The organism is Mycoplana dimorpha (genome assembly GCF_003046475.1).
Classification (GTDB): Bacteria; Pseudomonadota; Alphaproteobacteria; order Rhizobiales; family Rhizobiaceae; genus Mycoplana; species Mycoplana dimorpha.
The window spans coordinates 449,948-506,736 of the sequence record NZ_PZZZ01000001.1 but is presented as its reverse complement, the minus strand read 5'-3'; the positions used below and the strand labels follow the sequence as shown (position 1 = coordinate 506,736).

The following is a 56,789-nucleotide window of genomic DNA, read 5'->3' as shown; positions in this document are numbered from 1 at the left end:
GTAGCGGTGCAGGAATGTCGCTGAGGCAATGGCCTGCCCCGCCACGAACAGCGTGACCATGAGGACCATCGTCCTGGCCAGCATGTCCGTCGAGACCCTCGGGAGGCAAAGTGCCGCAAGAAGCACGGCGCCCGGCATAAGCGGCATGAGGTAGTGCGGCTGCTTGTTGCTGAACAGGCAGAACCCAAGGAAGCTCGGCACGAGCCAGCAGATCAGGAACCGCTTCCCTTCGCTGTCGGGGAAGTGGCTGCGAAGCTTGGCCAGCCCCTTCCAGAAACCGGGCACAAAGACCCAGGGAACGAACATCGCCGGCAGGAGCGGAAGATAGGCATAGAAAGGCGCAAGGTGGTCCTCGACGCTGCCGGTCACGCGGCCGGCCGTCTGCTTCCACAGCAGCCAGTAGGCGAATTCGGAGTCGCTCTGGGTGAGGACCGGGATCAGCCAGACAAGCACGATGGCAAGGGAGATCAGGCCGGCAAGCGCGTTTCCGGCATACCAGGTGAGCACGTTGCCGATATTCTTGGCCCAGTAAGGCGCAAGCAGGATGGGGAAGAAGATGCAGAACGGGGCGAAGGGACCCTTGGCGAGCCCACCGAGCCCGAGCGAGACGCCGATCAGAACAATGTGGCGCCAGCTTCTTTGCCGGGAGTAAAGGACGACGCCGATCAATGACAACAACACGAAAGCGGTCAGCGTGATGTCGAACATGAGAATGGTGCCGTAGGTTAGAAACGGCACGCCTGCGACCATGACCAGCCTGGTGCGATTGGTGTCCTCCAGCGCCTGCGGGAAAAGCAGGCGACCGAGTATGCCGGTGAGATATACGCATGCGAGCGCCGACAGCACGATCGGTATGGTTGCGGCCCAGCGGCTGACGCCGAAGATCGCCCAGGAAAGGTTCATCAGCCAGAACAACAAGGGTGGCTTGTGGTGATAGGGCTCGAAGTTCAAGGTCAACGGATCGAACCAGCCACTGCGCAGATACATCTCCCACGCGACGCTTACATAGCGTGTCTCGTCGACCGGCAACAATGGCCGGAAGCCAACGGCGGCCAAATACAGAATTGCCACCGTTACCGGAAGCCAAAGTAGCCTGGTCAGCGCAGTAAGCTTCATCATGCTATCTCGCTCGATCTGTTAACGGGCGCACCCGTGTGACGATTAGACGGATATGACTCTACTGACAAAAACCTGAACGTTCATGACGATCGACCGCCTTTTGCGCCTGTCCGTCGACCGCTACAGCTACCACCGCGGTGACATACACGCTCACTCAGCAACAGCGTTCGACCGACTGGCAGCGCCGCCGTCATAAAAAAACGGGCAACCTTGGCAGGTCGCCCGTTCTGGCATCAATTGAAGGACGGCGGCGCGCTAAGGTCGTTGGCCGCCGGTTCAGGCGCGTGGCCAACGTCGTTCTGATCGAACGACGGAGGCTGGCTGAGGTCGTTCGCAGGCAGCTGTTTCGGCTGACCCGCCCCGCCGCCGCCGGCCGGCGGCTGGTCGAGCGGGTTGCCGCCGGGAAGCTGCAGGCCACCGGGAAGCCCGAGCCCGCCACCATTGTCGGGCAGCGTCAGCCCTGGCAGGCCACCCCCCTGCCCGCCGAAGCCCGGCACCTCGATCTTGATCGTCGAGGGGTCGACGGCCGCGCCCGGACCTTTGTAGTGCATCACCATCTGCGGGAACAGGATGGTCAGCGCCACCATCAGGACCTGAATGCCGACGAACGGCACCGCACCCCAGTAGATCTGCCCGGTCGTCACCGGAGCGATCGTCTTACCGGTGATCTTGTCGATATACGGGACCTTCGCCGCCACCGACCGCAGGAAAAACAGCGCGAAGCCGAAGGGCGGATGCATGAAGCTCGTCTGCATGTTGACGCCGAGCAGGACGCCGAACCAGATCAGGTCGATGCCCAGCTTCTCCGCCGCCGGCGCCAACAGCGGCACGACGATGAAGGCGAGTTCGAAGAAATCGAGGAAGAACGCCAGGAAGAAGACCAGCAGGTTCACCACGATCAGGAAGCCCGTCTCGCCGCCGGGCATCGACACCAGCAGGTGCTCGACCCAGAGGTGACCGTTGACGCCGTAGAAGGTCAGCGAGAATACGCGCGCGCCGATCAGGATGAACAGCACGAAGGCCGACAGCCTGGTCGTCGAGGTGAGTGCCGAACGGACCACCTCGAGCCTTAACCGCCCCTTGGCGGCTGCGAGGATCAGGGCGCCGACCGCGCCCATGGCGCCGCCTTCCGTCGGCGTGGCGATGCCGAGGAAGATCGTGCCGAGCACGAGGAAGATCAGCGCCAGCGGCGGGATCAGCACGATGATGACCTGCTGGGCCAGCCGCGACATCGCGTTGATCTTCAGGGTCTTGTCGAGCAGGGCGACGATGTAGATGAAGATGACGCCGACCGTTCCGCCCAGGATGTCGGCGTTCTCGCCGTGGGTCGGATAGAGGTAGACGTGCGCGCCGTAGGCGATGCAGGCAGCGACCACCAGGGCAATCCCAAGCGAGGTCACGCCGGAGCCGAGCGTACGGGCTTCCAGCGGAAGCGCCGGCATCGACTTCGGCCTGACGATCGACATGGTCATGATGTAGCCGGCATAGAGCGCCGTCAGAACCAGCCCCGGGATGAGCGCGCCGGCATACATGTCGCCGACGGAACGGCCGAGCTGGTCGGCGAGAACGATCAGCACCAGCGATGGCGGGATGATCTGCGCCAGCGTCCCGGAGGCGGCGATGACGCCGGATGCGAGGCTGCGATCATAGCCATACCGCAGCATGATCGGCAGCGAGATCAGGCCCATGGCGATGACGGAAGCGGCGACGACGCCGGTGGTGGCGGCAAGCAGCGCGCCGACGAAGATCACGGCATAGGCGAGACCGCCGCGGATCGGGCCGAAAAGCTGGCCGATGGTGTCCAGCAGGTCCTCCGCCATGCCGGATTTTTCCAGCACGATCCCCATGAACGTGAAGAACGGGATGGCGAGCAGCGTCTCGTTCGACATCACCCCCCAGAACCGGTCCGGCAATGCGCTGAGCAGCGGCCAGGAAAGGTTGATCGAATCTGACAGCGGCGCCAGTTCCACTCCGATGATGAAGAAGAGCAGGCCGTTTGCGGCAAGCGAGAAGGCGACCGGGTATCCCAGAAGCAGGAACACGATCAGCGACATGAACATGATCGGTGCAAGGTTCTCGGCGATGAATTCGATCACGAGCGAGCCTCCCCGGAGCCTTCCCCTTCGAGGGCTTGGAGGTTCGGCACATATGTAGTCGGATCATCCAGGTCGCCGCGCAGGATGGCGATCTTCTTGATGATCTCCGAGATCCCTTGCGCGGCCAAAAGCAGGAAGCCGGCCAGCAGGATGGCCTTGGCCGGCCACAGGATCAGGCCGCCTGCGCTCGACGACACTTCGCCCGACCGATAGGACCGGCTGACGTAGGGGATGAAGTAGTAGATCATCAGGAGCACGAACGGCATCAGGAAGACGCAGTGACCGAACAGGTCGATCCAGTGCTGGGTGCGGCGCGAAAACTTGCCGTAGACGACGTCGATGCGAATATGCTCGTTCTCGCACAGAGTGTAGGCTGCGGCGAGCATGAAGGCGCCCCCGAACAGGTACCATTGTGCCTCGAGCCAGGCGTTCGACGAGACGTTGAAGACCTTCCGTACGATCGCATTCCCGGCGCTGACCAGGACGGCGAACAGGATCAGCCAGGACACCGCCTTGCCGATCCTCTCCGTAATCAAATCAATCAGTCGGCTGAGCCCAAGCAATGCCTGCATCGTTCCTCCCCGCATGGCTTTTTGTCGATTTTCTTTGCCGTGCACAGCCAGAGTGCGCATTTCAAAGCCGGATTCAAGCGCCCGCCAGCGGTTTTCCCGGGTGGCTAGCCGTCATTAGACGAAAGGCGGAGAGATCGGCGGCATCGCGTCGAGGCGCCGACAGCTGAGTTAAAAGGGCCGCCTTGCCGGCGGGCCGCATTCTGCTACAACAGCCTCCCAATCATCATACAAATCGAGCGAAGCACCATGTCACCGATCAATCTCGCCATCGTCGGCGTCGGCAAGATCGCCCGCGACCAACACCTGCCCTCGATCGAAAAGAACCCCGATTTCAAGCTGATCGCCGCCGCGAGCCGCCATGGCGGCGTGGAGGGAATCGCCATTTTCGGCTCGATCGACGAACTGTTGGCTGCCGTGCCGGACATCGAGGCGGTATCGCTCTGCATGCCGCCGCAGTACCGCTACGAGGCGGCGCACAAGGCGCTGTCGGCCGGCAAGCACGTATTCCTGGAAAAGCCGCCGGGCGCGACCTTGAGCGAGGTCGAGGACCTGCAGGCTCAGGCGGCATCCCGCGGGCTTTCCCTGTTTGCCAGCTGGCACTCGCGCTATGCGCCCGCCGTCGAAGCCGCAAGGGCCCTTCTCGCCTCCACCACGATCCGCTCGATGAAGGTGACGTGGAAGGAGGACGTGCGCCACTGGCACCCGAACCAGGACTGGATCTGGCAGGCGGGCGGTCTCGGTGTCTTCGATCCAGGCATCAACGCGCTGTCGATCGTCACTCACATCCTGCCGCGGCCGGTGTTCATCACCGCCGCGACGCTTGAGTTTCCGGAAAATCGCGACGCGCCGATCGCGGCGGACATCAGGTTCACCGATGCGGCTGGGCTCGACCTTTCAGCCGAATTCGACTGGCGGCAGACGGGCAAGCAGAGCTGGGACATCGCGGCGGAGACCGACGCGGGGCGGATGCTGCTTTCCGAAGGCGGCGCGAAGCTGGCGCTGGACGGCAAGCTCGTCCACGAAGAGCCCGAGCAGGAATATCCGATGCTCTACCGCCGCTTCGCCGAACTCATCGGAAAAGGCCGCTCAGACGTCGACCTTGCGCCGCTGAGGCATGTCGCCGATGCCTTCATGCTGGGCCGGCGCAAGGTCGTGGAGGCGTTTTACGACTGATCGCCTCAGGCAGCGGCCGCGTCGACCGCCTCAATCATCGCGGGCTCTTGTTCCGCCCGAGTCCGGCAGCATATCGTCCGGCTTGGGGCGGATCGGCGGCGGATGGGCGCACCAGGGACATCGCATGGCTGCCCGGGGAATCGGGCGGCTGCAAGTCCGGCAGTTCTTCTTCTCGCGGCTTCTGATCATATCTGCTCCTTCATCGCCTGGCGGCGATTATCCCAATGAAAAATCACAAGGGTCCCTCCCCGGAGAGGCCTCGGCTAAGCCAGGGCGCTCCGGGCGGAGACATGTGCTTCCGTGCGGGCAAGAAGCTGTTTGAAGGCCACGATGATCATACCTGCCATGTAGTTGCTGCAAGCGTGTTTACAAGCCGCGGGAACCGGCTGGGACCGGATGTCGCGCATCTGGAGACCCCGCTTGGGCGGAACGCTTCGATTCGGGAGTGAAGGCTCTATATTGCCACGTCTGTGGGCGCGGCTGCCGGCAGCTCCCCGACATTGAAACGGAAGTGCCGGCGCGGTCCGTCGATGCCGGCCCGCCGAAGCGCCGAATCGATGCATTGCAGCACATCGTCACGGCAGTCGATGTCCTCGGCAAAGCTCGGCACCCAGTAGCGAACCGCGTAGGTGATGCCGTCCAGACCGAATGACACGGCACGGACGTCCGGCGACGGATCATCGAGGATGAAGGTTGCAAGCTTCACACCATCCAGCAGCACCTGCCGGGCGACGGCCACTTCGATCTCGTGATCGAGCACGACAGAGATCTGTGCGCGGTAATGCCGCCGGGGAGCGCTGTAATTGGTGATCCGCTGCCGGGCGATCTGGCTGTTCGGCAGGATCATGTAGGTCGCATCGCGTCGCAGCAGGCGCGTCGTCCGCCACCCGATCTCCACCACCTGGCCTTTGACCGCGCCGTCGAAATCGACCCAGTCACCGATCCTGAATGGCGCATCCAGACCGAATGCCACACCGGACAACACGTCGGCTACCACGTTACGGACCGCAAAGCCCAGCACCGCAATCATGAGCCCGGAGCCGGCCAGCACGCCCCCGATGGAATCGCCGAGAAAAATGCCCGCCGTTGCGACGAATGCCGCCGCGAAGAAGGCTGCGGTGATGAGGTCGGCCAGCAGCTTCGGCACCCGCCGGCGCTTCTTTGGCGAGCGGGCGAAGATGATCTTGACAATGCGGCTGGCCAAGAGCGCAAGGGAGAAATAGATGGCCGCCTGCACCACCTCACCGACGACAGGGCTGCCTACCAATCGCTCCAGCTCGACGAAATGCCGCGCTGCAAGCATTGAGAGCAGCACCACCAGCGGCCCGACCAAAGCCGCAAAACCCTTTAACACCAAAAGCCTCATTGCCTCGAGTTCGACCCATGTCTGTTCGTCCGGAAGACGGAGGATCACCCGGTCCGCTTTAGGTCGATCTCGGCGATGCTGTCGGTGGCAAAGTAAATGTAGTGGATCGCGTCGCTTCGCTCCGGGATCAGCGGCACCTCGTCCCGCCACCATTTCAGCGCAACATCATCGAGTCGGCGCTCGAACGCCGGCGAGCGGGTAGCGGACCAGAAACTTGCTACGCCGCCTGGCCGCAGCGCCTGCCTCACCGCCTCCAGGCCGGCACGTTCATAGATCCCGCCGTTCGACGCCCGGACGGTGAAGTCGGGACCGTTGTCCGTGTCCATAAGGATGACATCGTAACTGCCGGCCTCGCGGCGAATGACATCCATCACGTCCCCGACGCGCACCTTGACGCGCGGGTCACGCAGCGGATCGCCGGCGAGATGTCCGAGACAGGTCCGGTTCCACTCGACGATCTCCGGCACCAGTTCGCAGACCACGATCTCGGCGTCCGCGCCAAGGTGATCGAGCGTTGTGCGCAGCGTGAAACCCATGCCGAGGCCACCGATGAAAACCCTGCGCGCTGCATTCCCCATCAACGCGATGGAGTGGTTGGCGAGGATGTCCTCGGACGCATGGTTGCGGTTCGACATCAATTCCAGGCCGTTGTAACGGATCTCGTAGATGTCGCCGCGTCTGCGCAGCATGATTTCGTCGCCGGCATCGTTGCCGGCTCTCGCCAGTTCGGCCCAGAGTGTCACGGTCGTTCCTAACGTTCACGGGGGCGCACTGCGTCGCAGCCACCCAGGAGCAGGGAATTGCGTCTACAGGTGCGGGGTTGCCCGGCGTTTCAGGGCCGTGGCAACCCGAACGCAATGCGTGCTCTGGTGCCCATCAGGAGCGGAAAAAGTGCCGACTTGTTCGAAATCACGATGTTCATAATGTTCGAGCGCCAAGCCTGTCCGTTTACCCGGTCCGGTTATGGAACATTGGGCCGGATAAGTCCAGTTGCGGCGTCTTGAGGTGCAAATGGCGTTGGGGGGCGCAGATCCTTCAGGGCGGTGATTTAAGAAAACCCCAATCCGCGATACGTGACAAACTACGGCAATGCGTGTGAATGCATCCGAGCTGTGTTGCTGTAAGTATTTGGTCTCATCGACGCTTGCCCCGAGCCGCCAGGCGCTCCGGAGCAAGCCTCAGGCCTTCTTCACCCAGCGACCGTCGTGGTTCTGCTGCCAGTAGGTCAGCTGGTGCCCCTCGCCTTTCAGGCGCTTCCAGTAGCCGCGGGCGGCCTCGAGTTCGTCCTGATCATGACCATCGAACATGAAGATCACCCGCGCATAGGCGTCGAGCGGCGGCGGGTCGGCGCCGTCGACGATGAAGCGGACGGTGGCAGCGTTCGGATTTTCGGGGCCGGTCGTCAGCAGCACGGGCTGGTCGGCGGCCTGCGGCTGCTCGTCGGTGCCGTGCGGCAGGAAACTCTCGTCCCGATATGTCCAAAGATGCGTATCCAGCGCATCGCGCCGCTCCGCCGTTCCGGTCTGCACGATCACCCGCCAGCCGCGCTCGAGGCTTTTGTCGAGCAGCGGCGGCAGGGCATCTTCGAGCTTCGATTCGGTCAGGTGGTAGAACAGGATCTCGCTCAATGCCGATCAGCTCTCGTATTCGGCGCGGACCAGTTCGTCGAGCAGCCTGACACCGAAGCCCGAGCCCCAGGACTGGTTGATCTCGTCGGTTGGCGACCCCATCGCGGTGCCAGCGATGTCGATATGCGCCCAGGGGGTGTCCTTCACGAAGCGCTGCAGGAACTGCGCGGCGGTGATCGAGCCCGCATGGCGGCCGCCGGTGTTCTTCATGTCGGCGAACTTGCTGTCGATCATCTTGTCGTATTCCTTGCCGAGCGGCATGCGCCAGACGCGCTCGTTCGTGGCAAGCCCCGCGGCCGTCAGCCTTGCGGCGAGCGTGTCGTCATTGGAGAAGAGCCCGGCATGATGGCTGCCGAGGGCCACGATGATAGCGCCCGTCAGGGTTGCCAGGTCGATCACGAACTGCGGCTTGAAGCGGTCGATGCAGTACCAGAGCGCATCGCTCAGCACGAGCCGGCCCTCCGCGTCGGTGTTGATCACTTCGATCGTCTGCCCCGACATGGAGGTGACGATGTCGCCCGGGCGCTGGGCGTTGCCGTCCGGCATGTTCTCGACAAGTCCGAGGATGCCGACCGCATTTACCTTCGCCTTGCGCGCGGCAAGCACGTGCATCAGGCCGAGGACGGCCGCCGCCCCGCCCATGTCGCCCTTCATCTCCTCCATGCCTGCGGCCGGCTTGATGGAGATGCCGCCGGTGTCGAAGACGACGCCCTTGCCGACGAAGGCCAGCGGTCGGTCCTTCGGCTTGCCGCCCTTCCACTGCATGACGGCGAGCCGCGGCGGACGCCCCGAACCCTGCGCGACGCCGAGAAGGGCCGCCATGCCAAGCTTCTTCATCTCGCGCTCGGTCAGGATTTCGACCTCGACGCCGAGCTTTTCCAGGTCTTTGGCCTTCTCGGCAAATTCCACCGGGCCGAGCACGTTGGCAGGCTCGTTGACGAGGTCGCGGGCGAGCAAAACCCCGTCGGCGACCGCCTCGCCCTGTGCATAGGCCTTCTTGGCCTCGTTCGCAGCGGCGGTGACGATCGCGACGCGGGTTGCCTTCCTGGCGTTCGTGCCGGCGTCGTCCTCCTCCTTCTTGGTCTTGTAGACATCGAAACGATACGCGCCGAGCAGCATGCCAAGCGCGAAGTCGGCGGCCGCCTGCCCGCTGGGCTCGAGACCGGCGGCGTCGAGATAGACGGTGACCGTTTCGGCGTCCCGGATCTTCGCGGCGGCGGCGCCGCCCGCCTTCAGCCAATCGTGCGCGGTGATCTTGTCCGGCGCGCCGAGGCCGAGCAGCAGGATGCGCTCGAAAGGCGAGCCGTGCGGGGCGACGATGTCGAGGCTCTTGAGTGCCTTGCCCTTGAACCGGCCGGCTTCCGCCGCCCGGGCGACGACGCTGGCAGGATCGGCTTCGGCCGGCGCGCCGATCCCATCGGGGACCTGCAGGACGACGGCGACACCGCCGAGGGACTTCGGCGCATTGACGAAACTGACATCGAATTTCTGGGCCATGTTCTACTCCGGGCTGCGCGGTCGGTCGTTTGGGCGCCGCACACGAACAATGCGGGTGCAGGGCTGACTGTCGGCATTCCTTGTCGCTTTTACGACGCTTGGCAAGATAGCACTGCGCGTTTAGAAGTCGTCGGCATGTTTGTTCGCCACGATTTTCTGCGGTACAGGCGAAAGCGCGCGCTGGCGTAAGCGGCGCCAAAGCATATATGCGACAACACGGCCGGCGGACGCGAATGGTGGCGGGCCGGAAGAGCGGCAAAGAGCACAGGGCCACGGTTCGGGACCAGACATGAAGCTGATTGAACGCTACATCCTGCGCCGGGCGTCGCTGATGTTCATCGGAACGCTGTTGCCGCTGCTCGGCATCGTCTGGACCACGCAGGCACTTTCGAACATCAACCTCGTCACCGACAGCGGCCAGTCGATGCTGGCCTTCCTGAAGCTGGCCACCCTCGTGCTGCCGTCTGTCGTGCCCCTCATCCTGCCATTCGCCTATCTTATCGGCGTGGCCCAGACGCTGACGGTGATGAACGCCGATTCGGAACTGACGGTGCTCAACGCTGCCGGAAGTTCGCGCATGATGATCATCAAGCCGGTGATGTATCTGGGGATTGCACTGAGCTTCCTGTCGTTCGCCGTGGACAACTTCGTCGAACCCTATTCGCGCACGGCGGTGCGCGAGATGATCGCTACCGCCCATGCCGACATGCTTTCGTCGGTCATCCAGGAAAATGCCTTCCGCAAGGTCACCGACGGCCTCTATGTCCAGGTGAGCCGCCGCAAGAGCGGCGGCGTTCTGGAGGGCCTCTTCGTGGCCGACACCCGCGATCCAAAGGTGGAGTACGTCTATTACGCCCGCGAAGGTGCGGTGGACGAACAGACGTCGGCGCTGGTGATGCAGGATGGCGAAGTGCATCGCAAACTGCCCACCGGCAACGTCTCGGTGATCAAGTTCGATTCCTACGCGTTCGACCTCGCCGATCTCACCGAACGCGCCGGCGAAGCCACGCTTCGCGCCAAGGATCGCGACCTGCCTTTCCTGCTGAATCCCGATCCGACCGATCCCCAGGTGAAGCGCAATCCGGGGGCTTTCCGAGCCGAATTGCACCGGCGCTTCACCGAATGGCTGCTGCCGATCCTGTTCGGTCTCGTCGCACTGGTTGTCAGCGTCGATGCCCGTTCGCACCGCGAGGCGCGTCTTCATCCGATGGTTACGGCGCTGATTGCGGCATTTGCCATCCGATGGGCAGTCTTCTACGCCGGGAACGCAGCCGAATCGTCACCCTATCTCATCGCGCTCATGTATCTCATACCGCTCACCGTCGCTGCCATCGCCATACGGCTCCTGGTGCGTCACAAGGGCCTGGAAATGCCGGCGTCCTGGCGGACGCGCCTGCTGGACCTGCGTGACCGGGTGGTGGCACGCATTAGCGGGCGCTCGACGGCCACCAATGGACCGCGATCATGATCCCAACGCTCGGCTTCTACTTCTTCAGGCGCTACGTCGTGACGACGATCTGTTTCCTCGTCGGCATCTTCGCGCTCGTCTTCATCATCGATTTCAGCGAAACCGCCAGCCGCATGGGGGGCTTGCCGAAATACACCCCGCTCAGCGGACTGGCGATGACGGCGCTGCGCATCCCGATGATCCTGATGCAGACCGTGCCTTTCGTCGCGCTCTTTTCCGGCATGGCGGCGCTGATCTCCCTGAACCGGCGCTACGAGTTGGTCGTGACGCGTGCGGCCGGCGTGTCGGTGTGGCAATTTCTGCGCCCGTTCGCCGTCGGCGCCTTCCTGTTCGGCGTGCTCGCCGTCGTGGCGCTGAACCCGATTGCGGCCTGGGGCACCCGCCAGGCCGCGGTGCTGGAGGCGGAGTGGGGTTCGAACCGCAAGTCGTCCGGGTCAAGCATTCCCTGGCTCAGGCAACGATACCGCGGCGACGACGCGATCATCGGCGCCAAGGCTGTTGAGGACAAGGGCAGGCGTCTTTTGAACGTCAGCATCATCCATTTCGACAAGGATGGCCGAATCAGCTTCCGGCAGGATGCCGCGTCAGCGATTCTCAAAGATGGTTACTGGCTTCTTAACGACGTGCTGGAAACGCGCAACGGCGAACTGCCCAAGCGCTCACCGACGGCACAGCTGCGCACCAATTTGAGACAGGAGTTCGTGCAGGAGAGCCTCGAAAAACCTGATTCCATTTCGTTTTTCAGCCTTCCGCGGAAGATCGAGGCGGCAAAATCGTTCGGTTTTGCAACCGAACCGCTCGAAACGCAGTTCCACTCGATGCTGTCGTTGCCGCTGCTGCTCGTGGCGATGACCCTCATCGCAGCATGTGTCTCGTTAAAATTTAGCAGGTTTAATCAATCACGTGCGGTGATTCTGGGTGGCATCCTCACCGGGTTCATGCTTTATGTCGTCACCGTGCTTGTGAAAGCATTCGGAAGCAGTGGAATAGTTCCTCCATTCGTTGCGGCATGGCTACCAGTTGTCGTAGCAATGTCGTTAGGGGCGACGATTTTGCTGCACCAGGAGGACGGCTAGTGGCGGCAGGCAACCGCGGACAAAAGAGTTTGATCGCGACCGCGCTGTTCGCCGGTGTCGCGCTGTCGGTGCTCGCACTGATGGCCGCCCCGCCCGCGTGGGCGCAGGCGCCGGACATCAACACGCTGGCGTCGAACATCCCCGCGGATGCCAAGCTCATCCTGTCCGCCAACGAACTGGTCTACAATCAGGACACCCAGCAGGTGACTGCACGCGGTGCGGTGCAGATCAACTACGGCGGCTACCAACTGGTCGCGCGGCAGGTCGTCTACGACCAGAAGACCGGGCAACTGCATGCCGCCGGCGACATCGAGTTCGTAGAGCCGACCGGCAACCGCGTCTATGCTCAGGAGCTGACGCTTTCGGACGACTTCGCGAACGGCTTCGCCAACGCGCTTCGCGTCGAGACCACCGATCTTACCAAGATCGCAGCCACCAGCGGCGAGCGCGTCAATGGGGAGGAACTGATCCTCAACAGGGGCGTCTATACCGCCTGCACGCCCTGCGCCACCGATCCGACCCACCGCTCGCTCTGGCAGATCAAGGCCGAGCGCGTCATCCAGAATGGCAGGACGCACACGGTTCGGCTCGAGCACGCGCGCTTCGAGATGTTCGGCAAGCCGATCGCCTATTTCCCGGCGCTCGAAGTCCCCGACCATACGGTCAAGCGCAAGACCGGCGTGCTGTTCCCGAGAATTCGCTACGCGCAGAAGCTCGGGCTCGGCGTCGGCGTGCCCTATTACATCGCGATCGCACCCGACATGGACGCGACGCTGACCCCGACCGCCTATACGAAGCAGGGCTTCATGCTCGAGGGCGAGTTCCGCAAAGCCTTCCACAACGGCATGGTCACCTTGCGCGCGGCCGGTATTGACCAGTTGAGCCCGGGGGTGTTCAGCAGCGGCACCAGCGACCGCGAGGTCACCGGGCGCGGCATGGTCGCCTCGACGGGGGCATTCAAGATCAACCCGCGCTGGGCGTTCGGCTGGGAAGTGATGGCGCAGAGCGACAACAACTTCGCTCGAACCTACGACCTCTCCGGTTACAACAACCGCACCGTCAGGAACCAGGTCTTCCTCAACGGCCTCGGCCGGCGGAACTACTTCGACCTGCGCGCCTTCTATTTCGACATCCAGGATGCGGATCCGGAGGATAAAAACGAACGCCAGCAGGCGATCCCGCAAACCCTCGACTACGAATATTTCGCGCCGGAGCCGATTGCCGGTGGCCAGTTGAGCGCCACAGTCAACGTGACGAATGTCAACCGCGATCTTCTGGATAAAACGAAAGTCGGGGATTCGGTCCGCTTCCCGGGGCTCGAAGGCGGCACGTCGCGCCTGACGAGCGAACTCGAGTGGCGACGGCAGTTCGTCGTCCCGGGCGGCCTCGTCGTCACGCCGCTGCTTGCCGCGCGCGGCGACGCGCTGCGCCTCAACATGACCCCTCCCGGTCCGCAATATGACGGCAATTTTGACACCAACGACAGCGCCTCGCGCTACATGCTGACGGCCGGACTGGAGGCGCGCTATCCGTTCCTGATCTCGACCGACAACGGCTCGCACGTTCTTGAGCCCGTGGCGCAGGTGTTTGCGCGTCCCAACGAACAGCACGCCGGAGGCCTGCCGAACGAAGATGCGCAGAGCTTCGTGTTCGACGCGACGAACCTGTTCGAACGCGACAAGTTCTCCGGCTTCGACCGCATCGAGGGCGGCACGCGAGCCAATGTCGGCCTGCGCTACACCGGCACCCTCGACAGCGGCTACACGTTTCGCGGCCTGTTCGGCCAATCTTACCAGTTGGCAGGCAAGAACTCGTTCGCCTCGCCGGACCTCGTCAATGCCGGCGCCAATTCCGGGCTGCAATATGACAGCTCCGATTATGTCAGCATGGCTGGCGTCGTAACGCCGACCGGATGGGATCTGGCCTATAGCGCCCGGCTGGACCGCAAGGATCTGACGCTGAGCCGCGCCGATACGAGGGTCGGCTTCGAGAACGACCGCTTCCAGGCGGCGATGACTTATACCCGGATTGCCGCCCAGCCGCTCTATGGCTCGCGCAGCGACCATGACGAACTCCAGACCATCGCGGCGCTGAAATTCCGTGACTACTGGACTGTGTTCGGATCGCTGACCTACGACATCAACAGAAGCAATCTCGCCCGCAGCGGCATTGGCCTGACCTACGACGATCGCGACACCCTCTTCTCGATCGTCTACGAGAACACCCGGGACACCGGGCAGACCATCGCCAACGACTGGACCATCGGTGTGCGGCTGAGCTTCCGGACGCTCGGGGATATCAATATCGGCGATACCACCCTCGACGGCTTCGACGACTACTAAGTCCCCCTTTGACGGGCAGGCTTGTCATCGTTTGGCCGCATGTATTATGCAAATGGCCGCGAGAGGGTATCAGGGGACAAATTCGAAGGACTGCTCCCGCGTTCCCGCAGGGGCTGGATCCGGGTGATGCAACCGGCGCAGCGGATGCCGGCGCAAGAGTTCGGCGCGCTCCGCTTTCGCAGCCGCGACGGAAAGGGATGGGCATGAGGTACACGATGTCGGTGATGCGGGTCATGGCGCTTGGCGCGGCGCTTCTTGCGACCGCCGGAACCGCAATCCTGCCGGTTGCGACGCCGGCGGCGGCGGCAAGCGGCGTGTCAGCCGTCGTCAACGGCACCGCCATCACCTCGGGTGACGTCGCCCGGCGCGTGGCATTTCTGAAGCTGCAGCACGCCAAGAGTTCCAGCCAGATCGCGCGTGAGCAACTGATCGACGAGACCTTGAAGCGCGCCGAGATCAGCCGGCTGCGGATGTCCGTCAGCACCGCGGACGTGGATGCCTCCTTCGCGCGATTTGCGGCCTCCAACAAGCTGTCGACGGATCAGCTCAGCCAGATTCTCGACCAGGCCGGCGTCGGCGCCGACCATTTCAAGCAGTACATCGCCGTGCAGATGAGCTGGCCGCGCGTCGTCAACGCCCGCTACAGCAATGCCTCCGGCGGCAAGACGCTTGCGGCGCGCATGCAGGAGCATGGCGGCGCCAAGCCGTCGACGACCGAATACTTTTTGCAGCAAGTGATCTTCGTGGTCCCGGCCGCGCGTCGCAACGCCATTCTTGGCAAGCGCCAGGCCGAAGCGGAAGCGTCACGCGCGATATTCCCGGGCTGCGACGACGCCAAGATCTTCGCTGCGACTATGCACGACGTGTCGATCCGCAACCTCGGCCGCGTGCTCGCGCCGCAGCTGCCGCAGGATTGGAAGCCGCTGATCGAGAAGGCGCAGGGCAACACCACCGGAACGCGCGTGACCGAACGCGGCGTCGAATATCTCGCGATCTGCAAGAAGCGCGAAGTGAACGACGACGTCGCCGCCGAGGTGGTGTTCCGCGCCGAGGACCTCGGCAAGGACCAGAAGGACGACAGCAACAGCCAGAAGTATATCGACGAGCTGCGCAAGAAGGCGCAGATCGTCATTCGCTGACCGGCCCGCTCATCGCCAGCGCGTCAAGCGCGCCGGCCTCTCCCGCTACAAAAGACCCACGCCATGACCGTCGCGCCCGATCCCGCCCTGGCCGTTCCGCCGCTGGCCCTGACCATGGGCGATCCGTCCGGGATCGGCCTCGACCTCACGCTCGACCTGTGGAACGCCCGGGCGGCCCTGAAGCTGCCGCCCTTTCTCTTCATCGGCGACCCGGAGGCGCTTGGGCAACGCGCAAAGCAGCGCGGCTTCGAGGCGCCCATTGCAACGGCCACCGCCGAAAGCGCCGCCTCGATCTTCGCCGCAGCGATCCCGGTGCAGCCGGTTCCGCTGGCGGAGCCGGCGACAGCCGGCGCTCCCTCCTCCCGCAATGCCGGCGCGGTGATCACATCGATCGAGACGGCAGTGGCGCTGACGATGGCCGGCCGCGCCGCCGCGGTCGTTACCAATCCGATCGCGAAATCCGTGCTGTACGATGCGGGGTTCGGCTTTCCCGGTCACACCGAGTATCTCGCCGACCTTGCCTCACGGGCCACGGGTGGTCCTGTGCAGCCGGTGATGATGCTGGCGGGGCCGAAGCTGCGCAGCGTGCCGGTGACGATCCACATCCCGCTGAAGGAGGTGCCGACGGCACTCACCGAAGACCTGGTCTACGACACGGCGCTGATCACGGCGACCGACCTGAAGCGGCGCTTCGGCATCGCCTCTCCCAGACTGGCTGTGGCCGGCCTGAACCCGCATGCCGGCGAAGGCGGGGCGCTGGGGATCGAGGACGACACCGTGGTCGCTCCCGCCATCGCACGGCTGAAGGCTGCCGGCATCGATGCGTTCGGCCCCCTGCCGGCGGATACCATGTTCCATGATGCGGCCCGTGCAACCTATGACGTGGCAATCTGCATGTATCACGACCAGGCGCTGATTCCTGCCAAGGCCCTGGGCTTTGACGATTCGGTGAACGTGACGCTCGGCCTGCCGTTCATCCGCACCTCCCCGGACCATGGCACGGCCTTCTCGTTGGCCGGTACCGGACGGGGCCGGCGGGACAGCCTGCTCGCCGCGATCCGGCTTGCACACGAACTGGCCCTGCACGAGCGGAGCGCCGGCTGATGGCGGCGATCGATGGGCTGCCGCCGCTGCGCGAGGTCATCCAACGCCACGGACTCGACGCGAAGAAATCGCTCGGGCAGAACTTCCTGCTCGACCTGAACCTGACGCAGAAGATCGCCAGGACGGCCGGACCGCTGGAAGAGTGCACGGTCATCGAGGTGGGGCCTGGTCCCGGCGGCCTCACCCGGGCGATCCTGTCGCTGGGTGCGAAGCACGTCGTGGCCATTGAGCGCGATGCCCGCGCCATGCCGGCGCTCAAGGAAATTGCGGAGCACTATCCCGGCCGCCTGACGGTGATCGAGGGCGATGCGCTGAAGGTGGATTTCGAGAGCCTGACCCCGCCGGGCGAGCCGGTTCGTATCATCGCCAACCTGCCTTACAACGTCGGCACGCAACTGCTCGTCGACTGGCTCCTGCCGAAACGCTGGCCGCCGTTCTACCGGTCGCTGACGCTGATGTTCCAGCGCGAGGTCGGGCTGCGGATCGTAGCGCGCGCGGACGATGACCATTACGGGCGGCTTGGCGTTCTTGCCGGCTGGCGCACCAACGCGCGCATCGCCTTCGACGTGCCGCCCCAGGCCTTCGTGCCGCCGCCGAAGGTCACGTCATCCGTCGTGCATCTCGAGCCGATCGAGAATCCCCTGCCCTGCAAGGCCGGGGCCTTGGAGCGCGTGACACAGGCCGCCTTCGGGCAGCGCCGCAAAATGCTGCGCCAGAGCCTGAAGCCACTCGGGGGCGAGGCGCTGCTGGCGCTGGCCGGCATCGACCCGCAACGGCGGGCCGAAACGCTCTCGGTCGAAGAATTCGTGGCGCTGGCGAACGCGCTGGATTAGCAACAGCTAATTGGCTACAGTCGTTGCCTCAGTGTTGTTGGGGCGGCACCGATGCAGCCGAAGATTCGTCCTTTCAAGCAGAAAAAACGGATCGCTTATCTCTGGCTGCTCGCTGCAGTGTTCCTTGTCGCAGCCACCGTCACCGAGCCCGTCTGGCGCGGCGGGGTTCACGGAGCCCTCGAAGTGACCGGCCTGATGCTCGTATTCTTCGCAATCCTGGGCAGATTGTGGAGCATTCTCTACATCGGCGCATTCAAGAACCGGGCGGTCGTGGACATCGGCCCATATTCGATGACGCGCAATCCCCTCTATCTCTTCTCGCTCTTGGCAATTTGCGGCGTGGGGCTGATGTCCGGCTCGCTCGTGCTGACGCTTGCGATGACGACGGCGTTCTACATCGTCATGCGATACGCTGCCGGGCGCGAAGCGGCCGACCTGAAGCGCATGTTCGGGCCGGCCTACGACGAATATGCCGCTCGGACACCGTTCTTCCTGCCGAACCCGTTCCTCTACAGAGGCGCGGCGAAGGTCAGCTTCTCGCAGCGCGCGCTGGCAAAGACGTTCCGCGACGGACTGTTTCTGCTGGCCCTTTTCCCGATCCTGGAAGTACTCGAATATCTGCGGGCAAACGGCTATGTGCCCACCATGCTGAGGATATTCTGAAGCGTTCCCCGCTTGTGCCGTCACTAGGTTCGGGCGACGGCAGGATCAGAGCACCGGCTGCTCGGTCAGGAGCTTCGAGACGAAATCGAACATGCCGTGGCGTCGATCGCGGCGCAGGCGCTCCGCCTTGACGATGCTCTGTACGGCATCGAAGGCGGCCGTCAGGTCGTCATTGAGGATGACGTAGTCGTATTCGTGCCAATGCTCGATCTCGGCCCGCGAGTTGGCAAGCCGCGTCGCGATCACCTCCTCGGTATCCTCGGCGCGGCGATGCAGCCGCGACTGCAGCTCGGTCATCGACGGCGGCAGGATGAAGATCGAGACGACGTCGGCTGCCATCTTCTCCTGCAACTGCTGGGCGCCCTGCCAGTCGATGTCGAACAGCATGTCGCGCCCGGCCGCCATGGCCTCCTCCACCGGCTTGCGCGGCGTACCGTAGAAGTTGCCGTGCACCTCGGCCCATTCGAGCAGCGCGTCGGAATCGCGCAGCATGTCGAATTCGGCACGATCGATGAAGTGATAGTGGCGGCCGGCGATCTCGCTGGGGCGGCGCTGGCGGGTCGTGACGCTGATCGAAAGACTGATCCCGGAATCGGCTTCGAGGAGATTGCGCGCGATCGTTGACTTGCCGGCCCCTGAGGGCGAGGAAATAACCAGCATCAACCCACGCCGGGGAATTTCGATGGGTTTGGTTTGCTGCGGTGCGGTCATGGTTACTCCAGATTCTGAATCTGCTCGCGGAACTGGTCAATCACGACCTTCAACTCGATGCCGGCCGCCGTGACAGCCGCAGCGTTTGACTTGGAGCAGATAGTATTCGCTTCCCGGTTAAATTCCTGTGCCAGGAAATCGAGCTTGCGGCCGACGGGGTGATCGGCGCCAAGCAGCTCCTCGGCGGCACGGACGTGGGCGCCGAGACGATCGATCTCCTCGCGCAGATCGGCCTTGGTGGCGAGCAGCACCGCTTCCTGGTAGAGGCGGTCGCGATCGAGCCCGCCACTGCCTTGCAACAGCAACTGGACCTGGCCGGCCACACGCTCGGCGATCGCATCCACGCTGCGGCTCGGATCGGCCTCGATCGTCACCGCCAGTCGGGCGATCCGTTCAACCTGCGTGCCCAGCACCTGCCGAAGGGCCTCCCCTTCTCCGAGCCGCATCGCCAGCAGCCGGGCAATCGCGCCATCGAGACCCGCCGCGATGTCGTCGTCCCTCCTCTGGCGCTCGGCCTCGCTCTCCTCGGCCTCGCGAAAATCGACGACGCCGCGGACCGCCAGCAGCGTGTCGAGCCGAAGCGGTGCCGAATCGATCACCTCCGACAATTGCTCGCGAAGGGCGAGGATCGCCGACAAGGCGGCCTGGTTGACGACCGGCTGCACCTGCGGCTCGGTAATGGAGACCGAGAGACCGATCTGCATGTTGCCGCGGGTGAAGGCGGCCGCGGCTTTCTGCCGAACCTCCGGCTCGAAGTGCTCGAAGCCCTGCGGCAGGCGGATGCGCAGATCCAGTCCCTTGCCGTTTACCGAGCGCAACTCCCAGCTCCAGCGACAGCGGCCGCTGGTTCCCTCGGTCCGCGCAAAACCGGTCATGGATTGCAGTGGCATGTCGAACTCCGATCGGAAGGCGCCATCGCGCACCGGAATCGCCGGTGGCGTGCTGCGGCTTATATACCCTGTTCCGGTGTGAAAAGCGTGCGCACGGATGCAATCTCCGCCGCACAATTCGAAAAAAGAGGCGGCTTTGCCGCCTCTCCGTTCTCGTTACTGGCTGGTTGCCTGGCCTGCGTCCTGGGCGTCCTTGGCCGCCTGCGCCTCCTTGGCCGCCTGAGCGGCCTTCTCGGCTTCGATCTTGCGCCAGCGCCGGACATTGGCGTTGTGCTCGTCGAGGGTTTCGGCAAAGGCGTGACCGCCGGTGCCGTCGGCGACGAAGTAGAGATCGGCGGTGCGCGACGGGTTGGCGACAGCCTCCAGGGCGGCGCGCCCCGGGTTGGCGATCGGCGTCGGCGGCAGGCCCTTGATGACGTAGGTGTTGTAGGGCGTCTGCTTGTCGATGTCCGACTGCAGGATCGTGCGGTCGGCCGGCTTTCCGTCGCCGCCGAAGATGCCGTAGATGATCGTCGGGTCCGACTGGAGGCGCATGCCCTTCTCGAGCCGGTTGATGAACACCGAGGCGACGCGAGGCCGCTCGTCGGCCCGCCCGGTCTCCTTCTCGACGATGGAGGCGAGCGTCACCAGTTCCTCCGGCGTTGCGATCGGCAGGCCGTCATCGCGCTTTTCCCAGATCTGCTCCACCAGTGCCTTCTGAGCCGCGAGCATCTGCTTCACGATCTCGGCGCGCTTCGTTCCGCGGGAGAACTTGTAAGTGTCGGGCATCAGCGTGCCCTCGCCGGGCAACTCGGCCGGCAGTTCGCCCTCCAGAACCGGGTCATCGGCGAGGCGCTGGAACATCTGCCTGACCGTCAGCCCCTCGGGCAAGGATACGCTATAGAGAATAGACTTGCCGGACTTCAGAAGCTCCAGCACGTCGTGCATCGAGGCGTTGGCGCGGATCTCGTACTCGCCGGCCTTCAACACCGCGTCCTGCAGGTAGATCCGGCTCAACGCGCGAAACACGCGACTGTCGGTGATGATGTTGTTGCGCTCAAGGCTCGCGGCGATCTCGTTGAGACCGGCACCGTTGCGCACGATGAAATTCGTATTGGCGGTCAGCGGACCGGGCTTCTCGTAGCTGTCGAGCGCGTAATAGAACAAACCGCCGGCAGCAATGGTGACAAGGACCAGCGCGGTCATCAGGAAGTTCAGGAAGATCACCACCTGGCTGCGCGCCTTGCGGGAGCGGCGCGGCGGCTGCGGCACGGGTTCGGGCCGCAGCGCTTCGCTGGCGGATTTCGGAACGATCGGCCCCTTGTTGGCATTCTCGCCTCGGTCGGGCGACGTCTCGGCGGTTTCGTTGTTCTCGTTCACGGACAATCCTCGAATGATCTTGGCGGTCCCCGCCCGCTGCAAACGGCCCCGGTGAACGAACCGGAGCAGCATAACGCGTCAAACCGAGTGCCTTGCGTCCATAGAAGCCCCTGCGGACGCGCGACGCAATAGGGCAGACCAATGCGGCAAAAACGGGATCGGGCCCGCCTTGTGGCGGGAACCGAGGTGGCTCTGTATCAACCTGCCGGCGCGCCCCTGCCCGCCGCAGCCCTCAGGCGTAGCGGCGCAAGATGAGCGACGCGTTCGTGCCGCCGAAACCGAAGGAGTTGGAAAGCGCGACGTTGATCTCGCGCTTGCGTGCCTTGTGTGGCACGAGATCGATTGCGGTCTCAACATCAGGATTGTCGAGGTTGAGCGTCGGCGGCGCGACGTTGTCGCGAATGGCGAGCGCCGAGAAGATCGCCTCGACCGCACCGGCCGCCCCGAGCAGGTGGCCGATCGCCGATTTTGTCGACGACATCGAAACCTTGCTCGCGTGCTCGCCGACGAGCCGTTCGACGGCGCCGAGTTCGATCGTGTCGGCCATCGTCGATGTGCCGTGCGCATTGACGTAGTCGATGTCGCCCGGGGTCAGGCCGGCGCGCTTCAGCGCCATCTGCATGCAGCGATAGGCGCCGTCGCCGTCCTCGGAAGGCGCGGTGATGTGGAAAGCGTCACCGGAAAGGCCGTAGCCGACCACTTCGGCATAGATCTTCGCGCCGCGCGCCTTGGCGTGCTCGAGTTCCTCGAGGACGACGATGCCGGCGCCCTCGCCCATCACGAACCCGTCACGGTCGCGATCATAGGGGCGCGATGCCTTGGTCGGCTCGTCGTTGTACTGGGTGGAAAGCGCCTTGCAGGCGGAAAAGCCGGCGAGCGCCATGCGCGAGATCGGCGACTCGGTGCCGCCGGCGACCATCACGTCGGCATCGCCGAGCGCGATCAGGCGGGCGGCATCGCCGATCGCGTGCGCGCCGGTCGAACAGGCGGTAACGACCGAACTGTTCGGGCCGCGCAGCTTGTGCCGGATCGACACCTGCCCGGAGGCTAGGTTGATCAGGCGGCCGGGAATGAAGAAGGGCGAGACCCGGCGGGGTCCCTTGTCGCGCAGGATGTGGCCTGCCTCGACGATGCCTTCAAGACCGCCGATACCGGAGCCGATCAGAACGCCGGTCGAAACCTGTTCCTCGTCCGTCTGCGGATGCCAGCCGGCATCGTCGAGCGCCATATCGGCGGCGGCCATCGCGTATACGATGAAGGAGTCGACCTTGCGTTGCTCTTTCGGCTCCATCCACTGGTCGGGATTGTAGGTGCCGTCGGTGCCGTCGCCGGTCGGAATGTAGCAGGCAATTCGTGCTGGAAGATCGTCGACTTCGAAGCCGGTTACCTGACGGGCGCCGCTCTGTCCGGCGAGCAGCCGGGACCATGTCACTTCGGTACCACAGCCCAAAGGAGATACCATGCCGGTACCGGTGATAACGACACGTCTCATCGTCGGTGAACCACCCTATGTCTTTTTCTTGGACCGAGGCGGAACGCCATGGCGCTCCGCAAGCGGGTCGCGGCGGGCCCTAAGGCCCGCCGGAAATCAGTATCAGGCCTGGGCCTTCTCGATGAACTTGACGGCATCGCCGACCGTCAGGATCGAGTCTGCGGCATCGTCCGGAATCTCGACGCCGAATTCCTCTTCGAAGGCCATGACCAGTTCGACGGTGTCGAGCGAGTCCGCGCCGAGATCATCGATGAAGCTTGCGCCTTCGCTGACCTTGTCGGCGTCAACGCCCAGGTGATCGATAACAATTTTCTTTACGCGTTCTGCGATGTCGCCCATGTCGGATTCCTCGACCTTTGTTCTGTTCGATGCCTTTGACGGCACCGGGGCACTCAACCAAGCCCGGTATGCACGGCATGCCGGGCAATTCTTTCTCAACCGCAGATGCCCCCCGGCGCAATCAAAGAGCGCCGCAAAAAGCCTCTATTCCCCGGCCGACTGCTTACAGTCATGGCCGATTAACACGGTTTAACTCCGCCGCAAAGCGCGAAATTCGCCCCACCGGCGGCGGTCAACATGCTATTTTCGCGCTGCAGGCCCGGCGTTCAGATCATCGCCATGCCGCCGTTGACGTGCAGTGTCTGGCCGGTCACGTAACCGGCCTCGGTGGAGGCGAGATAGGCGACGGCCGATGCAACTTCCGCGCCTGTTCCCATGCGCTTCATCGGGATCGCTCCCATGATCGCTTCCTTCTGCCTGTCGTTCAGCTTGCCGGTCATGGCGCTCTCGATGAAGCCGGGGGCGACGCAGTTGACCGTGACATTGCGGGTGGCGATCTCCTGGGCCAGCGACTTGGTGAAGCCGATCATGCCGGCCTTGGAGGCGCAGTAGTTCGCCTGGCCCGGATTACCGGTGACGCCGACGATGGAGGTGATGTTGATGATACGGCCGAAGCGGCGGCGCATCATCGGATGGGTCAGCTCGCGCGTCAGGCGGAAGACCGAGGTGAGGTTCACCTCCAGGACCGAATCCCAGTCTTCGTCACTCATGCGCACGAACAGGCCGTCCTTGGTGATGCCGGCATTGTTGACGAGGATGTCGACGCCACCGAGCTCGGCTTCGGCCTTCTCGCCGAGCGCCTTGACCTCGGCGCGGTCGGATAGGTTGGCGGGGAAGATCTGCACCCGCTCGCCCAGCGTGTTCGCCAGTGCCTCGAGCTTCTCGACCCGGGTGCCGTGCAGGCCAACGATCGCGCCCTGCGCATGCAGGATCTTGGCGATTTCCTCGCCGATACCACCGGAAGCGCCGGTTACCAAGGCCTTGCGGCCGGAAAGATCAAACATGGTCGTGTCCCTTGCTGGGTATCAGCCGCAGAGGGTCTGCAGCAAATTTTCGATATCGGTCGGCGTATTGACGGCATAGCCGGTCACCGACTTGTCGATGCGGCGGGCCAGGCCGGTCAGCACCTTGCCGGATCCGATCTCGTAGAGCGAGGTGGCGTCGTTGCCGGCAAACCACTCCACCGTCTCGCGCCAGCGCACCTGGCCGGTCACCTGCTCCACCAGCAACCGGGCAATCTCCGCGGGATCGGTCACGGGTTGGACGATGACGTTGGCGATCACCGGTATGACCGGCTCGCGGATGTCGACGGCGGCCAGCGCCTCGCGCATCACCTCGGCAGCCGGCGCCATCATGCTCGAATGGAAGGGGGCCGAAACCGGCAACATCAGGGCGCGCTTGGCACCCTTTTCCGTCGCCATGCGGGCGGCGCGCTCGACAGCCGGCTTGGCGCCGGAGATGACGAGCTGGCCGCCGCCGTTGTCGTTGGCGATCTGGCATGAGCCGTGGACCAGCGCCTCGTCGCAGATCGCCTGCACGTCGGAGTGCTCCAGCCCGATGATCGCTGCCATGGCGCCCTCGCCCACCGGCACGGCCGCCTGCATGGCATTGCCGCGGATGCGCAGCAGCCGGGCAGTATCCGCGATCGTGAAGGCGCCGGCGGCGCAAAGGGCCGAATATTCGCCAAGCGAATGGCCGGCGACATAGGAGACGGTATCGCGCAGGATGAGCCCGCGGGCTTCCAGGACCCGGATAATGGCCATCGACACCGCCATCAGCGCCGGCTGGGCATTGGCGGTGAGCGTCAGCTCGGCCTCGGGCCCGTCAAACATGATCGCTGACAGGTTTTCCCCTAGCGCGTCGTCCACTTCGGCAAAGACGGCGGCGGCTTCGGGGAAGGCGTCCGACAGGTCCTTGCCCATGCCAACGGCCTGGCTGCCCTGGCCCGGAAAGGTGAAAGCAATGGTCATTGGGATTCTCCCATGAAGTTTTCCTCTCCATTCACGGAATACCCAAGGGAGTCAAGATTACGGAGATCGGCACACCGATACTTGAAGCCTGACCGTACCGCCGGGATCGCCGCGCCATCGCGGTCCGGGCACCGGATCCGGTCCGACAGCCTTGCATTTCACTCCCGACGGTTTAAGCCTTCGCCCCGCGCCCGCCGGGCTTGCCCCGGTCACTTCATCATCGCCGGCCAGCCGGCCGCTTCCAGCAGAAAAACACCGTTCATGAAATACAATACTCTAGGCCGCACCGACATCCGCGTTTCCGAAATCTGCCTCGGCACGATGACCTGGGGATCACAGAACAGCGAAGCCGATGCGCATGCGCAGCTCGATTACGCACTGGAACACGGCGTCAACTTCGTCGATACCGCCGAACTCTACCCGACAACGCCGCTCTCCCAGGAGACCTATGGCGACACGGAACGTTTCATCGGCTCGTGGCTGGCCGCCCGCGGCAACCGCGACAAGGTCGTGCTCGCCTCGAAGGTCGCAGGTCCCGGACGCCCCTATATCCGCGACGGCAACCCGATGAGCCGCGCCGGCATCCTGGAGGCGATCGAGGGCAGCCTTAAGCGCCTGCGCACGGATTACCTCGACCTCTATCAGCTTCACTGGCCCAACCGCGGACATTATCACTTCCGCCATTCCTGGAGCTATGATCCCTCGAGCCAGGACCGCGCCCGGACAGCGGAGGAACTGGCCGAAGCACTCGAGACGCTCGGTGAATTGCAGAAGGCCGGCAAGGTACGCGCCGTCGGCCTCTCCAATGAGACGGCATGGGGGACGATGCAGTTTCTCAAGCTTGCCGAAGAGCGCGGTCTGCCGCGGGTGGCCACGATCCAGAACGAATACAATCTTCTCTATCGCACCTTCGACCTGGACCTTGCCGAACTGGCCCACCACGAAGAGGTCGGTCTGCTCGCTTACTCGCCGCTGGCGGCCGGGCTGTTGACGGGCAAATACCTTGACGGTGCACGTCCCGAAGGCGCTCGCCTGATCACGAACCCCGATCTCGGCGGCCGTTACCAACCGCTGCAGGAACCGGCGGTCGCAGCCTACGTCGCGCTGGCGCGGCAGCATGGGCTGGATCCGACCCAGATGGCCCTCGCCTTCTGCCTCAGCCGGCCCTTCACGGCGTCCATCATCATCGGCGCGACGACGATGGAGCAGTTGCGCTCAGACATAGCCGCAGCGGACCTGACGCTTGCGGCGGACGTCGTCGAGGGAATTCGCAGCCTGCACCGCCAATTTCCGGCGCCGATCTGAACGACGGCCGGCCTGCCCCGAGCAGAGGGGCCGACGCGAAAGCCCGCCACCAGGGCGGGCTTTCGTATTGGTATTGCTTATAGATATTGCAGTGCTGGCTGTTACTGGGTGCCGCCGGTTGCCGGCTGGCTGGGAGCCGGCTGAGCCGGCTGAGCCGGCGCCGGGGCCGGGGCCGGTTGCGTGCCGGTGCCCTGGCCATCGGTCGGCGGGACATCGGCGGGAGCCGGCGTCTGCGTGCCGATCGACGAAGTATTGGCGTTCGGATCGACCCCGTCGCTCCTGCTATTTGCGAAATAGAAAACCCCGACCGCCAGAAGCAGTGCCACGACCACGGCGACGGCCCAGCCGCCACCGCTTCCGCGCGTGCTCGTGTTGACAACGGTGTTGCGGTCCTCCACCGGACGATTCTCGGGAATACGGTCTTGCATTTGCAGTCGCTCCTCTGTTTCCATCGGTCAGAACAACGCTTCTCATCGGCTCTGGTTCCCGCAGCACGGGCGTTGTACGAGAACAGACGCGCAATGCGGGTTGCGACTCGTTTCTGGCTGGCGACAGGCCGGGCGCGAACGAAATAGCCCCGCCCCTTGCTTTCGCCGCAGAAATCCGTATAAGCGCGCTGTTCAAAACACCCGGTCGCATCGGCTGGTGGCTGAACGGAGGGCCGTTTCCGACAGGAAACGTCAGGAGCGCAAAGCGTTCCGGCCTCCCGTGTCTCCGCTCTCGACCGTATAGATGAAACGCTTTTCTTGCCCGGGCCGCTCGGCCCTAAGATCAGTCGTTGAGGCTTGGCGCCGGTTTCCGGGTGTGGATCAAACGCAAGAAAGGCAAAGCCACATGGCTCTCTACGAACATGTATTCCTGGCCCGCCAGGACGTGTCCGCCCAGCAGGTCGACGCACTCGTCGAACAGTACAAGGGCGTGATCGAAGCGAACGGCGGCAAGGTCGGCCGGATCGAGAACTGGGGCCTGAAGTCCCTCACCTACCGCATCAAGAAGAACCGCAAGGCGCACTACGCGCTGATGGACATCGATGCACCGCCGGCCGCGATCCACGAGATGGAACGCCAGATGCGCATCAACGAAGACATCCTGCGCTACATGACCATCGCCGTCGAAGCCCACGAAGAGGGCCCCTCCGCGATGATGCAGAAGCGCGACCGCGACGACCGTCCGCGCCGCGATGGCGACGACCGTGGCCCGCGCCGCGAGTTCGGCGACCGTCCGCGCCGCGACTTCGGCGACCGTCCGCCGCGTGGCGACCGTCCCCCGCGCGAAGACCGCGCCTAATCGAAGCCGAAGGAGAAAAAGACAATGGCTGAAGTATCTTCCGCTCCGGTTCGCCGCCCGTTCCATCGCCGTCGCAAGACCTGCCCGTTCTCCGGCGCCAACGCCCCGAAGATCGACTACAAGGACGTACGCCTGCTGTCGCGCTACATTTCCGAGCGCGGCAAGATCGTCCCGTCCCGCATCACGGCCGTTTCCCAGAAGAAGCAGCGCGAACTCGCCAAGGCGATCAAGCGCGCCCGCTTCCTCGGCCTGCTGCCCTACGTCGTCGCCTGATCTGACGGCTTGGCGTTCCGGCGCAAGCCGGGCACACGCCTCCAATATCGAAGAAAGGCGGCAATCGCCTTTCTTCCACTCCCTTCCGCGTTGGGCGCGGATCGGAACAGTCACCGGCCACCGTCCGATCGTGAATTGGGCGAGCGCCAAAACCCATGTTGGGGAGCATCTGCTGCACGACTGCAGTAAACTCCTCTAACTGTCTGATAAGACAGGACAGCGCCGTGCAGAACCTGAACTGGACCTCGATTGCGACCGGGCTCGTTGCCGGTATCACCGCCGCTCTGCTTTCGCTGAGCGCGAACGTGCAGTCGACGCTCGCGATCTTCTTCTTCGCCGGTTCCGCGCTGCCCATCCTGATCGCCGGGCTCGGCTGGGGCAATGCCAGCGCGCTGATCGCCGTCATCGCCGGAGGCGCGGTAGCTGCCGCCGTGGCGTCGTCGCACTTTGCGCTGCTGATCGTCATCACCACGCTGATCCCGGCAGGCTGGCTCTCCAATCTGGCCAATCTCGCCCGCCCGGCCTCGGAGATCGGCGGGCCGAACGACGCGCTCGCCTGGTACCCGCTGTCGAACATCCTGACCCACCTTGCGGTGATGGTCACGCTCGGCATGATCGCCGTCGGGGCGATCATCGGCTACAGCGGCGAGCTTGCCGGCCAGATGGTCGACCTGATGCTGATGGCGCTTAAGCAGCAGGAACCGCTCTACAATCCCGATCCCGCCGCGATCGCGCAAATGAAGACGTTGTTCGGGTTCGGCCTGCCGCTGGTGCAGGGCGCCCTCTGGGTGCTGCTGCTGTTTGCCGCCTACTATCTCGCCTCCGCGATCGTGCGGCTGTCGGGCAAGGGCCTGCGGCCGCGCGAGGACATGCCGACGTCGCTGCGGATGCACCGCAATGCAATCTTCGTATTCCTCGCAGGCCTCATGCTGTGCTTCACCGGCGGGTTGCCGGCCATCATCGGCGCGCTGGTCTGCGGCACCTTCGGCGCCGGCTTCGTGCTGTCCGGCTTCGCCATCCTGCACCAGAAGACCCGTGGCAAGGCCTGGCGCCTTGCCGTGCTCTGGCTCGCTTACGCTTCGGTGCTGCTCTTCGCGCTGCCGGTGCTGATCATTCTCGTTCTCGGCCTGACCGACACGCGGCGCACGATCGCGCTGACGCCGGCCGGTCCGAAATCGCAGACCAAATAGACCAACAATCAGACTTCAAGGAAAGGAACTGAACATGGAAGTGATCCTTCTCGAACGCATCGCCAAGCTCGGCCAGATGGGCGAAACCGTAAAGGTTCGCGACGGCTTTGCCCGCAACTACCTGCTGCCGCTCGGCAAGGCGCTGCGCGCCAACGAGGCCAACAAGAAGCGCTTCGAATCCGAGCGCGCCACGCTGGAAGCCCGTAACCTCGAGCGCAAGTCGGAAGCCCAGAAGGTTGCCGAAAGCCTCAACGGCAAGTCTTTCATCATCGTCCGCTCCGCTGGCGAGACCGGTCAGTTGTACGGTTCGGTCGCCGCCCGCGACATCGTCGAGGCGCTTGCAGCCGAAGGCTTCAACATCGGCCGCAACCAGGTCGAGCTGAACACGCCGATCAAGTCGATCGGCCTGCACAAGGTCGTCCTGCACCTGCATTCCGAAGTCGAGATCGCGATCGAACTGAACGTCGCACGCTCGGCTGACGAGGCCGAACGCCAGGCCAAGGGTGAGACACTGACCTCGGCCGACGCCATCTATGGCATCGACGAGGACGCCCTGAAGCCGGAAGATTTCTTCGATCCGGAAGCCGACCAGGAAGGCGAAGAAGCCTGAGTAAACAGGACGGGGCGGCCCTGATCCGGCCGCTCCATCCGACGCGAAGGCCAATAAACCCGGGTTGAAATCCGGGTTTTTTTGCTATCTTTTATGGAAATCAGACTGGAATGGCGGTTGGGCCGCTCCCAGGCCGGTTTCCGACCGGACCCGCTCCGCCGTAGCCTGCGATGGAGTGTCGATATGAGGATCATGCTGACTTCGATGATTTCCCGTCTGGTCCGGCGCGGCAATCTGAAGTTTACATACGCCGATGGCGAGACGCGCACGTTCGGCGACGGCACCGGCAAGCCGGTGCATGTGAGGCTCAACAGCAGGCGCGCCCAGTGGGGCTTGGCCCTCGATCCGGCATTCTATCTCGGCCACTATTACGGCACCGGCGACATCGACCTCCTCGAGGGCGACATGTTCGACCTGCTCGAAACGGTCTTCACCGGCAATCCCGACTTCAAGTACTACCAGAGCGGGTGGAACCACTTCCTGGAGCGGGCGCGCTACCTGCTGCGCTGGGTGCGCGAGAAGAACGACATTCGCCGCTCGCGCTACAACGTCCAGCATCATTACGACCTCACTGGCGCGCTCTACGATCTCTTCCTCGACGCCGACAAGCAGTATTCCTGTGCCTATTTCGAGACACCGGAGCAGAGCCTGGACGAAGCACAATTGGCCAAGAAGCGCCACATCGCCTCAAAACTGACGATTGGCCGTCCGGGGTTGTCGGTGCTCGACATCGGCAGCGGCTGGGGCGGAATGGCGCTCTACCTGGCCCGCAATCTTGGCGCGCACGTGACCGGCGTGACCCTGTCCGAGGAGCAGTTCGCGGTGTCGCGGCGGCGGGCCGCCGAAGAGGGATTGGAGAACGAGGTGCGGTTCCTGCTTGAGGACTACCGCAACGCCCCGGGCACCTATGACCGGATCGTCTCCGTCGGCATGTTCGAGCATGTCGGAAGGCCGAACTACCTGACCTTCTTCCGCAAGGCGGCGGCGCTGCTCAAGCAGGACGGGGTGATGCTGCTGCATACGATCGGCAGGACCGACACGCCCACGGGCAACAATCCCTTCATCGAGAAGTACATTTTCCCCGGCGGCTACATTCCGGCGCTTTCGGAAGTAATGCGGGCGGTGGAAAAATCGGGACTGGCGGTGACCGACATCGAGATCCTGCGGCTGCATTACGCCAAAACGCTGCGGCACTGGCGCCAGCGCTTCATGGCGCGCCGCGACGAGGCCAAGGCGCTTTACGACGAGCGCTTCTGCCGGATCTGGGAATTTTATCTCGCCAGTTCCGAAAGCGCCTTCCGCTGGCAGAACTTGGTCGTATTCCAGTTGCAACTCGCTCATGACCAGCAATCCGTGCCGCTGACCCGCACCTATATCGATCGGGACGAGCACTGTCTGAAGGCACGGGAGGGCGACGGAAGGGGCCGCTTCGGCGGGGCGCGCAAGTTCCCGCAGGAGGCGTCGCTCTAGGCGCGCCTTCTCCACAAGGCCCCGGCCGAATCTGCCGCGCGCGGCGTCAAGCCGCTCGAGTGGCTGCGGCGCGGAATCACATCGTTTTTCTGCCACTGTGGGTTTTGTGCACGGAGCCTGCTGTGGATAGGTCGAAGAGCGTGCCCAATCTGCCCGGCTGTACATCCGCCCTGCCCCACGCTCCCATGCCGAGCTTGACCCGCGTCTCCCACGGCTGCAATCAGGGTGCATTACCGCAGATGGATTCGGGGAGAATCGGACGAGATGAACGATGCCGTGCGCAAGCTTGCCACTCCAGGCCGCGACGACCTTGGCGTGCACCACCGCGAGGCACCGAGCAACATCGAAGCCGAGCAGGCACTGCTGGGAGCGATTCTCGTCAACAACGACGCCTACTACCGCGTCTCGGACTTCCTGAAGCCGATCCACTTCCATGAGCCGCTGCACCGCAAGATCTACGAACTTGCCGGCGACACGATCCGCATGGGCAAGATCGCAACGACGATCACGCTGAAGACGCACCTTCCCGCCGACGGGCGCGTCGGCGATCTGACGATCCCGCAATACCTTGCCCGCCTCGCCGCAGAGGCCGTGACGATCATCAACGCCGAGGACTATGGCCGCGCCATCTACGACCTGGCGCTGCGTCGCTCGCTGATCACCATCGGCGAGGACATGGTCAACATCGCCTATGATGCGCCCCTCGACATGCCGCCGCAGAACCAGATCGAGGACGCCGAGCGCCGCCTGTTCGAGCTCGCCGAGACCGGCCGCTACGATGGCGGCTTCCAGTCGTTCAACGATGCGGTGGCCCAGGCGATCGACATGGCGGGTGCGGCCTTCGAGCGCGACGGCTCGCTGTCGGGCATCTCCACCGGCATCCTCTCGCTCGACGCCCGCATGGGCGGCCTGCAGCGCTCCGACTTGATCGTCCTTGCCGGACGCCCCGGCATGGGCAAGACCTCGCTTGCCACCAACATCGCCTACAACATCGCCGCCGCCTACGAGCCGGAAGTGCAGGCGGACGGTTCGTTCAAGGCGAAGAACGGCGGCGTCGTCGGCTTCTACTCGCTCGAAATGTCGTCCGAGCAGCTCGCCACCCGTATCATCTCCGAGCAGACGGAAGTCTCCTCGTCGAAGATCCGCCGCGGCGACATCTCCGAGCACGATTTCGAGAAGCTCGTCGCCTGCTCGCAGATGATGCAGAAGGTACCGCTCTATATCGACCAGACGGGTGGTATCTCGATCGCCCAGCTTTCCGCCCGCGCCCGGCGGCTGAAACGCCAGCGCGGCCTCGACTGCATCGTGGTGGACTACATCCAGCTGATGACCGGCTCGGGCAAGTCCAGCGACAACCGCGTGCAGGAGATCACCCAGATCACCACCGGGCTGAAGGCACTCGGCAAGGAACTGAACGTGCCGATCATCGCGCTGTCGCAGCTCTCCCGTCAGGTGGAAAACCGCGAGGACAAGCGGCCGCAGCTCTCCGACCTTCGCGAATCGGGCTCGATCGAGCAGGACGCCGACGTGGTGCTGTTCGTGTTCCGCGAGGAATACTACGTCAAGAACCTCGAGCCGCGCGACGAGTTCGACCCGAAGTACGAAGAATGGAAGATGCAGTTCGAGAAGGTAAAAGGCACGGCCGACGTGATCATCGCCAAGCAGCGTCACGGGCCCACCGGCACCGTCAAGCTCGCGTTCCAGTCGGAGTTCACCCGCTTCACCGACCTCGCCGACCCGTCCTTCTCGCAGTACGAGGAACCCTGAGGACGGCTGGCGCCTGGCCCCGACCCGTCGTTCTCAGATAGCGGGCTCGGCGCGCGCCGACCGCATCCCGGGGGACCGTCCTTCGCGTGCAATCCTGTTGCCGGTGGCGGCGCTAGCGAGTATGCCTGTCCCATGACGAAGAGCACTTTCCCCTCCGCTTCGCCCTTCTCATCGACCGCGCCGGTCGGCGAAGAGCACGCGCGATTGACAATCGACCTGCGGGCCCTCGCCGACAACTGGCGCTTCATGGCTAAGAAATCAGGCGGGGCCCGCACCGCGGCGGTGCTCAAGGCCAACGCCTACGGGGTGGGACTTGAACCGGCGGCGCGAACCTTCCACCAGGCCGGCGCCCGCGACTTCTTCGTTGCAAGCCCCGCCGAAGGCGTGGCTTTGCGCCCGATCGTCCCGGATGGGCGCATCTTCGTGCTTTCAGGTATGTGGCCCGGCTCCGAGAGGCTGTTCTTCGAGCATGACCTCGTGCCCGTCATCGCCTCGCAGGAACAGCTCGCCGTCTTCATGGCGGCGATATCTGAACGCGGCGACCATCCCTGTGCGCTGCAGGTCGACACCGGCATGAACCGGCTGGGCCTGACGGTTGCCGACGCCCTTGCCCTCGCCCACGATCCGGCACGGCCGGCCAGCTTCTGTCCTGTGCTGATCCTGAGCCATCTCGCCTGCGGCGACGAACCGCTGCATCCGATGAACCGCATGCAGCTCGACCGCTTTCGGGCCGCGATACGGGCCTACGAGGGCGTCGAGGCGAGCCTTGCCAATTCCGCCGGCATCTTTCTGGGCGATGAATTCCATTTCCAGCTGACCCGCCCGGGGATCTCGCTCTACGGCGGCGCGGCCGTTAACGACGAGCCGAACCCGATGCGGCCGGTGGTCAAGGCGGAGGCTCGGATCCTGCAGGTGCGCGAGGCGAAGATCGGCGAAGGCGTCAGCTATGGCGCGGCCGGGATGCTGGCGCGCGACAGCCGGATCGCCGTCGTCGCGATCGGCTATGCCGACGGCTACCTGCGCAGCCTCTCCGGCGCCGGCGTGCCGCTGCGCCGGGCGGTGGCAACCGGCGCCAGCGGCTTCCTGCATGGGCGGGCCGTGCCGCTGATCGGTCGCGTCACCATGGACCTGACCCATTTCGACGTCACCGACCTGCCGGAGCGGTCGGTCCGGGCGGGAGACTTCATCGAACTGTTTGGTCCGAACATGCCGATCGAGACGGTGTCGAAGGCCGGCGGCACGATCGACTACGTGCTGCTGACCAGTCTCGGTCCCCGCTACCGGCGGGACTACATCGACGCCGACTGGTAGGAATTGTTCGCACCATATGGTAGGTTGCCTCCACTCAGGAGAGTCCCATGTCGAACGCGAAGAAATCCATCGTCGTCGGCGCGCATTTCGAAGCCTTCATCGACGAACAGATAAACTCGGGTCGCTTCAACAACGCCAGCGAAGTCGTGCGGGCGGGCCTGCGGCTGCTGGAGCGCGACGAGATGAAGCTAGCTGAGCTGCGCCGCCTGATCGCGGAGGGCGATCGACAAATCGCCAACGGCGACTATGTTGAATTCTCGACCGGGGATGACTTGACGGCTTACATCGTCGAGCGGGCGAAGACCCGCAAGTGATTGCTCCTCGACGCTATCGCCTTTCGAGAGACGCCATCAACGATCTCATCGACATCTACGATTTCATCGCTCAGGACAATCCGGCAGCAGCACGGAAATTCGTGCGGTCCATTGAAGAGAAGATCAAATCGGCGGCCTCGGCTGGCTATACCGGCGTCGCACGAGATTGGATATCGCCGGGGCTGAGAGCTCTTCCCTATCACGACCGATGCATTTATCTGCGGGTCCGCAAAACACACATCCTCGTACTTCGCATCCTCCACGGCCGGCAGGACCTGTCGCCCGGCGATTTTCCCGAAAGTGACAGCTGATGGCCAAGGCCCGCACCCAATTCGTCTGCCAGAACTGCGGTTCCGTCCACGCCCGCTGGGTCGGCAAGTGCGACGGCTGCGGCGAGTGGAACACCGTCGTCGAGGAAGACCCGATGGGGGGCATCGGCGGCGGGCCGGGCAAGACGCCGAAGAAGGGCCGCGTCGTCGCGCTCACCAGCCTTTCCGGTGAAATCGAGGAGGCGCCGCGCGTCGCGACAGGGATCGGCGAGCTCGACCGGGTCACCGGCGGTGGCTTTGTGCGCGGCTCGGCGGTGCTGGTCGGCGGCGATCCCGGCATCGGCAAGTCGACGGTGCTGATGCAGGCCGCCGCCGCCCTCTCCAGCCGCGGCCAGCGGGTGATCTACGTCTCCGGCGAAGAGGCCGTGGCGCAGATCCGGCTTCGCGCCCAGCGCCTCGGCGCCGCCGAGACCGACGTGCTGCTTGCCGCCGAAACCAACGTCGAAGACATCCTGGCGACGCTCGCCGACGGCAAGCGCCCGGATCTGGCGATCATCGACTCGATCCAGACGCTCTGGAGCGACATCGTCGAATCCGCCCCCGGCACCGTCACGCAGGTGCGCACCGGCGCCCAGGCGATGATCCGCTTCGCCAAGCAGACGGGCGCCGCCGTGGTCCTCGTCGGCCATGTCACCAAGGAGGGCCAGATCGCCGGTCCCCGCGTCGTCGAGCACATGGTCGACGCCGTGCTCTATTTCGAGGGCGACCGCGGCCATCACTACCGTATCCTGCGCACCGTGAAGAACCGCTTCGGGCCGACCGACGAGATCGGCGTGTTCGAAATGTCGGACAAGGGCCTGCGCGAGGTCGCAAACCCGTCCGAGCTGTTTCTCGGCGAGCGCAACGCCAAGGCGCCTGGGGCTGCCGTCTTCGCCGGCATGGAGGGCACCCGCCCGGTCCTGGTCGAGGTGCAGGCGCTGGTGGCGCCGACCTCGCTCGGCACGCCCAGGCGCGCCGTGGTCGGATGGGATTCCGCCCGGCTATCGATGATCCTCGCCGTGCTCGAGGCCCATTGCGGGGTACGGCTCGGCCAGCATGACGTCTACCTGAACATTGCCGGCGGGTTTCGCATCTCCGAACCGGCCGCCGATCTGGCGGTGGCGGCGGCGCTCGTTTCGTCGCTTGCCGGCCTTGCCCTGCCGGCCGATTGCGTCTATTTCGGCGAAGTCAGCCTGTCGGGCGCCGTCCGGCCGGTCTCGCACACCGCGCAACGCCTGAAGGAGGCGGAAAAGCTCGGATTCGCGCAAGCCGTCCTGCCGGCCGGTTCTGCCGAGTTGCCCAAGGGCAATGGCGGGCGATGGGCGGAGATCGACAGCCTGCCGGACCTGGTGGCGCGGATCGCCGGCGCGAAGGGCGCACTGATGCGCGGCGAGGAGGACGGCTGAAGGGCTCGCCGCGAATTCGGCAAACCTTTGTGGAAACAGTTCGTTGCCGACGAACCGAAATGAGACGCCAGGGGCGCGATCGACTAAGGTGCCGGACCAATCGCATCCGGGTCGAAAGATATTCCAGTCTGGAGTAGGACAACATGCCCATCACACTTCTCGACGGCATCGTCATCGGCGTCGCGCTTTTCTCGGCCGTGCTGGCGATGGTGCGCGGGTTCTCGCGCGAGGTCCTGTCGGTGGCAAGCTGGGTCGGCGCTGCGGCGGCCGCCTACTATCTCTACCCGGTGCTGCTTCCCTACGCGAAGGATTACACGACGAGCGACACGGTCGCGCTCATCGGCTCGGCCGCGGTCGTCTTCCTGGTCGCGCTGATCTTGATATCCCTCATCACGATGCGGATCGCCGACTTCATCATCGACAGCCGCATCGGCGCGCTGGACCGCACGCTCGGCTTTCTGTTCGGGGCCGCTCGCGGCATCCTGCTCGTCGTCGTCGCCATGCTGTTCTTCAACTGGCTGGTCTCGCCGCAGCAGCAGCCCGGCTGGGTCGGCAGCGCGAAGTCGAAGCCGCTGCTCGACAATCTCGGCACGAAGCTGATCGCATTGCTGCCGGAGAACGCCGACACACAGATCCGCGACCGCCTGCTCGGCAAGCGGGCACCGGCCGATGGCACGGAAGCGCCGGCTGAGGGCCAGGCGCCCGCCAGCGGCGACGAACCGGCAGAGGAGGCTCCTCCGACGAACGGCTGATTCCGCAGGGCAGCCGCGCAATTTTGCGTGCGCAGCGGCAGCGAAAATCTGGTAAAAAATTGCCACTGGAGCCCCCAGCTTCGGTGGTAATGTCATTAAGGCGCACAGATATAAGCGGCGGGGCCGTATTGCCGGAAAGCCGCCCCCACCGCCGCGCAAGGCGAAAACCGTGCAACCCCACAATGTCCCGAGCAAAGGCTTGCAGCACATGACCGATCTTTCCGTTTCCGCCCACTGTTTCGAAAGCGACCTGGAGGGCGATACGCTGCATGAAGAGTGCGGCGTCTTCGGCATTCTCGGCCACCCGGACGCGGCGACGCTGACGGCGCTCGGGCTGCACGCGCTGCAGCATCGCGGCCAGGAGGCGGCCGGTATCGTCTCCTTCGACGGCCGGCAGTTCCACACCGAAAAGCACATGGGGCTGGTGGGCGACCACTACACCAACCCGGCGACGCTCGCGAAGCTCCCCGGCAACATGGCGATCGGGCACACCCGCTATTCCACCACCGGCGAAGTGGCGCTCAGAAATGTGCAGCCGCTGTTTGCGGAGCTCGAAGTCGGCGGCATTGCCGTCGCCCACAACGGCAACTTCACCAACGGCCTGACGCTGCGCCGGCAGTTGATCGCGGGCGGCGCCATCTGCCAGTCCACCTCCGATACCGAGGTTGTGCTGCACCTGATCGCCCGCTCGCGCTACACCAACACGACCGACCGCTTCATTGACGCCATTCGCCAGATGGAAGGCGGTTACTCGATGATCGGCATCACCCGCACCAAGCTGATCGCCGCCCGCGATCCCACCGGCATCCGGCCGCTCGTCATGGGCGAGCTGGACGGCAAGCCGATCTTCTGCTCCGAGACCTGTGCGCTCGACATCATCGGCGCGAAATTCGTCCGCGACGTCGAGAACGGCGAAATCATCGTCTGCGAAATCCAGCCGGACGGCTCGATCACCATCGAGGCGATGAAGTCCGGCAATCCGCAGCCGGAACGCCTCTGCCTGTTCGAATACGTCTATTTCGCCCGGCCGGATTCGGTCGTCGGCGGACGGAGCGTCTACGTCGCCCGCAAGAACATGGGCAAGAACCTTGCCAAGGAAGCGCCGGTCGAGGCCGACGTGGTGGTGCCGGTCCCGGATGGCGGCACGCCGGCTGCCCTCGGATACGCGCAGGAAAGCGGCATCCCGTTCGAATACGGCATCATCCGCAACCACTATGTGGGCCGCACCTTCATCGAGCCGACGCAGCAGATCCGCGCCTTCGGCGTCAAGCTGAAGCACTCGGCCAACCGTGCCATGATCGAGGGCAAGCGTGTCGTGCTCGTCGACGATTCGATCGTCCGCGGCACCACCTCGGTCAAGATCGTGCAGATGATCCGCGATGCGGGTGCCAAGGAGGTTCATATCCGCGTCGCCAGCCCGATGATCTTCTTCCCGGACTTCTACGGCATCGACACGCCGGACAAGGACAAGCTGCTCGCGAACCAGTATGCCGATGTCGCGGCGATGACGAAGTTCATCGGCGCCGACTCGCTGCAGTTCCTCTCCATCGACGGCCTCTATCGCGCCGTCGGCGGCGAAGACCGCAACCCTGCCCGTCCGCAGTTCACCGACCACTATTTCACCGGCGACTATCCGACCCGGCTGCTGGACAAGGACGGTGAGACGATGGGCCGCAAAGTCTCGGTGCTCGTCAGCAACGGCTGAGGCGACGCGGCGGTTTCCAATCTGCAATGCTTAGGCTAGAAGGCTGCGGAAACGCGGCCTTCTTTCTTTTGGCCGGCATCACACGGGAAGAGAATGATGGACATCGACCTGAAGGGCAGGATCGCGCTTGTCACCGGCGCATCGCGCGGTATCGGCTATTTCACGGCGCTCGAACTCGCCAGGCGCGGCGCGCATGTGATCGCCTGCGCCCGCACCGTCGGCGGGCTGGAGGAACTCGACGACGCTGTCAAGGCAGTCGGCGGCTCGGCGACGCTGGTGCCCTTCGACCTCGCCGACATGGCGGCGATCGACAAGCTCGGCGGCTCGATCTTCGAGCGCTGGGGAAAGCTCGACATCCTCGTCGCCAACGCCGGCGTGCTCGGCACGATCTCGCCGATCGGCCATGTCGAAGCGAAGGTGTTCGAGAAGGTGATGACCATCAACGTCACCGCGACCTGGCGGCTGATCCGCTCGGTCGAGCCGCTGCTTCTGAAATCGGACGCCGGCCGGGCGCTGATCCTGTCGTCGGGTGCCGCCCACAGCTGCAAGCCGTTCTGGGGCCCCTACTCCGCCTCCAAGGCCGCCGTCGAGGCGCTCGCCCGGACCTGGGCCGGCGAAACGCAGCGCACAGCGCTTCGCATCCTCTCCGTAGATCCCGGCGCGACGCGAACGGCGATGCGCGCCCAGGCGGTGCCCGGCGAAGATCCGCAAACCGTGCCGCATCCCTCCGAAGTGGCCGAGGCACTGATGCCGCTCGTCGGCCCCGACATGACCGAGACCGGCAAGCTCTTCATCGTTCGCGAGAAAAAGATCGTCGGCTACCACATGCCGAGTTGAAGACGGCACTGCCAGCCGGTTCGAAACAAAAGACCCCGCGCATCCGCCAAATGCGCGGGGTCTTCGTATGCGCCACCGGAAAAGCGCTCAGCCCTTCGGCTGCTCCGCCGCGCCGGCGGCGGCCGTGGCCGTTCCATCCTGGACCACGGTACGGACGACCACGGAAAGGCCCGGCGCCAGGTATTTCGCCTGCTCCTGCCCCTCGTCGATCGAGATGCGCACCGGCACGCGCTGGGCAACCTTGGTGAAGTTGCCGGTGGCGTTGTCGGGCTTGATGATGCTGAACTCGGAACCGGCCGCCGGAGAGAAGCGCTCGACATGACCGTGGAACTCGATGTCGTCGAGCGCGTCGACCGTAAAGGTCACCGGCTGGCCGGAATGGATGCGGCTCAACTGGGTTTCCTTGAAATTGGCGATGATCCAGGTGCCCTGCGGCACGACTGCCATCAGCTGCGAACCCGCGCTGACATATTGGCCGAGCTTGACGCCGACCTCGCCGACGACACCGTCCCTAGGTGCCGTGATGCGGGTATTGGCAAGATCGATCTCGGCGAGTTCGACGGCGGCCCTCGCACCGGCGACGGCCGCCTTCAGCGAATCGCGGCCGACGATGATCGCCTGCAGATCCTGCTTGGAGACCTCCAGTTGCGCCTTGGCCTGGGTGACGGCGGCTTCGGCCTGGTCAAGGGTGGTACGCCCCTGCTCGCGGTCGCTTTCGGCCATCACGCCCTTCTTTGCGAGCGCCTCGACGCGGGTCCAGTTTTCGGTCGCGCGGCGGAGCGCAAAATTCGCGCTGTCGACGGCCGCCTTGCTGGCGCCGATCTTGGCTTCGGCGGACCGCTGCTGCTGGATCGAGTTGGCCAGCGCCGCCTCCTGGCTCGCGAGCATCGCCTTCGCCTGGTCGACCTTCTGCCGGAAAATGCGGTCGTCGAGGCGGGCGAGCAACTGCCCGGCCTTGACGGCTTCATAGTCCCTGACGGGAACCTCGACGATGTAGCCGGAAAGTTGCGGGCTGATCAGCGTCACCGATCCGCGCACATAGGCATTATCGGTTACCTGCACGGCACTGCGGAACGGTGGAAGGTCCCAGGCGTAGAGCACAAGCGCGATGCCGGCGACGCCCATGACGACGGCGAGGACGGAAGCGAGGTTGGCGATTGTCTTCTTCATGACGGTTTCTCAGGTGGCAAGCGGCGCATTGGCCGGTGCAGCATTCTGGATTCGGGTCTTGATGGTGATGAGTGTCAGGTGGATCAGCAGGCACAGAGCCGCGCCCGCCGAAAGCATGGAGATCAGGAGGAACACGTCGTTGTAGGCGAGCACGTTCGCCTCCCGGGTGATCTGCTGGCCGAGCAGATTGGCACCCTCGGCTTTGAGGAGCGCGGTGTCCGTCAGCGTGTGGCCATAGCCTGCCGAAAGCTGGCCGACGCGGCCGGCCACGATCGGATCCGTCAGGGTGATGCCTTGGGCGAGGATGTTTGAGTGGAACTTCTCCCGCAGCGTGATCAGCGAACCGAACAGGGCGGAGCCGAACTGGCCGCCGAGGCTTTGCGTCGCCAGGAACAGGATGATGAAGGAGAAGATGTAGTTCGGCCCCTTCTTCAGCGCATTCATCAGTCCCCGTGCCATCGACGGCGGCAGGAACATGGCGCTCGCGGCGGCGATAAGTGCCTGGCTGAGATAGACGTCGTGCGGGCGCGTCAGATTGGTCGCCCGGCTGTCCATCCAGGCGCCGACCGCAATGAGCGTCAAGGCGACGAGGTGGATGTAGGGCTCGCGTTCCGGCCTGACGACGAGCGCGCAGGCGATGCCGCCGACGACAGTCGCGATGGCGATCACCGTATAGAGTCCCGTCAACTGCTCGGTCTGCAGGCCCATCACCAGGAAGAAATTGGTGGCGGCCGCGGTCTGCTCGCTGAGAAGCAGCCGGAACAGGAGCAGCACCATGGTGAAATGCAGGATCTCCGGGCTCACCAGCCAGCGAATGTCAAGGAAGGGCTGCTTGCGATGAAGCTCGATCAGGGCGGCGATCGTCAGGCAGGTGAAGGACAGGACAAGCAGCTCGCCGAGCCACGGCGCCTCCAGCCACCAATAGGTCCGACCGGTGGTCAACACGATCGCCAGTGAACCGAAGCCGACCGCGACCAGGAGATAGCTGAGGATGTCGAGCCTCTCGATGACCTTGGCGCGCGGCGGAGAGGCGAGCGGCAGCAGGTAGATCGCACCGAAACTCGCCATCGCGAGCGCCAGCTCGAACAGGTAGAGACCGTGCACGCCACCGAGTTCGAACAGTGTCGGGAACATGATCCGGGTCAACGACGGTATCAGTGCGATGTTTGTCAACGCGGCCGTCAGCCCGTAGGTCAGCTTGTGCTGCGGCTGGACCTTTTCGATCATGTACAGGAAAGCCAGGCTCGACATCGGGGCTGCGGCGATGCCGGCGACGAAGCGGACGGCGATCGCCGACGGCAGGTCGGTGACGAACAGGTGCAGCATCGAAACGAGCACGAAGCCGACGATGCTCCATTCGGCGAAGGTGCGAATTCCGTATTGCGCGCGGACCTTGATCAGGGCGAGCGAGAGCGAGACGTTCGGAGCCAGATAGGCCGCGATCAGCCAGGTCGCCTCGGCCTGTGTGGCGCTGAAGGCGCCCTGGAGCTGTTGCAGGTTTCCGGCGATCATGTTCATGCCGAAGCCCTGCGTCAGCGCCAACAGACAGGATGCTGCGATATAGGCGGCGGCGGGCATGCTTCCCGCCGGAGCGGCGACCGGGGCCGCTGCCGGCGCTGCCGATTCGGCGGATGTGCCGGACGCATCTGATCCGGTGGGCGCGTCATCGCCCTTGACCGCCGCTTCGGCAGAACCCGGCAGTTCGCGCGCTTCGGCTGCGTCGTTCGCAGCCGCGCGACGATTGACCGCCGACGGCGCTGCAGCGAGGTTGCTGGAAGCTGCTGCCACGCGCATGGTCAGACACTCTCCCGGCAGGAGGTCAGGGCGCTTGCGGTGATCGTCCGAAGAACGCGAACGGCCGCGGCCATGTCCTTCTCGCTGACGCCGGTCAGAAGATCACGTCGCAACTCCTTCGCCAGCGAGGCGATTTCTCCGGCGACCTGTTCGCCGTAGGGGGTCAGCGCGATCCGCTTGGCGCGCCGGTCACCTTCGACACTGAGCCGTTCGATGAAGCCGTGCTTCTCCATGCCGTCGAGGAGCCGCACGAGCGTCGGCGTCTCGATGTCGAGTTCCTCGGCAAGTTCCCGCTGGGTCAGATCCGGGATTTTGCTGAGGACGAGAAGCGTGCGTGCACGCGAGAGCGTCAGCCCCCTCTCCTTCACCCGTGCATCGAACAGCGCGCGCATCTTGCGGCTGGCGCGGGAGAGTTCGTCGAGGATGACATCGCGGAAGCTGGCTTCGGACATTGCATAGCCTGAACATAATTAGCTTGCTAGTAATTAATATGCTTAATAACGCCGTGCGCGCCGTTTTTCAAGTCACAACACGCCTCAATGCAATGCATGGCAGACGCGCGCCATTTGCATGCCGCGCCTCTGCCCGTATCGGTGCTTGAATATGTGAGAGGACGGGACCCGCTGTCCCGCAGGCTTCAGGCCTCGTGGTCGTCCTCGCCGGCGAACTGGTTCTCCACGGAAGCGTCCGTTGCCGGCCAGCCGCCATACTTTCGGTACCAGGCGCGCGCCCCGAACGGCAGCGAGGCGAGATAGACGGCTACCGTAACCACCATGGTTTCCCAGGTGAAGCTCATCAGGGTGGCGACATAGATGACGATGGCCAGCATGACCGGGAGGACGAGGTCCTTGCGGATGCGCCCACCCTCGGACTTACCGGACCAGACCGGCACCCGGCTGACCAGCAGAAAGGCGATCAGCACCGTATAGGCGGCGGAGATGAGCGCAAAGGGCAGGCTCGGCGGCACGCCGAGAAAGCCGACATAGACCGGCAGCAGCACCAGCATGGCGCCCGCCGGCGCCGGCACGCCGACGAAATACTCCGACTGCCAGGTCGCCTTGTTCTCCCGCTCCGACATGACGTTGAAGCGGGCAAGGCGCAGACCGGCCGCGATGGCGAAGATCAATGCGGCGATCCAGCCGATCGAGCGCGCCTGGTCGAGCACGAAAACATAGAGAACCAGGGCCGGAGCGACGCCGAAATTGACGATATCGGCCAGCGAATCCATCTGCCCGCCGAACTTCGAGGTCGCCTTGAGAAGCCGGGCGACGCGGCCGTCGATGCCATCCAGGAACGCGGCGAGCAGGACCATCGCCACGGCCAGTTCGTAACGGTTTTCGAAAGCGAGGCGAATTCCGGTCAAGCCGGCGCAGATCGCAAGGATGGTAATGAGGTTCGGAATGATCACCCGGAGCGGGATCTGTCGCAGGCGCGGGCCGCGGGCCTCGTCGTTCGGCCCGTTCGGTTCATAGGGATGAAACGGCATCTTCATTGCGGCTCGCTTTGTTGGCGGGACAGGGCGCATCGAATCCGGTGCGGCAGATCACCGAACCGGAAATCGTGCGATCCTGTCCGTCTGTCAACCCCGGCGCGCGAGCGTTGGCCCCTTCGAGGATCCGAATTCCGCAATTACCGTCTCGCCGGCGATCGCCGTCTGGCCGACGGCGACGCGCGGTTCGGCGCCTGCCGGCAGGAAAACGTCGAGGCGCGAGCCGAAGCGGATCAGGCCGAAGCGCTCGCCGGTATCGAGGCTGTCGAAGGTCGATGTCCAGCAGACGATGCGGCGCGCGACCAGGCCGGCGATCTGCACGACGCCGATTTCCCCATGGGCCGTGTCGATAACCAGCCCGTTGCGCTCGTTCTCCTGGCTGGCCTTGTCGAGCTCGGCATTGACGAAGCGGCCGGCCCGATAGGCGATCCGGCGGACGCTGCCGCGCATCGGCGCGCGGTTCACGTGGCAGTTGAAGACGTTCATGAACACGGAAATGCGCAGCATCGGCTCGGAGCCGAGTTCCAGCTCCAGCGGCGGCGTGACCATGGCGATCGACGAGACGCGCCCGTCTGCCGGGCTGATCACGAGATCCGGATCCTGCGGGGTAAGACGCTCGGGGTCACGGAAGAAATAGGCGCACCAGGCGGTCAGCAGGAAGCCGAGCCACATCAGCGGCTCCCATAGCAGCCCGAGCACCAGCGACGCCACGAAGAACATGGCGATGAACTTCCATCCGTCGCGGTGGATGGGGACAAGGGTGTTGCGCACCGTATCGACCAGGTTCATGCTATGCTTCTCCGTGTTTTTTGTGCCCTGCACCTAGCGCGAAACCGGAGCGGGAGCAATGCGGCAGAGCCTGCAGGATGCGGGCCGCAATGCCGGTCGGCCGCCCTGTGCAGCAAAATCGCCACGGCTACCGTCCTCTGTTACTCCCCCGGTGCCGGCTGGCGCACGACCACGCCCATCTCGTCGGCTTCCCGGACCTGCTTGAGGTGCTCCTCGGCTTCGGTCGCCTCACGCTGGCGGTTCCACATCGAGGCGTAGAGACCGTTCTGGCGGAGCAGGCCGGCATGGGTGCCGCGCTCGGCGATGCGGCCGTCCTTCAGCACGATGATCTCGTCGGCACCGACCACCGTCGAGAGCCGGTGGGCGATCACCAGGGTCGTGCGGTTCTTCGACACGATCTCGAGGGCCGCCTGGATCTCCTGTTCGGTGCGCGTATCCAGCGCCGACGTCGCCTCGTCGAGGATCAGGATCGGCGGGCTCTTCAGAACCGTACGGGCAATCGCCACGCGCTGCTTCTCGCCACCGGAGAGCTTCAGCCCCCGCTCGCCGACCATCGACTTGAACCCGTCCGGCAGGTGCTCGATGAAGCCGCTGATCTGGGCGATCTCGGCCGCCGCCCTGACCTCCTCGTCGCTGGCGTCCGGGCGGCCGTAACGGATGTTGTAGGCGATGGTGTCGTTGAAGAGCACCGTGTCCTGCGGCACCATGCCGATCGCCGCCCGCAACGACTTCTGCGTCACGTCGCGCACGTCCTGCCCGTCGATGGTGATCGCGCCCTGCTGGACGTCGTAGAAGCGGTAGAGAAGACGCGACAGCGTCGACTTGCCGGCCCCCGACGGGCCGACCACCGCCACCGTCTTGCCGGCCGGCACCTCGAAGGAGACCCCTTTCAGGATCGGGCGGGCGGGATCGTAGGCGAAGTGGACGTCGCGGAAGGCGATCGCCCCGGCTTTGATCGCGAGCGGCTGGGCGTCCGGGCTGTCCTCGACCTCCGCCTCCACCTCGAGAAGGTCGAACATCTGCTCGATGTCGGTCAGTCCCTGGCGGATTTCGCGATAGACGAAGCCGATGAAGTTGAGCGGGATCGCCAGCTGGATCAGCATGGCGTTGATGAACACGAAATCGCCGATCGTCTGGTCGCCGCGCTGCACCGCAAGCGCCGACATCACCATCATAACGGCGGTGCCGACGCCGAAGATCAGCGCCTGGCCGAAGTTCAGCCAGCCGAGCGAGGTCCAGACCTGGGTGGCCGCCCGTTCGTAGCGGGCCATCGACTGGTCGAACCGCCGCGCCTCCATCTCCTCGTTCCCGAAATACTTCACGGTCTCGAAGTTGAGCAGCGAATCGATCGCCTTGGTGTTCGCCTCGGTGTCGCTCTCGTTCATCGAGCGGCGGATAGAGATGCGCCAGTCGCTGGCCCGCACCGTGAACCAGATGTAGAGCGCGACGGTGACGGCGGTGACGAGGACATAACTGAAGCCGTAGCCGGCCCAGAACACGATCGCAGTCAGCAGGAACTCGATGATGGTCGGCACCGAGTTGAGGATGGTGAAGCGGACGATCGTCTCGATGCCCTTGGTGCCGCGCTCGATGACGCGCGACAGTCCGCCGGTGCGGCGCTCCAGGTGGAAGCGCAGCGACAGGCGATGCAGGTGCACGAAGGTCCTGTAGGCGAGTTGGCGCACCGCATATTGCCCGACGCTCGCAAACAGCGCGTCGCGAAGCTGGTTCAGCCCGGCCTGGAAAATGCGGGCGAAGTTGTAGGCGATCACCAGCATCACGGCGCCGAGCAAGAAGGACGGCACGATGTCGGCCATGTCCATCTTGCCGTTCAGCGCGTCGGTGGCCCATTTGAAGAAATAGGGGACCAGAAGCAGGACGAGCTTCGAGGCGAGCAGGAACACCGTCGCCCAGACGACCCGCATCTTCAGGTCCGGACGGTCGGACGGCCACATGTAGGGCCAGAGATTGACGATGGTCCCGAGCGGGTTGCTGCTATCGGCAGAAACCGTCTTCTTCGCTGTCGCCGTCACGCATGCCTCCGAACGCCGGATCGGCTCCGGCTCTGTCCTTCACGAAAAATGCGGCGTCCCGACAGGACGCCGCACGCATCAGATAGGACGCATCGACCGGCGATACAATGCGAAAAGGCGTGGGGCCGTCACCTCGCCTGCAGCCGCTTGCGGTGCATCTCCTCTGCCTCGGCCTCGGGCATCGCCTCGTCCGGCACGCCGAAGATCTGTCCCGGCAGGATGCGGTCGGGATCGGCGATCTGTTCCTGGTTGGCGGCATAGATGGACGTGTAGCGCACGCCCTGCCCATAGACGCGCCGGGCGATCTGCCACAGCGTGTCGCCCCGGCGGATGATGACGGAGGTCTTGCTCTGCTGCAGCGGCGCCTGCTCGACGGTCTGCGGCTGCCCGACCGCAGCTTCCGTCTGCGTTTGCCCTGGCTGCTGCGCCGCCGTCGCGCCGCCCGCGTCCGCTGCCGTACCGCCGACGGCAGGCGCGGCCGTAGCCGGTGCGTTGTTTGCCACCTCGCTGCCTGGGTCAGACCCTGCCAGAGTAGGCGCCGGCGCGCCCTTCAGCGTCGCCAGGGCGGCCGCATAGCTTTCCGGCGGCGCGTCCGCAGGCACGCTGGACAGCGCATCGGCTGCGGACTTCGCCCAGACCTTCAGCTGATCGACCAAGTCCAGACGCGAAGCGTCGGTGCCGGTGGGGGCGGCGTAAGCGGCGATTTTCTCCAGAACGGCCAATAGCGCGCTCCGCGTCGCCTGGATCTCGCCGGGCTTCGCGACAGCGCCCGGTGCGAAGTGGCCGATGAACTGGCGGTTCAGGTCGAGCGCCAGCGTCTCCAGCTGGCCGATGTCGACGGCCGGCGCCGTCGCCACGGCAATGGCCGGGGCTGCGCCGTTCGTCGCCGGCGTCAGTGCATCCTTCACCGCCGCCTCGATCGCGCCGATCGACTTGCCGACGGTCGCGGCATCGGTCGGCAGCGCCTTGAGCTTGGCGAGGGTCTCCGCCGCCACCTCCGCCGTGCGCGAGGCGATCACCTCGCCGGCTCCGCCGGGAGGCGCCCGGTATTGCGCCAGCGACTGCAGGGCGATTTCCGTCGCTGAGCGCGCGGCAGCCAGTTCCTCGGCCGACGGCTGGCGTCCGTTCGCATACAGGCCGCTTAGCAGCGAGACTGCCTTGTTCGCTTCGGCGCGAAGCTTGTCGAAAGTGCCATCGTCGATCAGGCCGAGCGAAGGGGCCGTGCCCGCGTTTGCGCCGTCGTCCTGGGCCACCACGGCCACCTGCTCGCCCTCGGGACGGTCGAAGGGGACGGATGCACGAAGCTCGACCTTGGCGCCGTCAGCGCTCATGACGTCGGCGCGGATGGTGTGGCGGCCGACCGGCAGCGGCATGTGCCCGTCGACGACATAGTGACCCTCCGGCCCGGTCTTGATCTCGCCGAGGAGCTTGTCGTTGGCATAGATCCTTACCAGCGCGCCCGGCTTGGCGCTGCCGGCAACGAACATCTTGTCGCCCTCGAGTTCCACCGCGGCGATGCGAACGCCCACTTTGTCCGAAGGCGTGCCGGCCGATGCCGCATCACCTGCCGTTTCTTGAGGCGGCTGTTCGGCCGCGCCAGCATCAGGCTGGGATACCGCCGCCGTCTCGGCCGCCCCGACCTGCGGTTGCGCTGCCTGGGATCGCGTCGTCTTGGGCTGGACTGCCAGCTTTTCGCCGGAGGGGCCGAGAACCGTGATCAGGCGGCTGGCGGCGCCGGGCTTGGTGACCATCGCCAGAAGTTCACCTGCGCTGTCCTTCGGGATGGAGACGGTGGCAACTTCCTCGGAGGACTTGGCAGCGCCGTCCTGACCGACGATCCGCAGGGTCAATTCGTGGTCACCAGACGCCAGCGGCTTGTCGAACACCGCTGCGAAATCGCCGGAGGGGCCGACATCGGCCGTGGCAACGATCGTCTCGCCGTTAAGTATCTGCAGGGTCTTGTTCGGCTCGGCATGGCCGGCAATCACCGTCGAGCCATCAGGCTCCACCCGAAGGAGATCGAAGGATGGGGTCTGCCAGCCGGTTGCCGGATCGGTCCCGGCGGCCTGCGATGCGGCCTGGCCGCCCGTTTCAGGTGCGGCCGCCGCAGTCGGCTTGTTCGGTTCGGAGGTAACGCTCGCGCCGTCAGTCGGCTTGGGCCCGCCACTCGGCTGCGCCGCCTGCGTCGTCGCTTCCTTGGTCCCGGAACTTTTGTCTTCCTCGATATTCGGAAGGACGAAAAACACCATCAGCGCGGTCGCCGCCGCCATCACGCCCAGAGCAACCAGGCCGGTCTTGTAGGTCATGTTCATGGTCTCCAGGCACCACGCCGCTATTCCCCTTGGAATTGCTAGCGATTTCCAAGGATTTCAGCAAGCGTGGGGCTCGATCCGGCAGGATTTGGCCGGATAATTCGTCATTTTTCTTGACCCGGCCCGGCATCGGATGGCTCAATCGGGCCATGAACGAAGAATCCATGCCAATTCGAGCCATCTGCGTCTATTGCGGGTCCCAGCCGGGCCGCGATTCCGCCTACATCAACGCCGGCCGGACGCTTGGCCGCTCCATCGCAGCGAATCACATGCACCTCGTCTATGGCGGAGGCACCAAGGGCATCATGGGGGCGGTGGCGGGCGGTGTGCTGTCCGCCGGCGGTCGGGTCACCGGCATTATACCGCAATTCCTCGTCGACCTGGAGGCCACCCGTCATTCACTCGGCCAGCTTTCCGAGCTGATCATCACCGCCGACATGCATGAGCGCAAGCACAAGATGTTCGAGCGCGCCGACGCGTTCGTGGCCCTCCCCGGCGGCATCGGCACGCTGGAGGAGATCGTCGAGATTATGACCTGGGCGCAGCTCGGACGGCACCGCAAACCGGTCGTGTTCGTCAACGTCGGCGGCTTCTGGGATCCGATGCTGAAGCTGATCCGGCACATGGCCGATGCCGGCTTCGTGCATGAGGCTCATCTGGTGCAGCCGCTCGTCATCGACGACGCCGAGCAGGTCGTCCCGGCCTTGATCGAACATTGGGCCGGCACCGTCGACCGCGACGGCGAGGCGGGGATCATCGCCAGGCTGTAACACCAGCGCGGTAATTGCCGGCAGGATCCACGATCCTGCACAGCGCGGGCATCCCCGCGCCTTTACGCCGGTCCAGTGCTCACTCGGCCGGCTTCAACTCCTCGGCCCGACGGGCGCGGGCGCTCGTCAGCATCGATCCGGAGTAGATGATCAGCGCTGCCCAGATCAGGCCGAAGGCCGCCATCTGGGCGTGTCCGAACGGCTCGTGAAAGACGAAGATGGCGATGATGAAGATCAGGGTCGGGGCAATGTATTGCATTATGCCGATCGTCGAGAGCTTCAGGAGCTTGGCACCATTGGCATAGATCATCAGCGGGCCGGCGGTGACGATACCGCAGGCGAGCAGCCACAGCACGTCGGCCGTTCCGGTGTCGCCGAAATGGCCCTGTCCGGTCGCCTCCAGCCAGATGATGTAGCCGATCGACGGGATGCTCAGCAGCAGCACCTCCAGGAAGAAGCCCTGGTTCGGGCCGATCGGCAGCGTCTTGCGGAAAAAGGCGTAGAAGCCCCAGGAAAAGCAGAGACTGAGGGAGACCCAGGGCAAGCCTCCGGCGTCGAAGGCGAGAATGGCGACGGCCGCCGCAGCAAGCGCGATGGCAGCCACCTGCGCCCGCGTCAGCTTCTCCTTCAGGAGCACGGCCCCGAGAAAAATCGAAAAGAGCGGATTGATGTAGTAGCCGAGCGCCGTCTCGATGGCGCGGTCGGCACTGATCGCCCAGACATAGATGCCCCAGTTGATGGTGACCAGCACCGCCGTCAACGTTGCCATGCCGAGCATTCGCGGCGAGGCAAGCGCATGCTTGATGTCGGCCGTGCGGCCGAGCCAGATGAGCACGAGGCCGGCAATCGGAACGGACCAGACGATGCGGTGCGCGACCACCTCCGCCGCAGGAATATGTGCGACCGCCTTCATGAAGAAGGGCAGGAAGCCCCAGAGCAGATAGGCGGTGAGCGCAAAGAGAAATCCGCTCAGAGAATCGCCGTTCGTCGCCTCGGGCGCGTTGATGGGCTCGGCCATGATGCTGGATCCTGCTTGTGTGCCGTCGGCGAGAAAAAACGAATGCTCCGCCTGCATTTCTGCAGACGTCCTACCCCAACGAATGGGAATAGGCCAATTCATTTCGGTGAACTTTAGGTGAACCGGCGCTGATGCGCCGGCTCATGCGATGCGTACGACCTGGACGTCGGCTGCCTCAAACCCGATGTCCATAGTCAGGATCGGCACTTTATTCAGTTTCGCTACGGCGTAGTGAAAGCAGTCTGCCATGTTAAGGGCCAGGTTCCGCTCGCCTTCGCCGAATCGATGCCGCCCATTGCGCTGGAAAACGTCGAGGGCGAGCGCTTCCTCCTCGGCTCCGATCGACAAGACGATAATGCCGGCGATCTCAAGGAAGTCCTGCACGATCGCTTTCGCTTCGTCCATCGACTTGCCAGTCTTGCGAAACAATCCAACGGTCGCTTCCCAGGACGCGAGAACCGAGGTCACATTGGCGAACTCTCTGTTTGTGTCCAGAATTTGCGCGTAGCCTTCCGCGTCTTTCTCCTCAGTCAAAATCGCAATGATCACCGAGGCATCGACGAACATCAGTACTCGCCGCTGAGTTCGTCGAAAAAGGCTTTATCGGCCTCCGGCCCTGCGATGCGGGCCGTAGCGACGCGGTCGCGAAGCGGCTTGAGCCGTACCCACAGCGGGATGTCCCGGACCGAGCGGCGCAGCTCGTTTTCAAGTGCAATGCGCACCGCTTCCGTCTTCGTCACGTGTTTCTGCGTTGCCAATTTGTCAGCCAGTTCATTGACGTGTCTGCTACGGATGTTGAGAGCCATGAAAACATCTCCGTGTAGGCAGATTATGACATTGCCTACACAATTCTGCAACTTCCTTGCGGGATCCCGCTCGATCGAGCGGCAACCCCTATTCGGCCGCCGCCCTCCCCGCCTCGCCGCGGTTCTTCAGCAGCTTGTAGACGATGCTGTCCATCAGCGCCTGGAACGACGCGTCGATGATGTTGTCGGACACGCCGACTGTCCACCAGCGGGCGCCGGTGGCATCGGTCGATTCGATCAGCACCCGGGTGATCGCCCCGGTGCCGCCATTGAGGATGCGCACCTTGTAGTCCGCCAGTTCCAGGTCCTCGATCTCGCCCTGGTACTTGCCGAGGTCCTTGCGCAATGCCAGGTCCAGCGCGTTGACGGGGCCGTGGCCCTCGGCAACCGACATCATCGTCTCGCCGTCGACGACGACCTTCACCACCGCTTCGGAAACCGTCTTCAGGTTGCCGTTGGCATCGTAGCGACGCTCGACCATCACGCGGAAACTGTCGACGTGGAAGAGCTCGGGGAGCGTGCCGAGCGTACGCTGGGCGAGCAGCGCAAAGCTGGCATCGGCCCCCTCGTAGGCATAGCCCGACGCCTCGCGTTCCTTGACGATCTCGATCAGCCGGTCGAGCTTCGGGTCGTCCTTGGAGACGACGATGCCGCGCAGTTTCAGTGCGTTGATGAAGTTCGCCCGCCCGCCCTGATCGGAGACCATCACCTTGCGCAGGTTGCCGACGCTTTCCGGCGGCACGTGCTCATAGGTGCGCGGGTCCTTCAGGAGCGCAGAGGCGTGAATGCCGGCCTTGGTGGCAAAGGCGGAGGCGCCGACATAGGGCATCTGGTGGTCCGGCGAGCGGTTCAGGAGTTCGTCGAACTGGTGCGACAGCCGCGTCAGGCCCTGCAGCCGCTCCCGGTCGATCGAGCACTCGAAACGCGAGCTGTAGCTGTCCTTGAGCAGCAGCGTCGGGATGATCGTGACGAGATTGGCGTTGCCGCAACGCTCGCCGATGCCGTTCAGCGTTCCCTGGATCTGGCGCGCGCCTGCCTCCACCGCCGCGAGCGAATTGGCGACCGCCTGCCCCGTGTCGTTATGGGCGTGGATGCCGAGGCTTGCCCCGGGGATACCAGCTGCGATGACGGCGGAAACGATATCGCGGACTTCCGGCGGCTGCGTGCCGCCGTTGGTGTCGCACAGCACCACCCAGCGCGCGCCGGCCCCATAGGCGGCCCTGGCGCAGGCGAGCGCATAGGCGGGATTGTCCTTGTAGCCGTCGAAGAAGTGCTCGCAATCGACCATCGCCTCCTTGCCGGCAGCGACGACGGCCTTGACCGAGCCGCGGATCGATTCGAGGTTCTCCTCGTCGGTGCAGCCGAGCGCCACGCGCACGTGATAGTTCCAGCTCTTGGCGACGAGACAGACCGCATCGCTCCTGGCCTCGAGCAGCGCCGCGAGGCCCGGATCGTTGGAGGCGGAAACGCCGGCCCGCTTGGTCATGCCGAATGCGACGAAGCGGGCGTACTGCGTGCGCTTCTTGTCAAAGAAGGCGGTATCGGTCGGATTGGCGCCAGGATAGCCGCCCTCGACGTAATCAAGGCCGAACTCGTCGAGCATCGCCGCGATCGCAATCTTGTCCTCGACCGAAAAGTCGACGCCCGGCGTCTGCTGGCCATCGCGAAGGGTCGTGTCGAAGAGGTAGATGCGTTCCTTGGTCATGCTCTCATTCCTTGGGGCCGGAAATCACCCCACAAAGGGACGATCACCGCAACGTTCATTGTTTCATGGTTGCCGCTTCAGTCGGCCGGCTCAGATCTTCAGTCCGTGCGACGGCCACTGGTCGGTTTCGTGGTCCGGGTGCTGGAAGGAGATGATCGCCTCCTGCCGCGAATAGTAGTCCGGGTCGTCGTGGACCGGCGCGTCGAAGATCGTCTCCACCCATGGCAGCCGCGCGCCGTAGTTGACCTGGATCTGCGGCGCGAGATCGGAACGGTCGTCGAAGGTGCCGATGGCGATTTCCAGCCCGCCGGGGTGGCGGTAGGTCATCGGCGTGCCGCAGTTCCGGCAGAAGCCGCGGTCGATGTTGACCGACGACTGGAAATAGCTCGGCTCGTCACGCGTCCATTCCACCCCGCCCTTCGGCGCCGTCACCAGAGCCGAGAAGAAGCTGCCGAACTGCTTCTGGCACATGCGGCAATGGCAGATCGACGCGCGGCCCAGTTCGCCGCGGATGCGGAAGCGAACGGCGCCGCACTGGCAGCCTCCGGTCCGGATGGTATCGGTCATGTCAGTCCCTCCGGTGGCCAGTGATCCGTGTCGTAGTCCGGATGCTGGCGGTTCGATTCCAGGATGGCGAAGTGATGTTCGCGCCCGGCCGCCCCCTCCTCGTCGGTCTCCCGACCCGGCAGGCGGGCAAGGTTGGAAAACCAGGGGACGCGCGACTCGACGCCTGATTGCCAATGCGGCCGCACATCCTCGGGATCGTCCAGAGACCCAAGCACGATATGAATGCAATCTGATGCCGCGGTGTCGTAGAACAGCGGGGTGCCGCAGTCGCGGCAGAAGCCGCGCTGCACATAGTCGGACGAGCGGAACCACGCCGGTTCGCCGCGGGTCAGGCGGAATCTCGCGCGCGCGGCGTTGGCGAGCGGCAAGAAGTAGTTGCCCGCCGCCTTCTGGCACATGCGGCAATGGCACAGGCGCGGGTCGTCGAGCGTGCCCTCGGCGCGATAGCGCACCGCACCGCATTGGCATCCGCCCGTGTAGATCCGCGCAATGCTCATGGTTGCGGCTCCGGCGGCCAGTCGGCGGTGTCGTGGTCGGGGTGCTGGCAGCAGACCATCTTCAGCAGGAAGGGCGCCGCCTCCGCGTCGTCCTCGGTGCGGAGGCCCGGCAGCGCGTGCAGCCGGTCGACGAAGTCGATCTTGCCCTCCATGCCGAACTGGATCGACGGCGCCACGAGCGACGGATCGTCGAAGGCGCCGGCCGCGATCGCCACCCCGTCCGGCGCCTCATAGGTCAACGGCGTGCCGCATTCGGCGCAGAAGCCGCGGCTGACGAAATTCGAGGAGCGGAAGCGCTTCGGCTCGCCGCGCGTCCAGGCGAGCTCGGCGCCGCGGGTCGAGACGAGCGGTGCGTAGTAGGCGCCGAAGGCTTTCTGGCACATGCGGCAGTGACATATGGAACTGTCCTTCAGGGCTCCGCGGATGCGGAACCGCACCGCACCGCATTGGCAACCTCCGGTGTAGGTGGTCTCGGTCATCGGGTGGGCTCCTTGCGTTGGACCCAATTCTCGATCGACAGACCTTCGACACGGGCGAACTCCCGCACATTGTCCGTCACGAGTGTCATGCCAAGCGAAAGCGCATGTGCCGCGATCAGCATGTCATTGGGACTGATCGGAATGCCTCCTCCCTCCAGCGCCAAGCGAATTTTGGCGTATGACTGATCCGCCGGCGGCGCAAAAGGCACAACTTCAATCCGCGCCAAATAGTCCTCTACCGCATCGATAAGTCGAACTGAATTCTTCTTTCGACTTCCATAACGCATTTCGGCCGCGACCACGATGCTGACGCAGATGTTGTCCTGTCCGACCTCGGCAATACGCTCGGCGACACTTCCGGTGGGTTGCCGGAACAGGTGAGAAACCGTGTTCGTGTCGAACATGTACTTTAGCCCCGTCACAAGTCGACATCCCGCAGCGGCACCAGACTCTCATCGAGGTTCGGGAAGTCTTCGTCTAGCGGCTCCAACGTCGCCAACCACTCCAGCAAGCTGCTTTTCTTCGCCTTCGGCTCGATGATCAGCCGGTCGCCTTCCTTGCGCATGACCGCCTCGTCGCCCGGCAGCTCGAATTCCACGGGAATACGGACGGCCTGGTTGCGGCCGTTGCGGAACAGCTTGACGATCCGCTCGCCACCGTCTTTCTCGGGCACCTTTTCGGCGCGGATGACATTCATCGCAGCCTCCAAACGATTGGCATATGCCAAGCATATGCCACCCGCGAAGCGGTGGCAAACCTACCGCTTCACCTCCCACGTCGTCACCCGCTCGCCAGTGACCGGGTCCTTGCCGTCCTTGAGCTGGATGCCCCTGGCAAGCAGGTCATCGCGCACCTTGTCGGCCTCGGCAAAATTCTTCGCTCTGATAAGATCGAGGCGGCGTTGAATCGTTGCTTCAACCTCCGCTGCCAACCCGTCTGAGATCTCAACCTTTTTCGGCAAAACGCCGAGAAGGGCTGCGCTCGCCTGGAAGCTCGCCGCGGCGGCCGGGTCGCCGGCCGCCCTGTGCGCCAGGGCATGCAGCGCCTGCACCGCTTCGACGGTATTGAGGTCATCGGCAAGTGCTGCAAGCACCGCCGGATCGACACTCCCCTTGCCCGCCTCCTCCGCCGGCCAGCGGGCGAGCAGCCGCTCGGCCTCCTCCAGCCGCTTCACCGAGAAGTCGATCGGCTCGCGATAGTGGGTCATCAGCATGGCAAGCCGCAGCACCTCGCCCGGCCATTTGCGGCCGCCGAAGTTTTCCGTGTGCAACAGGTCGTGGATGGTCACGAAGTTGCCCTCCGACTTCGACATCTTGCGACCCTCGACCTGCACGAAGCCGTTGTGCATCCAGACGTTCGCCATCACCTTCGTGCCGTGGGCGCAGCGCGACTGGGCGATCTCGTTCTCGTGATGGGGGAAGATCAGGTCGAGCCCGCCGCCATGGATGTCGAAGGTCTCGCCGAGATAGGCGGCCGACATGGCGGAGCACTCGATGTGCCAGCCGGGGCGGCCCCGCCCCCACGGGCTGTCCCAGCCCGGCTCCTCCGGCGACGACAGCTTCCACAGCACGAAATCGCCGGGATTCTTCTTGTGCCCCTCGACGGCGATGCGCGCGCCGGCCTGCTGCTCCTCGAGGTTGCGCTTCGAGAGCTGGCCGTATTCCGCCCAGGAGGTGTCGAACAGCACCTCGCCGCCGGCCTGATAGGCGTGACCACGGTCTATAAGCCGCTCGATCAGCGTGATCATGTCGGCGCGACCGTCCGCCCGCTTCTGCACGAATTCGGTGGCGCGCGGCTCCTGCGTCGGCGGCAGGGTGCCAAGGGTTGCAACGTCGCTGTGGAACTGGTCGGCGGTCTTTTCCGTCACCCGACGGATCGCCTCGTTCAGCGTGATGGTTCCGGCCGTGATGTCGGCGCCGAAATCGCGCAGTGCCCGCGCGTTGATCTTGTCGTCTACGTCGGTGATGTTGCGGACATAGGTGACCTGA

Annotated in this window: 55 protein-coding genes (2 of these 55 running past the window's edge); 23 read left to right on the top strand and 32 right to left on the bottom strand. The window is 64.5% G+C overall.

Features of this window, described 5'->3' with window-relative positions:
• From C7449_RS02380 to C7449_RS02370, 3 genes are all read right to left on the bottom strand, one after another.
• Positions 1 to 1,119, bottom strand: the 5' portion of a protein-coding gene (locus C7449_RS02380) for an ArnT family glycosyltransferase (protein WP_108001154.1). 279 nt of this gene lie to the left of the window's left edge; only the first 1,119 of its 1,398 coding nucleotides appear in the window; the start codon lies at positions 1,117 to 1,119; its stop codon lies beyond the left edge, outside the window.
• A 233-nt stretch (positions 1,120 to 1,352) separates the two neighbouring features.
• Complete coding sequence (locus tag C7449_RS02375; RefSeq protein WP_108001153.1) at positions 1,353 to 3,215, bottom strand: TRAP transporter large permease; 1,863 nt, start codon at positions 3,213 to 3,215, stop codon at positions 1,353 to 1,355.
• Positions 3,212 to 3,787 carry a TRAP transporter small permease subunit gene (locus C7449_RS02370; protein ID WP_108001152.1) on the bottom strand — a complete coding sequence of 192 codons (576 nt, stop codon included), beginning with the start codon at positions 3,785 to 3,787 and terminating at the stop codon, positions 3,212 to 3,214. The genes C7449_RS02375 and C7449_RS02370 overlap by 4 nt, the downstream gene beginning before the upstream one ends.
• A 246-nt stretch (positions 3,788 to 4,033) precedes the next feature.
• Between C7449_RS02370 and C7449_RS02365 the strand changes: the two genes are divergently transcribed.
• Positions 4,034 to 4,960 carry a Gfo/Idh/MocA family protein gene (locus C7449_RS02365; RefSeq protein WP_108001151.1) on the top strand — a complete coding sequence of 309 codons (927 nt, stop codon included), beginning with the start codon at positions 4,034 to 4,036 and terminating at the stop codon, positions 4,958 to 4,960.
• Between the two features lie 454 nt (positions 4,961 to 5,414).
• On the opposite strand, the gene C7449_RS02360 is transcribed toward C7449_RS02365, so the two are convergent.
• From C7449_RS02360 to C7449_RS02345, 4 genes are all read right to left on the bottom strand, one after another.
• Entirely contained in the window at positions 5,415 to 6,293 is an 879-nt protein-coding gene (locus C7449_RS02360) for a mechanosensitive ion channel family protein (protein WP_170115768.1), read from the bottom strand.
• Positions 6,294 to 6,370: 77 nt separating this feature from the next.
• On the bottom strand, positions 6,371 to 7,069 hold the full coding sequence (locus C7449_RS02355; protein ID WP_108001149.1) for a spermidine synthase: 699 nt from the start codon (positions 7,067 to 7,069) through the stop codon (positions 6,371 to 6,373).
• Positions 7,070 to 7,504: 435 nt separating this feature from the next.
• Positions 7,505 to 7,954: a DNA polymerase III subunit chi gene (locus tag C7449_RS02350; protein ID WP_108001148.1), complete on the bottom strand. Its 450-nt coding sequence runs from the start codon at positions 7,952 to 7,954 to the stop codon at positions 7,505 to 7,507.
• Between the two features lie 6 nt (positions 7,955 to 7,960).
• Positions 7,961 to 9,451, bottom strand: coding sequence for a leucyl aminopeptidase (locus C7449_RS02345; RefSeq protein ID WP_108001147.1), 1,491 nt, complete (start codon positions 9,449 to 9,451; stop codon positions 7,961 to 7,963).
• A 289-nt stretch (positions 9,452 to 9,740) separates the two neighbouring features.
• Between C7449_RS02345 and lptF the strand changes: the two genes are divergently transcribed.
• The 7 genes from lptF to C7449_RS02310 all read left to right on the top strand — a co-directional run bounded on the left by lptF (position 9,741) and on the right by C7449_RS02310 (position 18,076).
• Positions 9,741 to 10,919 (top strand): LPS export ABC transporter permease LptF, encoded by a 1,179-nt coding sequence (gene lptF, locus C7449_RS02340; protein ID WP_108001146.1) that lies wholly within the window; start codon positions 9,741 to 9,743, stop codon positions 10,917 to 10,919.
• Entirely contained in the window at positions 10,913 to 11,995 is a 1,083-nt protein-coding gene (lptG, locus tag C7449_RS02335; RefSeq protein WP_108001145.1) for an LPS export ABC transporter permease LptG, read from the top strand. Before lptF ends, lptG begins: the two co-directional genes overlap by 7 nt.
• Entirely contained in the window at positions 11,995 to 14,337 is a 2,343-nt protein-coding gene (locus C7449_RS02330) for an LPS-assembly protein LptD (protein WP_108001144.1), read from the top strand. The genes lptG and C7449_RS02330 overlap by 1 nt, the downstream gene beginning before the upstream one ends.
• Positions 14,338 to 14,534: 197 nt before the next feature.
• The gene (locus C7449_RS02325; protein WP_108001143.1) at positions 14,535 to 15,476 is read left to right on the top strand and encodes a SurA N-terminal domain-containing protein; all 942 of its coding nucleotides are present in this window, start codon (positions 14,535 to 14,537) and stop codon (positions 15,474 to 15,476) included.
• 63 nt (positions 15,477 to 15,539) lie between these two features.
• Positions 15,540 to 16,580, top strand: a complete 1,041-nt coding sequence (gene pdxA / locus C7449_RS02320) for a 4-hydroxythreonine-4-phosphate dehydrogenase PdxA (protein WP_108001142.1) — start codon at positions 15,540 to 15,542, stop codon at positions 16,578 to 16,580.
• Positions 16,580 to 17,413, top strand: coding sequence for a 16S rRNA (adenine(1518)-N(6)/adenine(1519)-N(6))-dimethyltransferase RsmA (rsmA, locus tag C7449_RS02315; protein ID WP_108001141.1), 834 nt, complete (start codon positions 16,580 to 16,582; stop codon positions 17,411 to 17,413). Before pdxA ends, rsmA begins: the two co-directional genes overlap by 1 nt.
• Positions 17,414 to 17,464: 51 nt before the next feature.
• Positions 17,465 to 18,076 (top strand): methyltransferase family protein, encoded by a 612-nt coding sequence (locus C7449_RS02310; protein ID WP_108001140.1) that lies wholly within the window; start codon positions 17,465 to 17,467, stop codon positions 18,074 to 18,076.
• A 45-nt stretch (positions 18,077 to 18,121) separates the two neighbouring features.
• Here C7449_RS02310 and gmk read toward each other — a convergent pair whose 3' ends face one another.
• The 7 genes from gmk to fabD form a co-directional block, all read right to left on the bottom strand.
• Positions 18,122 to 18,787 (bottom strand): guanylate kinase, encoded by a 666-nt coding sequence (gmk, locus tag C7449_RS02305; protein WP_108001139.1) that lies wholly within the window; start codon positions 18,785 to 18,787, stop codon positions 18,122 to 18,124.
• A gap of 2 nt (positions 18,788 to 18,789) precedes the next feature.
• Positions 18,790 to 19,677 (bottom strand): YicC/YloC family endoribonuclease, encoded by an 888-nt coding sequence (locus tag C7449_RS02300; RefSeq protein ID WP_108001422.1) that lies wholly within the window; start codon positions 19,675 to 19,677, stop codon positions 18,790 to 18,792.
• Positions 19,678 to 19,833: 156 nt separating this feature from the next.
• Positions 19,834 to 21,036, bottom strand: coding sequence for an endolytic transglycosylase MltG (mltG, locus tag C7449_RS02295; protein ID WP_108001138.1), 1,203 nt, complete (start codon positions 21,034 to 21,036; stop codon positions 19,834 to 19,836).
• A gap of 232 nt (positions 21,037 to 21,268) precedes the next feature.
• A complete protein-coding gene (gene fabF, locus C7449_RS02290) occupies positions 21,269 to 22,528 on the bottom strand; it encodes a beta-ketoacyl-ACP synthase II (RefSeq protein ID WP_108001137.1) in 1,260 nt (419 codons plus the stop codon).
• A 102-nt stretch (positions 22,529 to 22,630) separates the two neighbouring features.
• On the bottom strand, positions 22,631 to 22,867 hold the full coding sequence (locus C7449_RS02285) for an acyl carrier protein (RefSeq protein WP_108001136.1): 237 nt from the start codon (positions 22,865 to 22,867) through the stop codon (positions 22,631 to 22,633).
• 266 nt (positions 22,868 to 23,133) lie between these two features.
• On the bottom strand, positions 23,134 to 23,871 hold the full coding sequence (gene fabG / locus C7449_RS02280; RefSeq protein ID WP_108001135.1) for a 3-oxoacyl-[acyl-carrier-protein] reductase: 738 nt from the start codon (positions 23,869 to 23,871) through the stop codon (positions 23,134 to 23,136).
• A 21-nt stretch (positions 23,872 to 23,892) separates the two neighbouring features.
• Complete coding sequence (gene fabD / locus C7449_RS02275) at positions 23,893 to 24,837, bottom strand: ACP S-malonyltransferase (protein WP_108001134.1); 945 nt, start codon at positions 24,835 to 24,837, stop codon at positions 23,893 to 23,895.
• Between the two features lie 261 nt (positions 24,838 to 25,098).
• Here fabD and C7449_RS02270 point away from each other — a divergent pair, with 261 nt between their 5' ends.
• Positions 25,099 to 26,142, top strand: coding sequence for an aldo/keto reductase (locus tag C7449_RS02270; protein ID WP_108001133.1), 1,044 nt, complete (start codon positions 25,099 to 25,101; stop codon positions 26,140 to 26,142).
• A 101-nt stretch (positions 26,143 to 26,243) separates the two neighbouring features.
• On the opposite strand, the gene C7449_RS02265 is transcribed toward C7449_RS02270, so the two are convergent.
• Entirely contained in the window at positions 26,244 to 26,570 is a 327-nt protein-coding gene (locus C7449_RS02265) for a hypothetical protein (protein ID WP_108001132.1), read from the bottom strand.
• A gap of 406 nt (positions 26,571 to 26,976) precedes the next feature.
• Between C7449_RS02265 and rpsF the strand changes: the two genes are divergently transcribed.
• From rpsF to C7449_RS02200, 13 genes are all read left to right on the top strand, one after another.
• Positions 26,977 to 27,429: a 30S ribosomal protein S6 gene (gene rpsF / locus C7449_RS02260; RefSeq protein WP_108001131.1), complete on the top strand. Its 453-nt coding sequence runs from the start codon at positions 26,977 to 26,979 to the stop codon at positions 27,427 to 27,429.
• Between the two features lie 24 nt (positions 27,430 to 27,453).
• Complete coding sequence (gene rpsR / locus C7449_RS02255; protein ID WP_108001130.1) at positions 27,454 to 27,702, top strand: 30S ribosomal protein S18; 249 nt, start codon at positions 27,454 to 27,456, stop codon at positions 27,700 to 27,702.
• A gap of 224 nt (positions 27,703 to 27,926) precedes the next feature.
• Positions 27,927 to 28,892, top strand: a complete 966-nt coding sequence (locus C7449_RS02250; protein ID WP_108001129.1) for a DUF2232 domain-containing protein — start codon at positions 27,927 to 27,929, stop codon at positions 28,890 to 28,892.
• Positions 28,893 to 28,926: 34 nt separating this feature from the next.
• A complete protein-coding gene (rplI, locus tag C7449_RS02245) occupies positions 28,927 to 29,502 on the top strand; it encodes a 50S ribosomal protein L9 (RefSeq protein ID WP_108001128.1) in 576 nt (191 codons plus the stop codon).
• A 183-nt stretch (positions 29,503 to 29,685) separates the two neighbouring features.
• A complete protein-coding gene (locus C7449_RS02240; RefSeq protein ID WP_170115766.1) occupies positions 29,686 to 30,972 on the top strand; it encodes an SAM-dependent methyltransferase in 1,287 nt (428 codons plus the stop codon).
• A gap of 264 nt (positions 30,973 to 31,236) precedes the next feature.
• Positions 31,237 to 32,739: a replicative DNA helicase gene (locus tag C7449_RS02235; protein WP_108001126.1), complete on the top strand. Its 1,503-nt coding sequence runs from the start codon at positions 31,237 to 31,239 to the stop codon at positions 32,737 to 32,739.
• Positions 32,740 to 32,871: 132 nt separating this feature from the next.
• Positions 32,872 to 34,050, top strand: a complete 1,179-nt coding sequence (alr, locus tag C7449_RS02230; RefSeq protein ID WP_108001125.1) for an alanine racemase — start codon at positions 32,872 to 32,874, stop codon at positions 34,048 to 34,050.
• A gap of 47 nt (positions 34,051 to 34,097) precedes the next feature.
• Positions 34,098 to 34,364, top strand: a complete 267-nt coding sequence (locus C7449_RS02225) for a type II toxin-antitoxin system ParD family antitoxin (RefSeq protein ID WP_108001124.1) — start codon at positions 34,098 to 34,100, stop codon at positions 34,362 to 34,364.
• Positions 34,361 to 34,675, top strand: a complete 315-nt coding sequence (locus C7449_RS02220; protein WP_245414266.1) for a type II toxin-antitoxin system RelE/ParE family toxin — start codon at positions 34,361 to 34,363, stop codon at positions 34,673 to 34,675. The genes C7449_RS02225 and C7449_RS02220 overlap by 4 nt, the downstream gene beginning before the upstream one ends.
• Positions 34,675 to 36,078 carry a DNA repair protein RadA gene (radA, locus tag C7449_RS02215; protein ID WP_108001123.1) on the top strand — a complete coding sequence of 468 codons (1,404 nt, stop codon included), beginning with the start codon at positions 34,675 to 34,677 and terminating at the stop codon, positions 36,076 to 36,078. The genes C7449_RS02220 and radA overlap by 1 nt, the downstream gene beginning before the upstream one ends.
• Before the next feature lie 143 nt (positions 36,079 to 36,221).
• Positions 36,222 to 36,830, top strand: coding sequence for a CvpA family protein (locus C7449_RS02210; RefSeq protein WP_108001122.1), 609 nt, complete (start codon positions 36,222 to 36,224; stop codon positions 36,828 to 36,830).
• 208 nt (positions 36,831 to 37,038) lie between these two features.
• A complete protein-coding gene (gene purF / locus C7449_RS02205; RefSeq protein ID WP_108001420.1) occupies positions 37,039 to 38,535 on the top strand; it encodes an amidophosphoribosyltransferase in 1,497 nt (498 codons plus the stop codon).
• Between the two features lie 96 nt (positions 38,536 to 38,631).
• A complete protein-coding gene (locus C7449_RS02200) occupies positions 38,632 to 39,372 on the top strand; it encodes an SDR family NAD(P)-dependent oxidoreductase (protein ID WP_108001121.1) in 741 nt (246 codons plus the stop codon).
• Positions 39,373 to 39,459: 87 nt separating this feature from the next.
• Here C7449_RS02200 and C7449_RS02195 read toward each other — a convergent pair whose 3' ends face one another.
• From C7449_RS02195 to C7449_RS02165, 7 genes are all read right to left on the bottom strand, one after another.
• The gene (locus C7449_RS02195; RefSeq protein WP_108001120.1) at positions 39,460 to 40,542 is read right to left on the bottom strand and encodes an HlyD family secretion protein; all 1,083 of its coding nucleotides are present in this window, start codon (positions 40,540 to 40,542) and stop codon (positions 39,460 to 39,462) included.
• Positions 40,543 to 40,551: 9 nt separating this feature from the next.
• Positions 40,552 to 42,120, bottom strand: a complete 1,569-nt coding sequence (locus tag C7449_RS02190) for an MFS transporter (protein WP_374828259.1) — start codon at positions 42,118 to 42,120, stop codon at positions 40,552 to 40,554.
• 218 nt (positions 42,121 to 42,338) lie between these two features.
• On the bottom strand, positions 42,339 to 42,788 hold the full coding sequence (locus tag C7449_RS02185; protein ID WP_108001119.1) for a MarR family winged helix-turn-helix transcriptional regulator: 450 nt from the start codon (positions 42,786 to 42,788) through the stop codon (positions 42,339 to 42,341).
• A gap of 185 nt (positions 42,789 to 42,973) precedes the next feature.
• Positions 42,974 to 43,828, bottom strand: coding sequence for a CDP-diacylglycerol--serine O-phosphatidyltransferase (gene pssA / locus C7449_RS02180; RefSeq protein WP_108001118.1), 855 nt, complete (start codon positions 43,826 to 43,828; stop codon positions 42,974 to 42,976).
• A gap of 87 nt (positions 43,829 to 43,915) precedes the next feature.
• Positions 43,916 to 44,647 (bottom strand): phosphatidylserine decarboxylase, encoded by a 732-nt coding sequence (locus tag C7449_RS02175; RefSeq protein ID WP_280952447.1) that lies wholly within the window; start codon positions 44,645 to 44,647, stop codon positions 43,916 to 43,918.
• 107 nt (positions 44,648 to 44,754) lie between these two features.
• Positions 44,755 to 46,647: an ABCB family ABC transporter ATP-binding protein/permease gene (locus tag C7449_RS02170; RefSeq protein WP_108001116.1), complete on the bottom strand. Its 1,893-nt coding sequence runs from the start codon at positions 46,645 to 46,647 to the stop codon at positions 44,755 to 44,757.
• A gap of 128 nt (positions 46,648 to 46,775) precedes the next feature.
• On the bottom strand, positions 46,776 to 48,953 hold the full coding sequence (locus tag C7449_RS02165) for a LysM peptidoglycan-binding domain-containing protein (protein ID WP_245414264.1): 2,178 nt from the start codon (positions 48,951 to 48,953) through the stop codon (positions 46,776 to 46,778).
• Between the two features lie 155 nt (positions 48,954 to 49,108).
• Between C7449_RS02165 and C7449_RS02160 the strand changes: the two genes are divergently transcribed.
• A complete protein-coding gene (locus C7449_RS02160; protein ID WP_108001417.1) occupies positions 49,109 to 49,729 on the top strand; it encodes an LOG family protein in 621 nt (206 codons plus the stop codon).
• 79 nt (positions 49,730 to 49,808) lie between these two features.
• Here C7449_RS02160 and rarD read toward each other — a convergent pair whose 3' ends face one another.
• The 10 genes from rarD to cysS all read right to left on the bottom strand — a co-directional run.
• Positions 49,809 to 50,747, bottom strand: a complete 939-nt coding sequence (rarD, locus tag C7449_RS02155) for an EamA family transporter RarD (protein ID WP_108001416.1) — start codon at positions 50,745 to 50,747, stop codon at positions 49,809 to 49,811.
• 141 nt (positions 50,748 to 50,888) lie between these two features.
• On the bottom strand, positions 50,889 to 51,314 hold the full coding sequence (locus tag C7449_RS02150) for a type II toxin-antitoxin system VapC family toxin (protein ID WP_108001115.1): 426 nt from the start codon (positions 51,312 to 51,314) through the stop codon (positions 50,889 to 50,891).
• Complete coding sequence (locus C7449_RS02145) at positions 51,314 to 51,553, bottom strand: type II toxin-antitoxin system VapB family antitoxin (protein WP_108001114.1); 240 nt, start codon at positions 51,551 to 51,553, stop codon at positions 51,314 to 51,316. Before C7449_RS02145 ends, C7449_RS02150 begins: the two co-directional genes overlap by 1 nt.
• An 88-nt stretch (positions 51,554 to 51,641) precedes the next feature.
• Positions 51,642 to 53,258 carry a citramalate synthase gene (gene cimA / locus C7449_RS02140; protein ID WP_108001113.1) on the bottom strand — a complete coding sequence of 539 codons (1,617 nt, stop codon included), beginning with the start codon at positions 53,256 to 53,258 and terminating at the stop codon, positions 51,642 to 51,644.
• Between the two features lie 90 nt (positions 53,259 to 53,348).
• Complete coding sequence (locus tag C7449_RS02135) at positions 53,349 to 53,825, bottom strand: GFA family protein (protein WP_108001112.1); 477 nt, start codon at positions 53,823 to 53,825, stop codon at positions 53,349 to 53,351.
• Complete coding sequence (locus C7449_RS02130) at positions 53,822 to 54,322, bottom strand: GFA family protein (protein WP_108001111.1); 501 nt, start codon at positions 54,320 to 54,322, stop codon at positions 53,822 to 53,824. The genes C7449_RS02135 and C7449_RS02130 overlap by 4 nt, the downstream gene beginning before the upstream one ends.
• The gene (locus C7449_RS02125) at positions 54,319 to 54,801 is read right to left on the bottom strand and encodes a GFA family protein (protein ID WP_108001110.1); all 483 of its coding nucleotides are present in this window, start codon (positions 54,799 to 54,801) and stop codon (positions 54,319 to 54,321) included. Before C7449_RS02125 ends, C7449_RS02130 begins: the two co-directional genes overlap by 4 nt.
• Positions 54,798 to 55,205: a type II toxin-antitoxin system VapC family toxin gene (locus tag C7449_RS02120; RefSeq protein WP_210204685.1), complete on the bottom strand. Its 408-nt coding sequence runs from the start codon at positions 55,203 to 55,205 to the stop codon at positions 54,798 to 54,800. Before C7449_RS02120 ends, C7449_RS02125 begins: the two co-directional genes overlap by 4 nt.
• A gap of 14 nt (positions 55,206 to 55,219) precedes the next feature.
• Positions 55,220 to 55,498 carry an antitoxin gene (locus tag C7449_RS02115; protein WP_108001108.1) on the bottom strand — a complete coding sequence of 93 codons (279 nt, stop codon included), beginning with the start codon at positions 55,496 to 55,498 and terminating at the stop codon, positions 55,220 to 55,222.
• Between the two features lie 60 nt (positions 55,499 to 55,558).
• Positions 55,559 to 56,789: the 3' portion of a cysteine--tRNA ligase gene (cysS, locus tag C7449_RS02110; protein WP_108001107.1), read on the bottom strand. The gene runs 197 nt beyond the window's last position; the window shows 1,231 of its 1,428 coding nt (coding positions 198–1,428); its start codon lies beyond the right edge, outside the window; it ends in the stop codon at positions 55,559 to 55,561.

Excerpts from the sequence above, each read along its gene's own strand:
- C7449_RS02150 (WP_108001115.1), bottom strand. The coding sequence starts at position 51,314 with ATGTTCGTCGATGCCTCGGTGATCATTGCGATTTTGACTGAGGAGAAA.
- pdxA (WP_108001142.1), top strand. The coding sequence starts at position 15,540 with ATGACCGTCGCGCCCGATCCCGCCCTGGCCGTTCCGCCGCTGGCCCTG.
- C7449_RS02300 (WP_108001422.1), bottom strand. The coding sequence starts at position 19,677 with ATGCCACTGCAATCCATGACCGGTTTTGCGCGGACCGAGGGAACCAGC.
- purF (WP_108001420.1), top strand. The coding sequence starts at position 37,039 with ATGACCGATCTTTCCGTTTCCGCCCACTGTTTCGAAAGCGACCTGGAG.
- C7449_RS02135 (WP_108001112.1), bottom strand. The coding sequence starts at position 53,825 with ATGACCGATACCATCCGGACCGGAGGCTGCCAGTGCGGCGCCGTTCGC.
- C7449_RS02130 (WP_108001111.1), bottom strand. The coding sequence starts at position 54,322 with ATGAGCATTGCGCGGATCTACACGGGCGGATGCCAATGCGGTGCGGTG.
- pssA (WP_108001118.1), bottom strand. The coding sequence starts at position 43,828 with ATGAAGATGCCGTTTCATCCCTATGAACCGAACGGGCCGAACGACGAG.
- C7449_RS02270 (WP_108001133.1), top strand. The coding sequence starts at position 25,099 with ATGAAATACAATACTCTAGGCCGCACCGACATCCGCGTTTCCGAAATC.
- rpsR (WP_108001130.1), top strand. The coding sequence starts at position 27,454 with ATGGCTGAAGTATCTTCCGCTCCGGTTCGCCGCCCGTTCCATCGCCGT.
- cimA (WP_108001113.1), bottom strand. The coding sequence starts at position 53,258 with ATGACCAAGGAACGCATCTACCTCTTCGACACGACCCTTCGCGATGGC.
- C7449_RS02210 (WP_108001122.1), top strand. The coding sequence starts at position 36,222 with ATGCCCATCACACTTCTCGACGGCATCGTCATCGGCGTCGCGCTTTTC.
- fabD (WP_108001134.1), bottom strand. The coding sequence starts at position 24,837 with ATGACCATTGCTTTCACCTTTCCGGGCCAGGGCAGCCAGGCCGTTGGC.
- alr (WP_108001125.1), top strand. The coding sequence starts at position 32,872 with ATGACGAAGAGCACTTTCCCCTCCGCTTCGCCCTTCTCATCGACCGCG.
- C7449_RS02325 (WP_108001143.1), top strand. The coding sequence starts at position 14,535 with ATGGGCATGAGGTACACGATGTCGGTGATGCGGGTCATGGCGCTTGGC.
- C7449_RS02160 (WP_108001417.1), top strand. The coding sequence starts at position 49,109 with ATGAACGAAGAATCCATGCCAATTCGAGCCATCTGCGTCTATTGCGGG.
- fabG (WP_108001135.1), bottom strand. The coding sequence starts at position 23,871 with ATGTTTGATCTTTCCGGCCGCAAGGCCTTGGTAACCGGCGCTTCCGGT.
- C7449_RS02365 (WP_108001151.1), top strand. The coding sequence starts at position 4,034 with ATGTCACCGATCAATCTCGCCATCGTCGGCGTCGGCAAGATCGCCCGC.
- rpsF (WP_108001131.1), top strand. The coding sequence starts at position 26,977 with ATGGCTCTCTACGAACATGTATTCCTGGCCCGCCAGGACGTGTCCGCC.
- C7449_RS02240 (WP_170115766.1), top strand. The coding sequence starts at position 29,686 with ATGAGGATCATGCTGACTTCGATGATTTCCCGTCTGGTCCGGCGCGGC.
- fabF (WP_108001137.1), bottom strand. The coding sequence starts at position 22,528 with ATGAGACGTGTCGTTATCACCGGTACCGGCATGGTATCTCCTTTGGGC.
- C7449_RS02185 (WP_108001119.1), bottom strand. The coding sequence starts at position 42,788 with ATGTCCGAAGCCAGCTTCCGCGATGTCATCCTCGACGAACTCTCCCGC.
- C7449_RS02285 (WP_108001136.1), bottom strand. The coding sequence starts at position 22,867 with ATGGGCGACATCGCAGAACGCGTAAAGAAAATTGTTATCGATCACCTG.
- C7449_RS02120 (WP_210204685.1), bottom strand. The coding sequence starts at position 55,205 with ATGTTCGACACGAACACGGTTTCTCACCTGTTCCGGCAACCCACCGGA.
- C7449_RS02165 (WP_245414264.1), bottom strand. The coding sequence starts at position 48,953 with ATGACCTACAAGACCGGCCTGGTTGCTCTGGGCGTGATGGCGGCGGCG.
- C7449_RS02125 (WP_108001110.1), bottom strand. The coding sequence starts at position 54,801 with ATGACCGAGACCACCTACACCGGAGGTTGCCAATGCGGTGCGGTGCGG.
- C7449_RS02265 (WP_108001132.1), bottom strand. The coding sequence starts at position 26,570 with ATGCAAGACCGTATTCCCGAGAATCGTCCGGTGGAGGACCGCAACACC.
- gmk (WP_108001139.1), bottom strand. The coding sequence starts at position 18,787 with ATGACCGCACCGCAGCAAACCAAACCCATCGAAATTCCCCGGCGTGGG.
- C7449_RS02190 (WP_374828259.1), bottom strand. The coding sequence starts at position 42,120 with ATGCCCGCCGCCGCCTATATCGCAGCATCCTGTCTGTTGGCGCTGACG.
- C7449_RS02370 (WP_108001152.1), bottom strand. The coding sequence starts at position 3,787 with ATGCAGGCATTGCTTGGGCTCAGCCGACTGATTGATTTGATTACGGAG.
- lptF (WP_108001146.1), top strand. The coding sequence starts at position 9,741 with ATGAAGCTGATTGAACGCTACATCCTGCGCCGGGCGTCGCTGATGTTC.
- C7449_RS02345 (WP_108001147.1), bottom strand. The coding sequence starts at position 9,451 with ATGGCCCAGAAATTCGATGTCAGTTTCGTCAATGCGCCGAAGTCCCTC.
- rplI (WP_108001128.1), top strand. The coding sequence starts at position 28,927 with ATGGAAGTGATCCTTCTCGAACGCATCGCCAAGCTCGGCCAGATGGGC.
- C7449_RS02310 (WP_108001140.1), top strand. The coding sequence starts at position 17,465 with ATGCAGCCGAAGATTCGTCCTTTCAAGCAGAAAAAACGGATCGCTTAT.
- rsmA (WP_108001141.1), top strand. The coding sequence starts at position 16,580 with ATGGCGGCGATCGATGGGCTGCCGCCGCTGCGCGAGGTCATCCAACGC.
- rarD (WP_108001416.1), bottom strand. The coding sequence starts at position 50,747 with ATGGCCGAGCCCATCAACGCGCCCGAGGCGACGAACGGCGATTCTCTG.
- C7449_RS02145 (WP_108001114.1), bottom strand. The coding sequence starts at position 51,553 with ATGGCTCTCAACATCCGTAGCAGACACGTCAATGAACTGGCTGACAAA.
- radA (WP_108001123.1), top strand. The coding sequence starts at position 34,675 with ATGGCCAAGGCCCGCACCCAATTCGTCTGCCAGAACTGCGGTTCCGTC.
- C7449_RS02225 (WP_108001124.1), top strand. The coding sequence starts at position 34,098 with ATGTCGAACGCGAAGAAATCCATCGTCGTCGGCGCGCATTTCGAAGCC.
- C7449_RS02235 (WP_108001126.1), top strand. The coding sequence starts at position 31,237 with ATGAACGATGCCGTGCGCAAGCTTGCCACTCCAGGCCGCGACGACCTT.
- C7449_RS02195 (WP_108001120.1), bottom strand. The coding sequence starts at position 40,542 with ATGAAGAAGACAATCGCCAACCTCGCTTCCGTCCTCGCCGTCGTCATG.
- C7449_RS02200 (WP_108001121.1), top strand. The coding sequence starts at position 38,632 with ATGGACATCGACCTGAAGGGCAGGATCGCGCTTGTCACCGGCGCATCG.
- C7449_RS02115 (WP_108001108.1), bottom strand. The coding sequence starts at position 55,498 with ATGAATGTCATCCGCGCCGAAAAGGTGCCCGAGAAAGACGGTGGCGAG.